The organism is Streptomyces sp. Act143 (assembly GCF_003143935.1).
In the GTDB taxonomy this organism is placed as follows: domain Bacteria; phylum Actinomycetota; class Actinomycetes; order Streptomycetales; family Streptomycetaceae; genus Streptomyces.
Window position 1 is genome coordinate 2,537,697 of the sequence record NZ_QFRX01000001.1, and the last position, 56,580, is coordinate 2,594,276.

Consider the following 56,580-nt stretch of genomic DNA (forward strand, 5'->3'; position numbering starts at 1 on the left):
GGGCGAGCTCGGCGCGCATGAGCAGCGCCATCACGCCACCGATGCAGAAGAACGCGAACGACGTGATCAGATAGAGCGTTCCGATCGTTTTGTGATCCGTGGTCGTCAGCCACTTCAGGTGCTTCATGCCCCGCCTGTGTCCGCGCCCCGGCCGGAGGTCACAGCGCGGGGGAGGCGACAAAATTCACGCAGGAGGGCTGTGACGATCCCGAGGGTGCCGGACACGGACGGAACATGAGCAACGACGACGACTTCGCCGCTGCCTATCGCGAGCACTACTGGGCGGTCAGCCGCTATGTCGCGCGGCGACTGGACGGGCGCACGAGCGACGTGGAGGAAGTGGTGGCGGAGGTGTTCACCGTCGCCTGGCGGCGGCGCGCCGACCTGCCGCCGGTCCCGCTGCCCTGGCTGTACGGCGTGGCACGCAACTGCCTGGCCAACGCGGTACGCGGGCAGGGGCGCCGGCGACGCCTGGTGAACCGGCTGGGCAATGACGACGCGGCCCACGGGCGGCACATCGAGGCGGGGCCGGAGGCGGAGACCCCCGGCGCCTGGGTGCACGACGCGCTGGCCCGGCTCTCCCCGGCCGACCAGGAGGTGCTGCGGCTGACGGCGTGGGAGGAACTCGGCATCGAGGAGGTCGCCGTCGTCCTCGGCTGCGGCCGTCGCGCCGCGTCGATGCGGCTGCACCGGGCCCGGCGCCGGCTGAGAGCCGAGATCGACCGGATGTGCCCCAGTCCCACGACCCCCGCGAAGGAATACGGCCATGGCTGACGAACTCGAACTCCTGCGCCGCGCCAACCCGGTGCCCGCCGACGGCCCCCACTTCGGCGACGGGCCCCTGGGCCGTCACGCCGAGCTGGAGCTCGACCGGCTGATGCGGCGACCGGCCGTCCGCCGCCCCAGGCTGTACTGGGGACTCGCGGCCACGGCAATCGTCGCCGCGCTGGTGTCGGCGCTGCTGTTCAGCGGCCGGACCACCGCCCCGGCGGTCGCGGCACCGCGCCCGCTGGTGGTGCAGGCCGACGCCACCCCCGTCCCCCTCGCCACCCTGGCCGAGCGGGCGGCAGCCGCCGACGGGACCATGCTCCGCAAGGGCACCCACGTGAAGACCTGGAGCCTGGGCATGAGCGACGACAAGCCGCCGATCACGTACCCGGAGGAGCGCATCGTCCGCTGGAACGCCGACGACAGCCACACGGTGATCACCGACGACGGCCACGACCGTACCGAGCAGACCTACCCGCCCAGTTGGAGCGACGCCCCGCCGCAGTCCCCGCCCCCGCACGACGTCGCCCGCCTGCGCGCCTATCTCCAGGAGGCCACGTACACCAAGGAGAAGATGGACACGGGCCAACTGCTCGACGGCGTCAGGGTCCTCCTCGACACCTGGACCCTCGGCAGCCGCGAATCGGCGACGCTCGCCCGACTCCTCGCGGACACCGACCGGTTGCGGCCGGTCGGGCAGGTGATCGACCGGCTCGGGCGGCGCGGACTGGCGTACGTCTACGACCGGTCCGCCACCCGCCACATGCTGATCATGGACCCGGTCACCGGTGCCGTGCTCGGGCTGGAGACCACCTTCACGAAGGCGCAGCCCGAGTACGGCGTGAAAGCCGGTGACGTCATGGACTACAGCGCCTGGACGCGCTGACTCGGACCCCTGGGGCCTGTCGTCCGGCGGATCATGCCGCGGACGGCACCCCACATCAGGCGCCGCGGGTTTCCCGTGACCTGATCTACCGGACAGACCCCAGCTGCCGGGCCGCCGCCTCCACCGTCTGTTCCAGCAGCGTCGCGATCGTCATCGGACCGACGCCGCCCGGCACCGGGGTGATCAGCGAGGCCCGCTCGACGGCGGAGTCGAAATCGACGTCGCCGATGTTGCCGGGGTTGTACCCGGCGTCGATCACGACCGCGCCGGGCTTGATGTCCTGGCCCGTGATGAGCTTCGGGCGGCCCACGGCGGCGACCACGATGTCCGCCTCCCGGACGGCCGCCGACAGGTCCGCCGTACGCGAGTGGCAGTACGTCACCGTCGCGTCCCGGGCGAGCAGCAGCATGCCCGCCGGCTTGCCGAGGATGGCGCTGCGGCCGACGATCACGGCCCGCTTGCCGGACGGTTCGACGTCGTACTCGTCGAGCAGCCGCATGATGCCGCCGGGCGTGCAGGACACGAAGCCCGGCAGGCCGAAGCTCATCGTCGCGAACGAGGCGAAGGTGACGCCGTCGACGTCCTTCTCGGGGGCGATCGCCTCGAACGCGGCGCGCTCGTCGATGTGGGCGCCCATGGGGTGCTGGAGCAGGATGCCGTGCACGGCCGGGTCGGCGGAGAGCTCCTGGAGCGTGCCCACCAGCTCCTCGGTCGTGGTGGCGGCGGGCAGCTCCACGTGCCGGGAGGCGATCCCGGCCTTGCGGCAGCGGTTCTGCTTCATACGGACATACGTCACGGAGGCGGGGTCCTCGCCGACCAGGACGGTCGCGAGACAGGGCGTCGTGCCGGTGCGCTCGGTGAGGCCGGTGGCGCGCTCGGCGGTGTCCTCGACGATCCGCCGGGCGAGCGCGGTGCCGTCCATGAGCCGGGCCTGAGACATGATCCACTCCTGGGCTGGTAGTCGGTTGGCCCAGGCGCACGGCATCAGGTTCCTGCGGGCCGCTCCCCGGTGGTGCTCCACCTCAGCGCCAGTCACGGTCCGCCCTCAGCCTAACCGAGCCGGTATGACGATCCGCATCCCGTCTGCCCTACGGCGGTCAGGACCCGTTCTCCGGCGGGGGCGCGGTCGGATCGGCCCCCGCCAGGAAGCCGGTCGCCTGAGCGTGCAGGTGGCCGGTGCCGATCGCCTCGGCCCAGCGGGCGATCTCCGTCGCCAGCGCGGTCGCGCCGCCCTCGTCACCGGCGTCCCGGGCCAGCACCGCCAGCAGCATCTGCTGGGAGAGCACACCGGGGACCATGCCCGCGCGTGCGCCCAGCGCCGTGGCCCGCCGCCAGCGCTCCAGGGCCCGCTCGTGATCACCGGCGTCGTGGTCGTGGTCGCCGAGGTGCCGCAGTGCCTCGCGGACCAGCAGGTCGTCGCCGCCCGACTCCCCGGCGCGCAGGGCGGCCTCGTAGTGGGCGGGCGCCGCGTCGCGCTCGCCGAAGAGGTTGTCCGCGATCAGCCCCAGGTACATCGAGGCCCAGCCCCGCCGGACCTCGTCGGGAGCGGCCTCGCGCAGGGTGTGCCCGCGGTGCCGGAGCCGCGTGAGCGCTTCCGGGGCCTTGCCGTCCGGTCCGTGCCGGGACACGCCGTCGGGGCGGAACAGCCGCAGGTAGTCGTGGCGCAGCCGCACGAAGTCCAGGTCCCAGTCGCCGTCCGGAGCTTCCTTCCCGGCCCGCTCGGCGCGCGCCGCGGTGAGCCGCGTACCGCCGAACCAGTCGCTCTCCAGGGCGACTTCGGCCGCCGTCAGGGCGAGGCGTGCCCGGTCCTCGGGAGCCTCGCACCTCGTCGCGTCCAACAGGCGCAGCGCCCGGTCCCAGCGTCCCGCCAAGGACAAGTCCCGCGCGGAGGCCAGGAGTTCGCCGAGATCGACATAGGTACTGGTGGTGTCCGTCATGGCAGGGGAAGGTAGTCAGAGCGAAAACCATCCACAAGAAAACCACTGCGGGGAACAGACATATGGAGGACTCGGTCGACCGGCACGTCGCGGAGTGGTCGAAGGAACTCGCCTGGATGGACCCGGTGAAGGAGGCCATCTACGTACGGCTGGCGAAACTCGCCCGGCACGCGTCCCAGGCCCGCCGGGCCGCCCTCGACTCCGACGGGCTGCGGCACTGGCAGTACAAGGTGCTGCTGACGCTGCGCCGGCAGGGCCCGCCCTACACCGCGAGCCCCTCGGAGCTGGCCGACCGGCTCGGGCTGACCCGGGGCGCCCTGTCGGCCCGGCTGGCCCCGCTGGAGGAGGCCGGGCTGATCGCGCGCACGCACGAGAGCGCCGACCGGCGACGCGTGCGGGTCCGGCTCACCGAGGCGGGTCATGCCGCCTTCGAACGGCACGCGGCCGTGGAGGAAGCGGACGAGGTCGCGCTTCTCGCGGTGCTGACCCCGGCGGAGCAGCGCACGCTGGCCGACCTGCTGCGGAAGCTGGTCGTGGCCGCGGAGCAGGGGCCGGAGCCGTCAGTGCCGCGAAGGCCCAGATCCGCCGAGTCGTGATCTGGACCTTCGGCAGCCGCCTCCTTACTCGTCCCACGCCTGGAGCATGACCTGTTCGGCGATCTTGCCGTCGCGCAGCGTGATCATGGACTCGGCGAACACCCGGACCCCGTCCGCGTACTCGCAGGACTCGGTGTAGGCGACCCGGTCGCCCTGGACGATGCACTCCTCCAGCTTGTGTGTCTTGATGTCGCGGCTGTAGACGTCCTCCAGGAGCTCGCCGATCTCGCTCCGGCCGTGCAGGACCCTGGGATTGCTGGGCTGGGTGTTGCGGTCCACGATCCGCAGCTCCGCGTCGTCCGCGTAGAGCGTCAGCAGATTCGCGGCCTTGTCTCCCTCGATGCCCCGGCGCAATGTCTCCGTGCTGAACTCGCCCATGATGACCTCCTGTGAGGCCCGCGGCCCGGGGGAGGAGGGCCGCCCGGGTCTCACCTTCGAGACTCCTCCGCCCCGCTCGTCCCGGCAAGCGCAACCGGGCGCTGCGCCTGACGGGTGAGAGGAGTCCGGTGCCCGTGTCCGCGCCGGGCGCGCCGACGTTGCTGACAACATGATCTCCACTCGACGTATCGTCGCCGTCGTCGGCCTCGCCGCCGGTGTCACCGGTCTCGCCGCCCCGATGGCAAGCGCGGCCCCCCTCGACGACACCGCCAAGCTCAGCCCGATGGCCACGCTCGACTCGCTGTCCGTGAGCGACATCCCCGCGGAGCGCCAGGCCGAGATCCCGCGCCCGTCCGAGCAGCTGGCCCAGATGAACCGTCTCAACGACCTCAACCAGCTGTCGCAGGTGACCGACCTGGTCGCCCCCGTCACCGGGCTGCTGCCTGCCGTCCAGTAGTCGTCGCATCCGCGTACGCCGTCGTACGCACCTGTCCACACCAAGGGCCGTCCGGGCAGACCGGGCGGCCCTTGACATTGCCTCCGGCCGCACGGAGCATGCCTGAAAGAAGTGAATCTTGGTTCACATAGCGAACAAATTCACGAGGCGAACGAAGAGGTCCGCATCATGCCCATCACGCGCGAACTGCTCATCGGCGGCAAGGACGTCCCCGCCGCCTCCGGCCGGACGACCGAGGACCTCAACCCCTACACCGGGGAGGTGTACGCGACCGTCGCGGCGGCCGGCCCCGAGGACGTGCGGCGGGCCGTGGACGCGGCCGACGCGGCGTTCGAGGAGTGGGCGGCGCTGGCCCCCTTCGCCCGGCGCGCGATCCTGCTCAAGGCGGCCGACCTGCTGGAGGGCAAGGGCGAGCAGGTCGCGGAACTGATGGCGGGCGAGGCGGGCGGCACCCGGCCGTGGGCCTACTTCAACGTGGCACTCGCGTCCAACATGCTGCGCGAGGCCGCGGCCGCGGTGACGGCCCCGCGCGGTGAGGTGCTCACCGCTCAGGAGCAGGGCGCGCTCGGCCTCGCGGTGCGCGAACCGGTGGGCGTGGTCGCCGCGTTCGCGCCCTGGAACGCCCCCGTCATCCTCGGCGTACGGGCGGTCGCGGCCCCGCTGGCCGCGGGCAACACGGTCGTCGTCAAGGCGAGCGAGGACGCGCCGCTTGCCTGCGGCCTGCTCGTGGCCGACGTGCTGCGCGAGGCCGGGCTGCCGGACGGCGTGCTGAACGTGATCACCAACGACCGCGCGGACGCCGCCGAGATCGCCGAGGTACTGATCGCCGACGAGCGGGTCCGGGCCGTGAACTTCACCGGTTCCACCCACGTGGGCCGCATCATCGGCGAGCACGCGGCCCGCCATCTCAAGCCCGCCGTCCTGGAGTTGGGCGGCAAGAACGCGGTGATCGTGCTGGCCGACGCGGACGTGGACTACGCCGTCGACGCCGTCACCTTCAGCGTGTTCATGAACGCCGGGCAGATCTGCATGTCCGGCGACCGCATCCTCGTCCACGAGTCCCTCGCCGAGGAGTTCACGCGCAAGTTCGCCGCCAAGGCCGCCGCCCTTCCGTCCGGCGACCCGAGCGACCCGCACACCGTGGTCGGCCCGCTGGTCGCCGCGTCCGCCGCGCGGCGGGTGGCCGGGCTGGTCGAGGACGCGGTCGCGAAGGGCGCGAAGGTCCTCACCGGCGGCGGCGAACCGGACGGCGCCGTCCACCCGGCGACCGTGCTGACCGACGTGCCGAAGGACGCCGAGCTCTACCACGCGGAGGCCTTCGGGCCGGTGTGCGTGGTGGAGACGTTCGCCGACGACGACACCGCGGTGGCCGTGGCCAACGACACGGAGAACGGCCTGACCTGCGGCATCATCACCGAGAACGCCACTCACGGCCTCGCGGTCGCGCGCCGCGTCCGCACCGGCATCGTGCACATCAACGACCAGTCGGTGGCCGACGAACCGCAGGCCCCCTTCGGCGGCTTCAAGGCCTCCGGCTACGGCCGCTTCGGTGGCCGCTGGGGCATCGAGGCCTTCTCCAACACCCGCTGGGTGACCATCGCCACCCAGCAGGCGCACTACCCCTTCTAGACGCGGCCCCCGGGCCCGGCGTCCAGGAAAGGGAGGCCGGGCCGGGGGCGCATCAGGAAGTCGTGGTGGAGATGGTCCACGCGGAGGCACCCGCCGACGCGAACAGCACCCGGTCACCGGCCCGCAGCCCGGCCGCGGGCACCCGCCGGGGTCCGCAAGTGGTGGGTGCGCAGCGTCAGTCCCGGGTGCGCCGCGGTGAGCCGCGCGAGCCCGCTGCCGCAGGCCGCCCAGTCGCAGCGCCGCTCGGCGCGATCCGTCCGGCCGGGGCATGCTCCACCTGCCCGCGCACCGGCGACGCGGAACGGCTGCGCCGCCTGGCGGGTTGAGGGCCTTACGGCCCCTGCCGGAGCAACGGCCTCCGGCCTACGGTGAGGCGATGACCGCCGCCCGAGAGACCCCCGCGCCGTCGCCCGATCCCGGCGCAGCCCAGGAGACCCCCGCGCCCGCGCCGCCGGCCGGACCCGGCGCCGCCCAAGAGACCTCCGTCCCTGCCCCGTCGCCCGAACCGGGTGCCGCCCAAGCCTCCGTCACCCTGCTGGAGCGCCTCGCCGAGAAGCTCGGCGGAAAGGCCTCCGTCGGAGCCGTGTACGGCGAGCCGATCACCCGGGACGGCATCACGGTCGTCCCCGTCGCCCGCGTCGGCTTCGGGTTCGGCGGTGGCGCCGGGCGGGAGACCGGCACCGCGCGCACCGGTGAGGGCGGGGGCGGGGGAGGCGGCGTCGACGCCAGGCCGCTCGGCTACATCGAGATCAAGAACGGTACGGCCGTCTACCGGCCGATCCGCGACCCCTGGGTGGACATCGCGCTCCCGCTCGCGGGCATGCTGGTCGGCATCGCCGGGTCCAGGTCGGCACGCGCCCTGACACGGAGGCGCAACCACCGCCACTGAGGCCGGCGTTCAGTCCGCCGTGGCGAGGAACTGCGTCGCCGCCAGCTCCGCGTACAGCGGATCGGCCGCCACCAGTTCCCGGTGCGTGCCCACCGCCCGTACCCGACCCGCGTCCATCACCACGATCCGGTCGGCCATCGTCACGGTGGACAGCCGGTGGGCGACGACGAGCACGGTGGTGGTACGGGCCACGTCGGCGACCGTGTCGCGCAGGGCCGCCTCGTTCACCGCGTCCAGCTGCGAGGTCGCCTCGTCCAGAAGCAGCAGGCGCGGACGGCGCAGCAACGCGCGGGCGATGGCGACCCGTTGGCGTTCGCCGCCCGAGAGTTTGGTGCCGCGATGTCCCACGAGGGTGTCCAGTCCGCCGGGCAGCCGGGCCACCAGACCGTCGAGCCGGGTCGTCTTCAGCACGCGCGTCAGCGCGTCCTCGGCCGCCTCCGGGTTGCCCAGCAGCAGGTTGTCGCGCAGCGAACCGGACAGCACGGGCGCGTCCTGCTCGACGTACCCGATGGCCGAACGCAGCTGTGCCAGCGGCCAGTCGGCGAGATCGCGGCCGTCCAGGGCGATGGTGCCGGACTCGGGATCGTAGAAGCGCTCGATCAGGGAGAACACGGTCGTCTTGCCGGCGCCCGACGGGCCGACGAACGCGGTCATGCCCTGGGCCGGCACCGTGAACGTCACCCCGTGGTGGACGTACGGCAGATCGTCGGCGTAGCGGAAGCGGACGTCGGTGAAGGCGAGCGTGGCCGGTGCCGTGCCCGGCGTGGGCAACGGGGCGGGCAGACCGGCCGGCTCGGCGGGCAGCCGCAGCGCCTCCTGGATGCGGGACAGGGCTGCCGCGCCCGTCTGGTACTGGGTGATCGCCCCGACGACCTGCTGGATCGGGGACATCAGATAGAAGACGTACAGCAGGAACGCCACCAGCGTGCCCACGTCGATCGCGCCGGTCGCCACCCGCGCCCCACCGACCGCGAGCACCGTGATGAAGGCGATCTGCATCGCCAGGCCCGCTGTGTTGCCCGCCGCCGCGGACCACTTGGCGGCGCGCACGCTCTGCCGCCAGGACTTCTCGGCGGCCTCGTGCAGCGTCCGCTCCTCGCGGTGCTCCGCACCGGACGCCTTCACCGTGCGCAGCGCACCGAGGATGCGCTCCAGCGAGGCCCCCATCACGCCGACCGCGTCCTGCGCCTGCCGGCTGGCCTTGTTGATGCGCGGCACGATCACACCGAGGACGGTTCCGGCGGCGGCGATCACGGCCAGGGTGACGCCCAGCAGCACCGGGTCGACGAGGCCCATCATGACGACCGTCGCCACGAGCGTCAGCCCGCCCGTGCCGAGGCCGACGAGCGAGTCGGTGGTGACCTCGCGCAGCAGGGTGGTGTCCGAGGTGATGCGGGCCATCAGGTCGCCCGGCTCGCTGCGGTCCACGGCCGTGATGCGCAGCCGCAGCAGATACGACGACAGCGACCGCCGCGCGCCGAGCACCACCGACTCGGCCGTGCGGCGCAGCACGTACGAACCGAGCGCTCCGACGGCCGCGTTGGCCACCACCAGGGCAGACATGAGGAGCAACGCGCCGGTGACGGTGCGGTCGTGGGACAGGTCGTCGATCAACTCCCTTGCCACCAGCGGAAGCAGCAGCCCGGTGGCGCCCGTGAGCAGGGAGAGCGCGGCACCCAGCAGCAGCGCCCACCGGTGCGGCCGTACGTATCCCAGCAGCAGCCGCCAGGTGGGCGTGGCCGGCTCGGGCTCTGCGATGCTCACGGCACTCCCTCGGCGTCGGGCGGAGCATTCAGGCTACGTCGGCCACCGCGTACGGGGCGCGTCGGTTCCGGGCCATGGCGCGCGTGAGCGGCCGGTGGGTGCCGCGCCGCCGCGTCCGCCTCGAACGCGCCCGGTACGGGCCCGGCGGTGTGTCCGTTACTGATCGGTCACCCGTAGGGTCGGGGTGAGCACGGACAGGGCCGAAGGAAGGGTTCACCACCATGGCGCAGGAAGTACGCGGCGTGATCGCACCCGGCAAGGACGAGCCGGTACGGGTGGAGACGATCGTGGTGCCCGACCCGGGCCCGGGCGAGGCCGTGGTGCAGGTCCAGGCGTGCGGGGTGTGCCACACCGACCTGCACTACAAGCAGGGCGGCATCAACGACGACTTCCCCTTCCTGCTCGGCCATGAGGCCGCGGGCGTGGTGGAGTCGGTGGGGGAGGGCGTCACCGACGTCGCGCCCGGTGACTTCGTGATCCTCAACTGGCGGGCGGTGTGCGGGCAGTGCCGGGCCTGTCTGCGCGGCCGGCCCTGGTACTGCTTCAACACGCACAACGCCAAGCAGAAGATGACCCTGACCGACGGCACCGAGCTGTCGCCCGCCCTGGGTATCGGGGCGTTCGCGGAGAAGACGCTGGTCGCGGCGGGGCAGTGCACCAAGGTGGACGCCTCCGTCGCCCCGCAGGTCGCGGGCCTGCTCGGCTGCGGGGTGATGGCCGGGATCGGCGCGGCCATCAACACCGGCAACGTCGGCCGGGGTGACACGGTCGCGGTCATCGGCTGCGGCGGGGTCGGGGACGCGGCGATCGCCGGGTCGAACCTCGCGGGCGCGGCGCGGATCATCGCCGTCGACATCGACGACCGCAAGCTGGAGAAGGCCCGCTCCATGGGCGCCACGCACACCGTCAACTCGCGCGAGAGCGACCCGGTCGAGGCGATCCGGGAGCTGACCGGCGGCTTCGGCGCCGACGTCGTGATCGAGGCGGTCGGCCGTCCGGAGACGTACCGGCAGGCGTTCTACGCCCGTGACCTGGCCGGCACGGTCGTTTTGGTCGGCGTACCCACCCCGGAGATGAAGCTGGAGCTGCCGCTGCTGGACGTCTTCGGCCGCGGCGGGGCCCTGAAGTCCTCCTGGTACGGCGACTGCCTGCCCAGCCGCGACTTCCCCATGCTGATCGACCTGCACCTGCAAGGCCGCCTGGACCTGGGCGCGTTCGTGACCGAGACCATCGAACTCACCGACGTGGAGAAGGCCTTCGAGCGGATGCACGACGGTGACGTCCTGCGCTCGGTGGTGGTGCTGTGATGGGCGCCCGCATCGAACGCCTTGTCACCTCCGGCCAGTTCCGCCTCGACGGCGGCACCTGGGACGTCGACAACAACGTGTGGATCGTCGGCGACGACCACGAGGTCATCGTCATCGACGCCGCGCACGACGCCGAGGCGATCGCGGCGGCCGTGGGCGACCGGCGCCTGACGGCCATCGTGTGCACCCACGCCCACAACGACCACATCGACGCGGCCCCGGCCCTTGCCGACCTCACCGGAGCCACGATCTGGCTGCACCCCGACGACCTGCCCCTGTGGAAGCAGACCCACCCCGACCGCGACCCCGACGCCCACCTCCAGGACGGCCAGGTCATCGAGGCGGCGGGCGCCGATCTGCGGGTCCTGCACACACCCGGCCACGCGCCCGGCGCGGTCTGCCTGTACGACCCCGGGCTCGCCACCGTGTTCACGGGCGACACCCTGTTCGCCGGCGGACCGGGCGCGACGGGACGCTCGTACAGCCACTTCCCGACGATCATCGACTCGATCCGGGACCGGCTGCTGGCGCTGCCGCCGGAGACGAAGGTCCTGACCGGGCACGGGGACGCCACGACCATCGGGGCGGAAGCGCCCCACCTATCGGAGTGGATCGCCCGCGGCCACTGAAATCCCCCGGGGTCCGCGGCGTGCCGAGGCTAGGCTCACCTGCCATGACCACCGACGAGCTCGTGAACATCCATGGCGTCACCGTCCTGCGCTGCACCCTCGACGGCCCTCCTCTCGACGGCGAGCGTGCCGCGCTGGATCTGATCGGTGACGCCATGGGACGGGGTGCCGACGTGGTCGCCGTGCCTTCGGAGCGCGTACCGGAGGAGTTCTTCCGGCTGCGGTCGGGGGTCGCCGGGGCGGTCATGCAGAAGTTCGTGAACTACCGGGTGCGACTCGCCGTCGTGGGCGACGTCTCCCGCCACCTGGACGGGAGCCCGGCACTGCGGGACTTCGTCCACGAGACCAACCGGGGCGGACACGTCTGGATCGTCGCGGACCACGACGAACTGGGTGAGAGGCTGCGCGCGGCCGGGTGACCCGGCCCGACCCGGCCGTAAAAGACGACAGAAGATGTCCGGCTTACCGGGGACCGTGGAGTCGACACCAACGGTCGTACGAGAGGTTCGGACATGACAGCACAGCCGCTGAAGGGCAAGGTCGCGCTGGTCGCCGGGGCGACACGGGGAGCCGGACGGGGCATCGCCGTGGAGCTCGGGGCGGCCGGCGCCACCGTCTACGTGACGGGACGCAGCACCCGGGAGCGCCGCTCGGAGTACGACCGCCCCGAGACGATCGAGGACACCGCGGACCTGGTGACCGAGGCGGGCGGCACGGGGATCGCCGTCCCCACCGACCACCTCGACCCCGCACAGGTCCGCGCCCTCGTCGACCGCGTCGCCGACGAACAGGGCCGCCTCGACGTCCTCGTCAACGACGTCTGGGGCGGCGAGCGGCTCTTCGCTTGGGACAGCCCGGTGTGGGAGCACGACCTCGACGACGGCCTGCGCCTGCTCAGGCTCGCCGTCGAGACCCACGCGATCACCAGCCACCACGCCCTGCCCCTGCTGCTGAGGCATCCCGGCGGCCTGGTGGTCGAGATGACCGACGGCACCGCCGAGTACAACGGCGCGCACTACCGCAACACCTTCTTCTACGACCTCGCCAAGTCCTCCGTCCTGCGGATGGCCTTCGCCCTGGGCCATGAACTCGGCTCGCGCGGGGCCACCGCCGTCGCGCTCACGCCCGGCTGGCTGCGCTCGGAGATGATGCTCGACGGTTTCGGGGTGCGCGAGGACAACTGGCGCGACGCCCTCGCCGAGGTCCCGCACTTCGCCATCTCCGAGACCCCGCGCTACGTCGGCCGGGCGGTCGCGGCCCTCGCCGCCGACCCGGACGTGGCCCGTTTCAACGGACAGTCCCTCTCCAGCGGCGGCCTCGCCCAGGTCTACGGCTTCACCGACCTGGACGGCAGCCGCCCGGACGCCTGGCGCTACATCGTCGAGGTCCAGGACGCGGACAAGCCGGCGGACGTGACCGGCTACCGCTGACCGGCCGCGCCGCATACTGTGCGGCGGCATGACACGTTTCCAGGGGTACGGAGTCCTCATCACCGGTGCCGCCCGCGGCATCGGCGCCGCCACCGCCCGCAGGTTCGCCGAGGAAGGCGCACGTGTGCTGGTGTCCGACCTGGACACCGCCGCGGCCGAGAAGACCGCGTCGGCCCTGCGGGCGGAGGGGTTGGCGGCGGAGGCGTACGGCTGTGACGTGGGCGACCGGGCGGCGGTGGAGGCGGCCGTGGCGCACGCGGTCGCCGCCTTCGGGCGCCTGGACGTCCTCGTCAACAACGCCTTCCACTGCACACCGGACGCGCCGCTCTTCGAGGACGAACCCGACGACGTGTGGGCAGCCGACCTGGACATCACCCTCACCGGCGCCTACCGCTGCTCCCGCGCCGCGCTGCCCCACCTGGCCGCCTCCGGCCGCGGCGCGATCGTCAACGTCGGCTCCGTCAACGGCCTCGCGGACTTCGGCAACCACGCCTACAGCGCCGCCAAGGCGGGCCTGGCCTCCCTCACCCGCACCCTCGCCGGACACGCCGCCGAGCGGGGCGTCCGCGTCAATCTCGTCGCCCCCGGCACCGTACGCACCACCGCCTGGGAGGGCCGGGACGACGAGCTCGCCCTCTTGACCGAGCTGTACCCCCTCGGCCGTGTCGGCGAGCCCGACGACATCGCCGCCGCCATCACCTTCCTCGCCTCCCGCGACGCCTCCTGGGTCACCGGGACGACCCTCGTCGTGGACGGCGGGCTCACCGCGGGCGACTCGGGCTTCCGCCGGGCACGACGGCTGCCCGTCGACTAGCTCGAAGTTTCACCGTTTCGTCACAGCCCCGGCCGACGTACAACTTCCGTCCCCGCGCACCGGTCAAAGCAGGTGGATCGCACCGGACACGTACAGGAAAGGCACGGCACATCATGGGGGACATACGCAGACGAGGGGCCGTCGCCCTCGCGCTCACCGGACTGGTCGCACCGCTCACCCTCGCGCTGGGCACCGCGCCCGCGCAGGCCGCCACCAGCTGCACCACCCAGACCGGCCCGTACCAGAAGCAGGTCGAGAAGTTCCTCGGCCTGACGGTCGACGGCAAGCAGTCGTCCACCGACTGCAAGGCCATCCAGGCCTTCCAGAACAAGCACGGCATCAAGCCCAACGTCGGCTACGCCGGTCCCGTCACCTGGGGTGTGATGGACCTGATGCTGAAGCAGAAGGCCGTGGGCAACAACCCCAACAAGGACGGCAAGTGCCCGACCAACAAGGGCCGCATCGCCTGCGTCAACCTCACGCTCCAGCTGAGCTGGATCCAGGACGGCAGCAGGCTCGTCTACGGCCCGGTCCCGGTGCGCACCGGCCGTGACGGCTACGAGACCCGCACCGGCCTGAAGAAGATCTACTGGCGGGACATCGACCACGTCTCGAACATCTACAACGTGCCCATGCCGTACAGCCAGTTCTTCGACGGCGGGCAGGCCTTCCACTCGGTGAACCTCAGCATGTGGAACCCGCCGGGCTCGCACGGCTGCGTCAACATGACGAAGACGACCGCCAAGAAGTACTGGTCGCTGCTGAAGAAGGGCGACGACGTCTTCGTGTACGGCCGCAAGCCGGGCACCTGATCGGCGACCCGGCTCACGGCGTACGCCGGTTACTGCGGCGCGTCCCCGAAGTCCGGGATCTCCAGCCGCACGCCACCCTGCCGCGCCGACTCGTGCGCGATGATGCCCGGCAGGGTGTAGCGAGCGGCCACCCAGGCGTTGACGGACGGCAGCGTGCGGGAGTTGACCGCGGTGACGAAGTCGTCCACCAGGAAGTGGTGGCTGCCCTCATGGCCGTTGTGCAGGTGGTCGAACTCCCGCGGCAGCCGCGAGCGGTCGTGCACCGGCGCCGAGCCGGAGGTGAAGGCGGCCCGCAGGTCCGGCGCGATGTGCTGGAGTGACGGGTCGTCAGGAGGCAGCGTGGGCTTGGGCTCCAGCAGCTCACTGATGTCCTTCACGCCGTTCTTGTCCTGCCACAGCGCGAACGTGGCGAGTTGCTCCATGCTCGCCTCCGTGCCGAAGAACCGGAAACGGGACTCGCGGATGTGCGAGGGGTAGCCCACCCGCCGGAACTCGTTGGTACGGAACGAACCGCCGCCCGCCACCTCGAACAGCGCGGTGGCGTTGGAGAAGTCGTTGCCGAACTGGCTGACCTCCTTGTCGAACACCCCGTCCCCGCGGTCGTCCACGACCCCGATCGCCGACACGCTCACCGCGTGCGTCCGCCAGGCGCCGAGCACCCCGCCCACCGAGTGCGTCGGGTACAGCAGCGGGGGATAGCTGGCGGTCGCCTTCCAGTTCTCGCCGCCGCTGTACTGGTACGCCTCGTAGAAGCCGAGGTCCATGTCGTGGACGTAGTCGCCCTCGGCGTAGAACAGCCGCCCGAAGGCGCCCTCGGCGATCTGGTTGCGGGCATGCACGGTCGCCGGGTTGTACTGGCTGGTCTCGCCCATCATGTACGTCAGCCCGGTCGCCTTGACCGCGTCGATGATCGCCGCGATCTCCTCGGTGGTGATCGCCATGGGGACCGCGGAGTAGACGTGCTTGCCGGCGTTCAGGCCCTGGAGGACCAGCGGGCCGTGCGTCCAGCGCTGGGTGAAGATCGCGACCGCGTCGACCGCCTCCGACTCCAGCATGGCCTGGTACGACGGGAAGGTGCCCGACAGGCCTTCGGCGGCGGCGAGTTGCTCGGCCCGCTCGGGCAGCAGGTCGGTGACGTAGACGTCGCGGACGCCGGGGTGGGCCAGGAACAGCTTGGCGAACTGGCCCGAGAACTGCCCGGCGCCGACGATGCCGAGGGAGAACGTCATGGAGGAGATGCCTTTCGCTACGGGGCTCATCGCCGGCTTCATCGCCGGCTTCACCACGGGCCTCACTACTGGCCGAGGATGAAGTTGATCTGGTCGTTGGTCTTGGTCAGGCCGCTCACCGGGGCGTCGTTGGCGAAGACGTCCTGCATGGCCGGGCGCATCAGGGCGTACACGTCGGCCGCGTAGTCGGTGACGGGGAAGGAGAACGTCCTGGCGTGCCGCCTGTCGGTGACCGGGTCGGTGAAGGCGGACACGTCGATGCCCTTCTTCCGGTACGCCGCCACGGCTGCCGCGGTGCCGTCGGGGGTGGCCGGGAAGACGATGCCGTACCGTCCGACCGTCGTCTGGCACGCGTTGGAGGCCAGGTACTTCACCCACTTCTTCGCGCCCTCCTTGTTGCGGGCGTTCTTGGTGACCGAGTCGGCGAGGCCGTTCATCATGGTGGCCCGCTTGCCGCTCGGGCCGGTCGGAGTGAGGGCGGTGCCGACGTCGAGGCCCTTGGTGCCGTAGTAGGTGGAGATCATCCAGGCGCCGTCGAAGGAGGCCGCTGCCTTGCCGGAGGCGACCTGGGCGTTGGCCGGGTTGGCGCCGTCGGTGTAGTCGGTGAAGGGCGCGAGATACCCCTTCTTCGCCAGCCCGAAGTACCAGTCGATCACCGACTGGAAGGTCTTGCTGTCGTACTCGTAGGCGTCGCCCCAACGGGCCCTGTTCGTGTAGTTCCAGCCCGCCGAGGCGGTGAACGGGCTCCAGGTGGTCTGCCCGTCGCTGTCGCCCGCGCCGCCGGTGGCGAGTCCGTACACCTTGACGTGGTTCTTGTCGAAGCCCGGTTCGTCGCCGCGCTTGCCGTTCCGGTCGACGGTCAGACGCGCGACGGCCTTCTCGAAGGTGCCGCCGTCCTCGGGGTTCCAGGACAGGGAGTTGAGCTGGCCGGCGGTGAGTCCGGCGGCCTCGGTCAGCTTCTTGTTGTAGAAGAGGGCGACGGTGTCCCAGTCCTTCGGTGCGCCGTAGCGGTGTCCGTCCTGCCCGACCCAGTTGGCGCCGAGCCCGGCCTGGTAGGCGGAGTCGTCGATGCCCAGGTCGTCCAGCGGTTCGAGAACGTTGAGGTCGGCGAACTGGCCGAACTTCTGGATGTGGTCGGTGAAGACGTCCGGTTCGGTGCCCGCGATGAAGCTCGCGGTGAGCTTGGTCCAGTAGTCGGCCCAGCCCATCTGGGTGATCTTGACGTCGAGGCCCGGGTTCTCCTTCTCAAAACCCTTCGCGCAGGCCTGGTAGGCGGGCAGCTGGTTGGCGTCCCACAGCCAGTACGTCACCGAGTGCGCGCCCGAACCGGCCGCACCCCCTTGCCCGCACCCGGAGACCAGGGACAGCGCCAGCGCTCCGGTGAGCGCCACGACGGTACGAATTCGCATGCCGGTCCCCTTACTTGACGCCGGTGAAGCTGATGGTGCTGACGATGCGGCGCGCGAAGACACCGAAGAGCAGCAGCATGGGAAGGGCCGCGATCAGGGTGGCGGCCATCAGGCCGGACCAGTCGTACCCGGTCTGCGGGGTCTGCGCCCGGAAGATGGCGAGCGCCACCGTCAGCACCCGGGAGCTGTCGCTGTACGACACCATCAGCGGCCAGAAGTAGTCGTTCCAGGAGGTGATGTAGGTCAGGACGCCCAGCGTGAGGATCGGTGTGGACGCCATCGGCAGCATCACCCGGAAGAAGATCCTGACCTTGCCGGCGCCGTCCAGCAGCGCCGCCTCCTCGACCTCGCGGGGCACGTTCATGAAGAACTGCCGCAGGAAGAACACCGCGAACGGCGTCATGAACATCGTCGGCAGCGCGATGCCCAACAGGTTGTCGATCAGGCCGAGTTGCTTGATGAGCACGAAGTTCGGCAGCAGTGTGAAGATGGTGGGCACCATCAGTCCGGCCAGGAACAGCCCGAAGACCTTGTCCCGACCGCGCCAGCGCAGGCGGGCGAAGGCGTAGGCGGCCATCGCGGAGAAGAAGATCTGGCAGACGGTGATCAGGGTCGACACGACCACCGAATTGATCAGATAGCGCCAGAACTTCAGCCCGCCGCCCGCGCCGCCCTGGGCGATCGCCTCCTCCGTGGACTGCAGCCCCAGCGCCCGCTCGAAGCCGCCGGTGGTGAAGTCGACGGGCAGTGGGTCGCCGGGGTGGGCGGCGAGCGCGGTGTTGGACGACAGCGCGGTGCGCAGGATCCAGTAGAACGGCAGCAGGGTCACGAGCACGATCGCGGCCATCACCGTCCAGGCCGCGATCCGCCCCGGGGAGGGGCGGCGTCCGAGCGGCCGCACGGGTGCGGGTGCCGTCGTGGTCGGTGTGGCGGTCACAGCAGCCATGTCGGTGTCCTCCCTCTCCTCAGCCCAGGTCCGTCTGACCGGCGCGGGTGATCCGGTACTGCAGGACCGTGATGGCGCTGAGCACCACCAGCAGGGCCACCGACATCGCGGACGCGTAACCGAACTGGAAGCGGCCGAAGGCGGAGCCGTAGATGTAGAACTGCAGGACGTTGGTGGCGTTCGCCGGACCGCCGTTGGTGGTCACGGCGACCGTGTCGAACACCTGGAACGATCCGATCACCGTCATGATCAGCACGACCGCCAGGACGGGACGCAGCAGCGGCAGCGTGATCCGCCGGAACATCCGCCACTCGCTCGCGCCGTCCACCTTCGCGGCCTCGTACATGTCGTTCGGTATGGCCTGGAGCCCCGCGAACAGCAGCAGCGCCGTGTAGCCGACGTGCCGCCACACGTTGATCAGCGCGATGGTCGGGATCGCCCAGGTCTGGTCGTTGAGGAACGGGATGCGGTCGAGGCCGAGGCCCGCGATGATCTCGTTGCCGATGCCGAGCTGCGTGTCCAGGACCCAGAGCCAGACGATGCCCGCGACGACGTTCGACATCAGGTACGGGGTGAGCACGATGCCGCGCAGCACCGCCGACTGGGTCAGCCGCTGGAGCAGCACGGCGATGGCGAGGGCCGAGACCGTCTGCACACCGATGTTGATGACCACGTAGACGACGGTGACCCGCAGCGAGTCCCAGAAGATCGGGTCGTGGACCATCCGGTCGTAGTTGTCGAGGCCGACCCACTCCGCGGGCGTCAGCAGGTTGAAGCGGGTGAAGCTCAGATAGATGCCGCGCAGCGTCGGCCAGAGCAGGAAGACCAGGAAGCCCAGCATCGCCGGGGCGAGGAACACCGCGGCGAGCCGGCCGTCCCCGCCGCCCTCCCGGGCTCTCGCCCTTGCCGTCCTCGGTGTCGTCCGGGCCCCCTCGGCGCCGCCCACGGGCAGGCGCGACGGAGGGCTGCTGGAGGCGATGGTCATCGGGAGACTCCCTCGTCTGCGGCGGCTCATCCTCGCGCCACTTACTTTTGTGGCGAAAGAATAAGGGCGTCAAGAGGCGTGCGAACATGTTTTCCTGGCCACTCGGACCGATCTAGAGTGGCCATGTTGCTTTCATTCCAAAAGAAACGAACGGGGGATACTGACCGTCATGACCGCAGCAGCCGCCAGCTGGCACCCCTTGAGTCCCGGTGAGCGCTCGGTGGCGATCGAGGTGCTCGTCCACGGGCCGCTGTCGCGCACCGAGCTCGCCCGCCGCCTCGACCTGTCCGCGGGCAGCCTCACCCGGCTGACCAAGCCGCTCATCGAGTCGGGGCTGCTGATCGAGGTCCCCGAGGCCGGCGGGGCCACGGAGGTGCGCCAGGGCCGACCCTCACAGCCCCTCGACGTCGTCGCCGACTCCCGCTCCTTCATCGGCTTCAAGGTCACCGGCGACATGGCCTACGGCGTCGTCACCACCCTCCGCAGCGAGATCGTCGCCCGCCACGACCGCCCCCTGACCACCCATGACCCCGACGAAGTCGCCGACCTGCTCGCGGAGATGGCGGACGAACTGGCGCGCGCCCACCCCTCACAGGTCGCCGGCATCGGCATCGGCGTGGGCGGCCTGGTCCAGGACCGTGCCGTGGTGAGGGAATCGCAGTTCCTGCACTGGCGTGACGTCCCGCTCGCCGAACTCGTCGAGGACCGCACGGGATTGCCGGTCGTCGTGGAGAACGACGTCGCCGCGCTGGTCGAGGCGGAGACCTGGTTCGGCGCCGGACGTGGCCTGGACCGCTTCGTCGTGCTGACCATCGGTGCCGGCATCGGCTACGGGCTCGTGCTGGGCGGCCGGCGGGTGCCCTACGCCGAGGAGGACCGCGGCTTCGGGCGGCACTGGATCGTGAACCCCAACGGCCCGCTCACCCCCGAGGGCGAACGGGGCAGCGCGGTCTCCTTGTTGACCATCCCCAGCATCCGCTACCAGGTCGGTGCCGCCACCGGCCGCGACCACACCTACGAGGAGATCCTCGCCCTCGCCGCCGCGGGCGATTCCATGGCGGCCCGGGTCGTCGACGAGGCCGCCCGCGCCCTCGGCACCCTCGTCGCACAGATCGCCAACTTCGCGATGCCGCAGAAGATCCTGCTCGCCGGTGAGGGGGTCGGACTGATGGACGTGGCGGGCAAGGCGGTGGACGACACCATCCGCTTCCACCGGCATCCGCTGGCCGCGCCGGTCGACCTGGAGACCAAGGTGTCCGACTTTCACGACTGGGCGCGCGGAGCGGCGGTCCTGGCGATCCAGGTGCTGGTGCTCGGTGCGGCGGAAGCGTGAGTTCCACCACGTCTGAACTGCGAACTCCCTGATCTGGGGGGACAGATGGACGTGATCAGCAACACGGTCCGAAATGTCCGCATTGCTCGTACTTACTCACGGCGTCTTCACGTCCGGGCCCGTATGCTTCACACCATGTCCACCAGTGTTGAACCCGCATCCGAGAGGTCGGCGGACGAGGTCAACGAGGAGATCCGGGCCCTGTGGCTCCGGTCGGGCGGGACACTGAGCGGCGAGCAGCGCGAGGAATACCAGCGACTCGTCCTGGAGTGGGCCGCCGCGGCCCCGCAGCCGGCCTGACACCAGCCTCGTTTCCCGGCATCGGCCCGAGACCGGCGTCCGAGACCGCCGACCCTGAAGGCACCCGTTTCCCGGGTGCCTTTCGCATGTCCGGCAGCGGTACGGGTCAGCCCCAGGTCGCCGAGTAGTACCGCTGATACGCCTTGCGGTCCTGCTCCGCCCGGATGTACCGGGTGGCCACCAACGCGATCAGACTCCCCCCGACGACCAGCAGCCCCGGACCGACATTGCGGGTGTCGGTGAGCCGCGCCAGCAGCGTCTCCCCGTCCGCGCCACCGGACGTCACGGGCGCCGACGACCCCGGTGTGGCCGCACCCGGAGCGATCGCGTCCTGCGAGGCGGACGCCGACGGCGCCGGCGAGGCACCCTGCTGCCCGCCCCCCGCGGGAGCCGCCACGAGGAGCTGCACCCCGAGCTGGTTCAGCGCCGCCGTCACCGGCTGGAAGAACGTCGTCCCGCCCGCCGTGCAGTCACCGCTGCCGCCCGACGTGACTCCGAGCGCGATCCCCTCGGAGAACAACGGCCCACCGCTGTCCCCGGGTTCGGCGCACACGTTCGTCTCGATCAGACCGGTCACCGTGCCCTCGGGGTAGTTCACCGTCGCGTTCAGCCCCGTCACCTCACCGTCGCGCAGCCCGCTCGTGCTGCCGCTGCGGAACACCCGCTGCCCGACGGCCGGATCGGCCGCCCCGGTGATCAGCACCCCCTTGCCGCCGCCGACGGCCACGACGGCGGCACCGTCCCCGGCCCGGCCGCTGTCGTACTTCACCAGGGAGAAGTCGGCACCGGGGAAATTCTGCACGGTCGTCTCGCCGAGCTGGGTGCGGCCCCGGTTGTCCGCGAACCAGACCGAGCCCGTGGGGCCGCAGTGCCCGGCCGTGAGGATGAAGTCCTGCTGCCCGTCGGTCACGTTGAAGCCCGCCGAGCAGCGACCGCCCGTCGACAGGATCGGCTGCGCGCCGTTGACCCGGGGGGTGAACGTGCCCTCGGTGCGCTCCATGCGCACGAACCCGCCGATGCCTTCGGCGACTTCACTGAGCCGGTTCCAGTCGGTCGCGGAGACGGTGCTGTCGGCCCGTACCACCACCTCGTTGGTCCGGTAGTCCACCGCCCACGCCGTCCCGGCCACCCGGGGCGCCGAACGCAGCGTCCCGGTCGCCGACTTGAGCTCGTTCATGCTGTGCGGGACGACCTTCGCCGTCGCGCCCGCCCGGCGCACCTCGGCCGCGGCGTCCTGGTCGGTGACGGCGACGACCTCACGCCCGTCGGCGCCGATCCAGCTGCCCGCCGTACGGGAGGTGCCCAGCCGGGCCACCAGGTCCGCGCCGGACTGCGCCGCGGACGCGGCGGTCGTACGGGGCAGGGCGGCGGGGCCCGCGGGTTCGCTCGCGACGGCGCGGGTCACCATCGTCCCGCCCAGCAGGAGTCCGCCGACCGCGGCCAGCCGTGTCACTCGCCGGACCATCCGTCGTCGTGCGTGCCTCATGCATGGCTCCCGAACCCCGAACGTGCGGCGGCAACACCGCGGGGCCCTCGGGGAAGTCGAGTGCCCTCCCTTCATACGCGCCCCGGTGCTGTCGTGTTCACCACGACAGGGGTCACTTCTTGCGGCCGACCCCGCCGTACAGGGCCACCTCGGGCGGCTCGGCCCCGTCGGCGCCCTCGGGCCGCCACCGTGAGCACGACACCACGCCCGGTGCCAGCACCTCCAGCCCCTCGAAGAAGCGGGCGACCGCCTCGGGCGTGCGCTGCGTCAGCCGGGGCGTGCCGTGCGCGTTCCAGAACTGGACGGCCGCGTCCACGTCCGGCATCGCCGGATGGACGACGGTGTGCGACAGCACGAGGTGGCTGCCGGACGGCAGCGCGTCCATGAGGCGGCCGACGATGCCGTACGGGTCCTCGTCGTCGCCGACGAAGATGACCACGCCGAGCAGCAGCAGGGCGACCGGGCGGGTGAAGTCCAAGGTGGCGGCGGCCCGTTGGAGAACAGTGTCGACATGGCGCAGGTCCGCATCGAGGTGGTCGGTGCGGCCCTCGGGCGTACTGGTGAGCAGCGCGCGGGCATGCGCCAGCACGAGCGGGTCATTGTCGACGTAGACCACCCGGGCGTCGGGCGCGAGGCGTTGGGCGACCTCATGGGTGTTGTCGGCGGTGGGCAGACCGGTGCCTATGTCGAGGAACTGCCGGACGCCCGCGTCGGCGACGAGATGACGCACCGCGCGGCCCAGGAACTGCCGGTCGGCGCGCGCGTACTCGTCGATGGCGGGATGGAGTTCGCGGATGCGGTCGCCCGCGACCCGGTCCACCTCGTAGTAGTCCCCGCCGCCCAGCCAGTAGTTCCAGATCCGGGCCGTGTGCGGCTGGAGGGTGTTGATCCGGCCGCGCAGGGACGCGGCGGCAATCGGCGAGTGGTCCGTCACGGGGGCTCTGTTCTCCTGGAAGGCCTGCGCGCATACGACGTCAACGCGCAATCTAAACAGCAAAGTTGACGTCTGCCGAGGGTGCGGAGGCAACTCCGGGCACGGCGTCCGGCGCGAGCACGGCCCAGCTGCGCAAGTCGGCCAGTTGCACGCGCGGATCCCACCGCGCCTGCGTCGGCCCCCACCTGGCGCGGGCGGGACCGCGGGGCGGCGCCTAGACTCCGGGCATGAACGACACGCCGCTGGACCGGCTCGGCGCCGGCAGCTACCTGCTGATCACCAGCTTCCGCAAGAACGGCACCGGGGTACCCACCCCGGTATGGGTGGTCCGGGACGGGGACGGCCTCGGGGTGTGGACGGTGGCGGACTCCTGGAAGGTCAAGCGCATCCGGGCCCGCGCCGATGTCCTCGTCGGCCCCTGCGACCTGCGCGGCAACCCCACCGGCGAGCAGGTCCCCGGCACCGCGGAGATCTGCGACCCCGCCACCAGCGCCCGCTACCGCAAGCTCATCGCCCGCAAGTACGGCGTCGTCGGGCGCCTGAGCCTGCTCGGCAGCCGACTGCGCCGCGGCACGGACGGCACCGTGGGGATCCGGATCACGCTCGCCGACTGAGGCTCGACCCGCGGACGCTCATCGGCGGGCGGCGGGAGGGCGCTCATCGGCTGACGGCGGGAGTGAACCGGGGGGTTCTCAGGGTGTGGGACTGGAGCGGCGGGACGCCGATCGCAGTCCGCCGGCCTCGGCCGTCAGGTCCAGGCGCGGTAGGGCTCGTCGAGCAGCTGGAAGACCGGCTCGCCGCGAACGGGGTCCTTGGCCGTCGACAGCCGCACCCGGTCCCCGCTGTGGATACCGATGGGCGGGCCCATCACCCGGCCGCGCACGACGAAGCCCTCGGCCATCTCGATCATCGACACATTGCGCGCGGCGGGCGTGTTGCGGTGCACGACACTGGAGTGCCGGACGGTCCCGACCCCCTCGCTGCGCTCCGTGCGCAGGTCGCTGCCCTGGCAGACCGGACACAGCAGCCGGTGGTACATGGCGGTGCCGCACCAGTTGCAGCGCTGGAAGACGATGGCGTTCTGGTCCGGGGCCGCGGGTTCGAGGACCGCCGCCGCGGAAGCGGATACCTGCGGAGCAACGCTTCCTGAGTAGTGGTACACCTGGTCAACTCCCTGCGCTCGACCGGAATCCCCCGTGCGCGGGTCACCCGGGCACGGACGTGCGCGGCGCTCCGTGCCACCGTGCACATCCGCAGCGTATGGCACTCAGTGTCATCCGTAAAGGCACTCGGTACCCTGAATTTTCGAACAGGCGGCCATCGGCGAGTCAGTCCTGTCCCGGATCGCGCTCCAGCGTCGCCTCGATCTCCTGGACCACCCGCCACAGCGGCGCCCCGCGGCGGGACACCAGCACCACGACGTCCTCGGCCGCGTCGGCGCTTCCGGGGCCGGCGGGCGCGGGTGCCGGACCGAAGGCGGCGTGGACGTAGCCGAGCGCGTGGTCCATCTCGGTGCCCACGTCGCCCTTGCCGTCCGAGCGCAGCCAGGACCGCAGCGCGTTGTTGTGTGCCGCCGCGACGGCCGCCGCGATCACATCGGCCTGGAGGGAGCCGTCGCGCCGCCCGGCGAGGCGACGGCGGAGGTACTCGGCGAACGCCCGCTCGTAGCGCCACACCACGGACAGCTCGTAAGCGCGCAGGCCGGGCACCTTCTTGGTGAGGCGGTAGCGCTGCACGGAGAAGGTCGGGTTCTCGGTGTACATCCGCAGGACCAGCCGGACCGCCTCGCAGACCCGCAGCACGGGGTCGTCCGCGTCGTCGCCGGCGGCGAGGAAGTCGGTGACGTCGGCCAGGGAGCGTTCGTGGTCGGGGAAGACCACGTCCTCCTTGGAGGGGAAGTAGCGGAAGAACGACCGCCGGCCCACCCCGGCCAGCGCCACGATGTCGTCGACCGTGGTCTGCTCGTACCCCCGCTCCAGGAACAACTGGAACGCCGCCGCGACCAGGGCGTCGCGCATGGGCGGCTTGGCGGCCGCCGTTTCCGTCTTCTCGCCGCGCCGGGGCGCCGCGCTGCTGGAGCTCATGGACGGGAACGTAGCACCGGTACGTCCTGTATGGCACTCAGTGCCCTCCGGTCGGGGGACTGAGTGCACTGCGCTGAGCGGTTCGACTGAATGCGCTCTGCGGTCCTCTGGTGTGGCCCGCCGGTGCGGTTCTCCGCTACGGCCCTCCGCTACGGCCCTCCGCTACGGCCCTCCGTGGGGCCGTGTCGCTGTGTGATCGTATTGAACGGAAGTGATCGATACGCTTGTGGGCGTAGAGTGAGCGCGTCCGGATCACGCTCCGCGTCGGCCCGGGGAACGTTCGACCAGGCCTCGCACCAGGGGGATTCCATGCGACTGCATGTCGACCAGCGTCATGAGCGGGTGCTCGAACTCGTCCGGCAGCGCGGCAGCCTCCGGGTCGCCGAACTCGCCGCCGAACTAGGGGTGTCCGCGGTCACCCTGCGGCGTGACGTGGAGGCGCTGGCCGCGCAGGGGCGGGTCCACCGGCTGCACGGGGCGGTGGTGTGGCCGGGGGACCCGGCGGCCGAGACCCGGGCGCGGCCGGACCGTGCCGAGGGCGCCGTGATCGGAATGATCGTGCCGAACACCCAGAACCTCTTCGCGGACATCGTGCACGGAGCCCGGGAGGCCGCCGCCGCGCAGGGCGCCCGGCTGGTGCTGGGGGTGACCGGATATGTCGAGGCCGAGGACGCGGTGCAGGCCGAACACCTGGTCGCGGGCGGTGCGGAGGGGCTGATCGTGGCCCCCAGCTGGTTCGACGGCGTCCCCGTGGACGGCCAGGAGAAGTGGCTGCTGGAAAACGGTGTGCCCGCCGTCCTGGTCGAACGCCTGGCCCCGCCCGCCAACCCGGCCGCCGTACTGGACCGCGTCCGCACCGACCGCGCGCACGGGGCGGCCGTGGCGGTCAGCCACTTCGCCGCCCTCGGCCACCGCAAGGTGGCCGCGGTGCTCCAGGAGGGCCCGCACGCCGCCCAGATCACGGCGGGCTACCGGGCCGCGGTGGAGTCGCTGGGGCTCGACGTGGCGACGGGCGCGCCGACCGTGCGGGAGCACGGGGACTACGAGGCAAGCGTCGACTACCTGGTCGAGGCGGTGAAGAAGCGCGGCGTCACCGCGGCGCTCGTGCACAGCGACGCCGACGCCATCGTGCTCGTGCCCCGCCTCCAGGCCTGCGGTATCCGGGTGCCCGACGACCTCGCGCTGATCGTGTACGAGGACGAGGTGGCCGGCCTCGCCGACGTGCCCCTCACCGCTGTCGCGCCGCCCAAGCGGGCGGTGGGGGAGCTCGCCGCGAAGCTGCTGCTCCAGCGGCTCGCAGAGCGGGCGAGCGGGGCGGCGGACCCGGCGCCGCGTCAACACCTGGACCTGCTCCCGGAGTTGAAGATCCGAGCGTCCTGCGGTGGACACCGTGCCGCGCGTTGAGGTGGAGTGATCGATCGCTGAGCGATGTTCGATCGTTTTGATTGTCTTGCGCGAACGCTCTTGACTCTGATCGTCCGCGCACAAAAGATGTCCTGCGACCGCCTCTTCCCGTACGAGGTCTCGTAGGAGACGTGCCATGACGCGCACTTCACGTTCGTTCCGTAACGCTTCCCTCGCCGCTGTCGCGGCCCTCGGCCTGCTGGCCACCGCCACCGCCTGTGGCGGCGACGACTCGCCGGGCGCCGCGTCCGACGGCAAGCCGGTCACCCTGAAGTACTGGACCTGGACGCTCGGCGCCAAGTCGACCGTCGAGGCGTTCAACAGAACGCACAAGGACATCAAGGTCGAGTTCACGGAGATACCGGGCGGCACCGAGGGCTACAGCAAGCTCGCCAACGCGGTGAAGGCGGGCAACGCGCCCGACGTGGCCACGATCGAGTACCAAATGGTCCCCGAGTTCGCGAGCCAGGGAAACCTGATCGATTTGAGCGAGTACGCCGGTGAAACGGTCAAGTCGAAGTTCCCGGAGTCCGTGCAGAGCCTCGTGACCTTCGGCGGCAAGACCTGGACGGTGCCCTACGACGTCGCCCCGCAGCTGTACTACTACCGCACCGACCTGTTCAAGAAGTACGGCATCGAAGTCCCCAAGACCTGGAGCGAGTTCAAGACCGCCGCGCAGAAGGTCAAGAAGCAGGACAAGAACGTCCGCCTCGCCTCCATGCCGAAGAGCGACCCGGCGCTGCTGGCCGCGCTGTCCTGGCAGGCCGGCGGCAAGTGGTTCACGACCGAGGGCGACGCCTGGAAGCCCGGCGTGAACGACGCGGCCACCAAGAAGGTCGCCGCCTACTGGGACGGCCTCGTCAACGACGACCTCGTGCAGTCCTTCGCCGGCTGGAGCCCCGAGGAGACCAAGGCCCGCACCGACGGCAAGACCCTCTCCTTCCTCGGCGCGTCCTGGTCCGCGGGCGGCATGAAGACCTCCATGCCCGACCTCTCCGGCAAGTGGGCGGCAGCGCCCATGCCCAACTGGGGCACCGCGGCGAGCGGCAACTACGGCGGCACCTCCTACGGCGTCCTCAAGGGCAGTGACCACGCAGAGGCCGCGGCCGAGTTCATCACCTGGCTCACCACGAACAAGGCCGGCGTCGAGGCCCGGCTCGCCGACCTGGAGTCACCCAGCAGCGCCCTGCCGGCCAACCCCGAGATGCGTGCGGTGGCCGCCGCCGAGTTCGACACCGCGTACCTGAACGGCCAGGACCTCTACGCGCTCGCCTCCGCACAGGTCGACACCATCGTGCCCGGCTGGACGTGGGGCCCGAACCAGATGGACGTCTACACCGCCGTCCAGGACACCACCGCCAAGTCCGGCTTCGCGGCGGGCGTCGACGCCGGCCAGGAGAAGGCGGAGTCCGGCATCGAGGACCGGGGCCTCAAGCTCGCGAAGTAACGCCGCGCCCCTGCCCGCGCACCGCACCGAGCCACCCACGACCGGCACCACGCCACACGGCGCCCCACTGCGGCACACGGCGGTACAAGGTGTCCCGCAGCCGCAGCCGCAGCCGCAGCCGCAGCCGCAGCCGCAGCCGCAGCCGCAGCCTGCAACTCGTAGCTCGCACCTCGCACCTCGCAGCTCGAAAGCGCACCCTGCGCAGGGCAGTCCGCACCCCGCACAGCGCACCCCGCACCCCGCATCGAGTCGGGCAAGGGGCCGTGTCCGGGTGACACGGCCCCGCCTCTCCCACGCGAACGTCCTCCCTCTCACCACCACGACAAGGCCGCCGCTCCCAGGCGAAGGCCACCTCGCCGTGTGCCCCGTACGGCACACGCCGGGCCGTCCCTTCGTCCGGCCGGCCTCGGCCCCCGTCCGCCCCTCCACCCGCCCCGCCCGTCAAGGAGCCCCCGTGGCACTCTCCTCCGCCCGGCCCGCGAGTCGGCAGGCCGTGCGGCGCCGGTCCCCGGCGCCGGACCAGGCGCCGGGCGCCTCGCCGCTCCGCCGCGGTCAGCGCCGTACCGCCGCCCTCCTCATCGTTCCGTTCTTCGTCCTGTTCGCCGTGGTCATGGTGGCGCCGATCGGCTACGCGCTCTGGATGAGCCTGTTCCGGGAGCAGTCCTCGGGCCTCGGATTCGGCGGCGCCGAACGGGTCTTCGCGGGCTTCGGCAACTACGCCGACGCCCTGGCCGACGACGGCTTCCGGTCCTCCTTCGCGCACATCGCGCTCTACTGCGCCCTCTACATCCCGGTCATGATCGGCGGCTCGCTCGGTCTGGCACTCCTCGTCGACTCGGCCCTGGCCCGCGCCAAGCGGTTCTTCCAGCTCGCCCTGTTCCTGCCGCACGCGATCCCCGGACTGATCGCCTCGATCATCTGGATCTACCTCTACACGCCGGGTCTGAGTCCGGTGCTCGACTGGATCGGCGCGCTCGGCGGGTCCTGGGACTTCTACCGTGACGACCATGTGCTCACGTCCATGGTCAATCTGTGCGCCTGGCAGTGGACCGGCTACAACATGGTCATCTTCTACGCCGCCCTCCAGGCCGTGCCGCGCGAAGTGATCGAAGCGGCCGTCGTGGACGGCGCCGGAGCCCTGCGCACTGCCCTGCGGATCAAGGTCCCGATGATCGCCTCCGCGGTCGTCATGACCGTTCTGTTCACCTGCGTCGGCGCGATCCAGATCTTCACCGAGCCGAAACTCCTCAACCAGCGGGGCGCGCCCTCCATCGACACCGAGTGGTCGCCGACGCTCTTCATCTGGAAGGCAGGGTTCGTGCAGCACGACTACGGGCTCGCCGCCGCCGCGTCCCTGATGCTCGCCGCGCTCGGCATCGCCCTCTCCTACCTCGTCACCCGGCTCGGCAACCGGTGGAAGGCGGCCACGTCATGAGCACCCTCACCCACGACACCCCGCCCACCCCCGCGCCCGCTCCCCGAGGCGCACCCGACCCGCGGCCCACGCGGGCCACCGCCGGGCGCCGCGCCTCCGCGAGCGTCCTGCTCTCCAAGGGCGTCGTCAACGGCATCCTGCTCGTCGCCGCGTTCTACACGCTCATGCCGGTCAGCTGGCTGCTGTTCGCCGCCACCAAGAACCACCGCGACCTGTTCGCCACCTCGGGCTTCGCCTTCGGCGACTTCAACCTCCTCCACAACCTCGAACGCGTCGTCACCTTCGACGACGGCATCTATCTGCGCTGGTTCGGCAACAGCGTCCTCTACTCCGTCGTCGGTTCCGCCGTCTCCACGCTCCTGTGCGTGGCCACGGGCTACGCCTTCGACAAGTACGACTTCCGCGGCAAGGAGAAGCTGTTCGGTCTGGTGCTCGGCGGCGTCCTCGTCCCCACCACCGTGATCCAACTGCCGATGTACCTGCTGGCCAGCAAGGCGGGCATCGTCAACACCTACTGGGCGCTGCTGCTCCCGGCCCTGGTCAACCCGTTCGGCGTCTACCTGGCCCGCGTCTTCTCGGAGGGCTATGTGCCCAACGAGGTCCTGGAGGCGGCCCGCGTCGACGGAGCCGGCGAACTGCGCATGTTCGCAAGGATCTCCCTGCCCATGCTGGCACCGGGCTTCATGACGATCTTCCTGTTCTCGTTCACCGCCAGCTGGAACAACTTCTTCGGCGCCCTCGTCATGCTCAACGACGACTCGCTCTACCCGGTCAACCTGGGTCTGTTCATGTGGAACAGCGTCACCCAGCAGCAGCCCGAGTACTACTCCCTGGTCATCACGGGCTCCCTCGTCGCCGTCGTCCCGCTGATCGTCGCGTTCGTGTGCCTCCAGCGCTTCTGGCGCTCCGGCCTGACCGCGGGCGCGGTCAAGTGACGATCCCGACGGCCCCCGCACCGGAAGGCACCCTCCTGAACGCCACCCGCCCCCCGTCCACCGCGCCCCGGCCCCGCCCGCACACCCTGCTCGCGATGGGCGCCGACATCCACCGCCGCCTGCTCACCGAAGGCGCCCTCGACCGACTGGACTCCGTGGCCCGCGTCGACACGGCCACCGCCGTCACCGACCTCACCACCCCGGACCGGCTGCCCCCGGCGGACCAACTCGCCCGCACCGAAGTGCTGTTCACCCACTGGGGCGCACCCGAGCTGACCGATGAGGCGCTGCGCCGACTGCCCCGTCTGCGGGCGGTCGTGCACGCGGCCGGCTCCGTCAAGCACCACGTCACCGAAGCCGTCTGGCGGCGCCGCATCGCGGTCTCCTCCGCGGCCGCCGCCAACGCCGTGCCCGTCGCCGAATTCACCCTGGCGGCCATCCTGTTCGCCGGCAAACGCGTCCTCGACATTGCCCAGGTCTACGCGACCACCCGCACCCGGCCCGACCTGCTCCCGTACTACAGCGGCCACGGAAACTACCGGCGCACCGTCGGCATCGTCGGCGCCTCCCGCATCGGACGCCGGGTCATCGACCTGCTGCGCCCGCACGACTTCGACGTCCTGCTGCACGACCCGTACGTCGACGCCGCCGAGGCCCGGGCGCTCGGGGTGACGTCGGTGGCGCTCGACGAACTCGTCCGCCGCAGCGACGTCGTCTCCATCCATGCCCCTCAACTCCCCGAGACCCGGCACATGTTCGACGCCCGCCGTATCGCCCTGCTGAAGGACGGCGCCACGCTCGTCAACACCGCGCGCGGCTCGCTCGTCGACACCACCGCCCTGACCGCCCATCTGGTCACCGGCCGTGTCCACGCCGTCCTCGACGTCACCGAACCGGACGTGCCGCCCGCCGACTCGCCCCTGTACACGCTGCCCAACGTCCTGCTCACCCCGCACATCGCGGGCTCCCTCGGCAACGAACTGCACCGGACGACCGACTGGGCCATCGACGAGGTCGCCCGCTACGCGCAGGGGCTGCCGTTCGTGTACGAGGTCGGCCCGGAGGAGCTGGCCCGCTCGGCCTGACGATGCACGAGCGGCACCCGACTCCAGGACCCTGTCGAGCCACGCCCCCGACAACCCCGGAACCCAGGCGAGCCGAGCCCCGGCTCTCCGACTCCGCGACTCCCCGACTGCGCAACTCCCGACCCTTGAAAGGACGTTCCATGCAGGGCCGTGTCCTCGTCGTCGGTATCGACGGCGTACGCCTCGACGTACTGCGCCGCCTGCCCACCCCGCACCTCGACGCCCTGGCCGCCGACGGCTTCCTCGCCCCCGTCGAGGTGGACGCGGACACCCCCACCATGTCCGGACCGTGCTGGGCGACGATCGTCACCGGCGTCCGCCCGGCCAAACACGGCGTGTGGAGCAACGACTTCACCGGGCACCGCCTCGACGTCTTCCCCGACTTCGCCACCCGGCTCGCCGAACAGGACGGCCACCGCACCTTCGTCGCCGCCGCTTGGCGCCCGTTGCTGCAAGTGCGCGACGGAGGACCGCTGTTCCGGGCCCCGTCCAGGAGCGTGTTCATCGCACCGGCCGCGGACACCCCCGAGGCGTGGGAACGCTGCGACGAACAGATCACCGACGCGGCCGCGCACGTCCTCGCCGCCGACGACGTGGCGGCCGCGTTCGTCTACCTCGGCGCTCCCGACGAGACGGCCCACTTCCTGGGCTGCGGCGAGGCGTACGAGGCGTCCGTACGACGGGCCGACGCCCGCCTCGGCAGACTGCTGGCCACGCTGCGCGCCCGCCCCGCCCACGCGGACGAACGCTGGACCGTCCTCGTCGTCACCGACCACGGCCATGTCGACGCGGGCGGCCATGGCGGCCGTACGCCGGCGGAGCGCACGGCGTGGCTGGCCGCGGCCGGTCCCGGCATCGGCGCCGCACCCGGCGCACTCCGCCAGGTGGACATCGCCGCCCAGGCGTTCGCGGCAGTCGGCCGTCACCCCGACCGGCACTGGACCCTGGACGGGCGCCCGTTCGCCGCCGCCCCGCACGCCGTGCTCCTCGACATGGACGGCACCCTCGTCGACACCGAGTCCCTGTGGCTGCGCACGGTCCGCGAGACCGCGCCCGAGGCCGACGTGGCCCACGTCCTGGGCCGTTCGGTCTCCGACACCGCCGCCCACCTCCACACCCTCACCGGCGACGATCCGCGGGAACTGGCCGCCGACCTGGAGACACGCTTCCTGGCCGCCGTCCGCCAGGAGGCGACCCCACTGCCGGGCGCACTCGAACTCCTTGACCTGCTGCGGGAGTTCGGCATCCCGGCGGGCCTGGTCTCCGCCTCCTCCCGCCCCGTCATGGACGCCGTCCTCGACCTCCTCGGCACCGACCGGTTCGGCACCACGGTCGCCGAGGGTGAGACGCCCCGCACGAAACCCGCCGCGGACCCCTACCTCGCCGCGGCCCGGCGACTCGGCGTCGACCCCGCGGCCTGTCTCGCCGTCGAGGACTCGCCCACCGGCATCACCGCCGCCGAGGCGGCGGGCTGCAGGGTCCTCGCCGTCCCCTCGTACACCCCTGTCGCTCCCGCACCCCGCCGCACGGTGCTCCCCGACCTGAAGGGAATCGGCCCGCGCGAGCTGTGGACGGCAGGTCTGTGACCTGCCGATCCGGCATTTTGTTCGACGCGCACCGGCCGCATACGATCGCCTCCCGGCGCCGTCGGGGAGAAGGGCCGAGAGGAAGACCCGCATGCCGCGCATCCTGTACGTCACCGACCTCGCCTACGAGGCACGCGGGCGGCGGTACTGCGACGAGGACATCTTCCTGACCGCACGACTGCGTGAGGACTTCGACCTCGCCCTGTGCAACCCGAGGGACGCCGCGGCGCTGATGGACGCCTTCGACGCGGTCGTCGTACGCAACAGCGGTCCCGTCCTCACCCACCAGGAGGCCTACGACGCCTTCCGCGAACGCGCGCTCGCCACCGGGGCGCGCGTCTACAACCCGCTCTGCGGCCAGGCCGACATGGCCGGCAAGCAGTACCTGCTCGACCTCTGCGCGGCGGGCCACCCGGTCATCCCCACCGTCGACCGGGCCGAGGACCTGCACCGGCTGCCGGACACGGACCGGTACGTCGTCAAGCCGAAGCTCGGCGCCGACTCGATGGGCCTGAAGATCGTCCCCGCCGACGAGGCACGCGCCCTCGCGACCGGGGACGTCCTCGTCCAGCCCTGTGTCGACTTCGCCTACGAGGTGTCCTTCTACTACGTCGACCACGACTTCCAGTACGCCCTGTACGCGCCGCATCCCGACCGGCGCTGGCAACTGGAGGTGTACGAACCCACCGCGGCCGACCTGGAGTTCGCCCGCCGGTTCATCGACTGGAACACTCTCGACCACGGCATCCAGCGCGTCGACGCCTGCCGCGCCCCGGACGGCGAACTGCTGCTGGTCGAACTGGAGGACCTGAACCCGTACCTCTCGCTGGACGTGCTGGAGGACGAGGCGAGGGACGCCTTCGTGACCGCGCTGAAGACGTCCCTGCACCGGTTCCTGGCGGCTAGCCCAGCCTGACCGTGATCTTCTGGGTGGCCCCGGCCGTTCCGCTCAGATCGCCGAACGTCAGCCGGAGCGAGGAACCCGTCGTCGCCGAGGTCACGGTGGACGGCTTCGACAGCACGGCGGAGACCGCCCGGTTCCAGGTGAGGGTCAGGCTCGTCCGCATGCGCATCGGGTCGCTGACGCAGATCACCGCCGTGCCGTCGCTCCTCTCGCTGATCATCACGCAGCACGGGTCGCTCGCCACCAGGTCGCCGACCGTGCCGCCGAACCAGAAGTTGACGCCGGTGAAGCCGAGCGAGGGCACGGTGACGCCCTGCTGGTCGTCCGTGTTGGCGAGGACGGTCAGCCAGCCCGTGGCCGCCGCCCGCGCCTGGGTCTGCGCCGCCGTGGCGCCCGGCAGGAGCAGATACGCGTAGGTGCCGTTCACCGGGTTCGTGCCGTGGTCGACGTACAGGGTCAGGTACTTGCGGTTGACGACCGTCGTGGAGCCGCCCTTGTTGATGTCGCTCCACTTGCCGTCACGGGAGTCCCGGACGGCGTTGAACGTCGCGCCGCCGGGGAAGACGTAGCCGCCCATGCCGCCGATGTGCGCCCAGCCGGCCCCGGTGAACGTCCCCGACCAGGGATAGGCGGCGGAGTAGCCCGTGCCGTCGACGGTGAAGGTGTGGCTCCCGGTGGGGCCGAGGTTGCGGTTGTCGACGATCGACTCGACCGCGGTGCCGTCGGTGCACTTGATGCCCGCGCCGAGGCAGACGATCGAGTCGTCCAGGCAGAACCACGACTTCTTCGCCATGAGGGTGGACTGAAGTCCCTTGAGGTACTGGCCGATCGCGGCCCGCTGCCCGTCCGTCGCGCCGCCGACCCAGTTCACGTCCGGCAACGACGCGCCCCAGTCGCCGCCGGCCGCGTCCGCGAGCACCTTGCGGGAGGCGGTGGTGCCCGGCAGGCGATACGGGTCGACGGTGGGCCAGAAGGCGTCGCTGTACTGGCCGTTGGCGTAGGTGTCGCCCCACCAGTAGAGCATTCCGGAGCCGGTGTGCCAGCCGCGCAGATTCTCGCCGTTGCCGGTCTCGTAGTACGTGATCCTGCGGTCGGCCATGCTGATCGACGCGGCCCAGCCGGGTCTGCGGTGGGTGGCCCGGGCCATGCCGGTGAACAGGCGGTGGCCGGTCGGCTCGGCGACCGCGGTGACCGTCGTGTCGTCGACGACGCCCTGGAGACGGGCGAGGCCCGTCAGGCCGAGCGACGGGTCGCTCATCGGCGGGCTGTAGTAGTCGCGCTGGATCCAGCCCTTCACCAGACCGCGCCAGCGCGCGTTCTCGGTGGCGCTCGCGCTCTGCCCGAGCAGGACGATCGACGCGAGGATCGGATGACCGCGCAGATGGTCGTTCTGCTGGATCTGCTTGGCGTCGGTCGCGGAGACACCCCGGCTGACGGCCCGGCCCGAGACCCCGTCCATCACCAGCCCGTTGTAGAGGAAGGGCGCCCAGGCGTTCTCCACGGCGTCGAACACGATCTGCCGGTTCGCGTCGGTGACCTGCCAGGTCGACCCGGCCAGCAGCGCGAACAGCATGCCGAGCCCGCCGAGCAGGACGGAGCCGTACGAGCCGGTGTAGGGCACGGTCGTGTGCTGGACGAACGAGCCGTCGGCGTACAGGCCGTCGCCGCTCGTGACGTACGGGAAGACGGGGGAGAGCGCGTCCCGGGCCAGCGCCACCTTCGCGGAGTTCGCGCCGACGATCCCGCGCAGCGCCAGCACGCGGCACAGGTCGACCCGGTTGGCGCCGGTGCTGGTACCGCTGTAGCTCGCGACCGCCGAGTCGGGCACGAAGTGGTCCACCGCGGCGACGTAGTTCGCGATCTGCGTCGCCGACAGCGAGTCGTACATCAGCACACACACGTCGAGCAGGGCCTGCGGGGCGCCGATCTGCCAGCTGTACCAGTTGCCGTAGCGGGTCTGGCCGGCGTTGTAGACCTCGGAGTGCAGGTGGTCGAGCCCGGTGAGGATCGCGGACCTGAGGGCCGTGTCGCCGGTGAGGCCCGTGCCCTGCTGGCAGTAGGCCTGGGCGAGGGTGTTGAGGCGGTTGTAGCTGCTGTTGAGGTTGCCCGAGTAGCCGTACGACTCCTGGTCGGTGTCGGGTTCCGGGTCCGCGTAGACCAGGTCCGGCCACAGCGAACCGGACGTCGGTGCCATGGCGGACTGCCACTGGGCGGCGGTGGTGCCCAGTTCGGTGAGCCGGCTCTTGAAGGGCTCGGCGGTGGGGCTGAAGCCCTCCCCGAGGATGAGCGCCCGCCACTTCGCCCGCAGCGTCGCGAACTCGTCCGCCTCCGCGGCCGGCGCGGCGGACAGCGGGGCGGCGGTACTCGGCTGCGCGGGGAGGCCCAGCGCGACAGCCGTTCCGGTGCTTGCGGCCAGAAAGCCGCGACGTGACCAAGGAGTCGTCATGACGGCGGTTTCTAGCACGGTAACGCTCAAACGCTCAATACATCGCGTCAAAATGAACGTATCGATCGTTTTCTTTCGGGAAGAGTGGATGAACCCGCCGGACCGCGGCCCCGTATCACTCCCCGAAGCATGGTTCCGCGCCCCCGGGGGCGCGGCCCCAGCTGAACGGGACGGAAGGAGAACGACGTGCCGACACCGCCCGAGCCAGGGCAGCCGCACGAGCGCCCGGTCCTCGAACCGATCCGCGTCCTGCGCCCACGCCGCACCGACGCCCTCGCGGAACTGCTCAAGGACCTCCCCGCACGCACCACGGGCCACGAGTCCCTGGTGATGCCGCGGCGGCTCTCCGACGACGAGGACTTCAGCCACGAGGACTTCAGTCACGAGGACTTCAGCCACGAGGACTTCAGTCACGAGAACTTCGGTCGCGAGAGCTTCAGTGACCGGGACTGTGCCGCGGAGGACGCCACGCAGGAACTGCCGCCCGTCCCCGGCAGCCCCGGTGCGAGGCGCCCTCGGGCCCACCCGCGCACCCGTCCCGTCGGCGGCCCAGCCCCAGCCCCAGGCCCGGCCCCAGCCTTGGGCCCCGGCTTCGGATTCGGTCCGGGCCTGCGCCGCGCCGCCATCGTGGTCGCCGTCGGCGCGGCGGCCCTCGTCGGCTTCGGCTGCGCCCTGCTCCTCCCGGGCCGGGCGGACGGCACCGCCGTACCCCCGCCGTCCCCTACGCCCTCCACCTCACCGTCCGCGTCGCCCGCGCCCGCCACCATCGACCCCGACGGTGCCGGGACCCTCCGCGAAGGTGACAGCGGCCCCGAGGTGACCGACCTCCAACAGCGCCTGCTGCGCGTCCCGAACGTCTACGAGCACGGCTCCACCGACGGCACCTACGATTCCGACCTCACCGAGGCAGTGGCCCGCTTCCAGCTCTGGTACGGCATCCGGGGCGACGAGAGCGGGGTCTACGGCGACGACACCCGGCGCGACCTGGAGTCCCGGACGAGCACCGGCCAGGGGTGATCCCCGGGGTCATCCCAGGGGCGGCCCCCAAGGGCGGTTCCTGTCGAACGCCCGGCAAGGCACGGCAAAAGAAGCACGGACGGCGCGGCGAGCGGCGTCATCATGGGGGGCTCAGCGCACCTTGCCAGCGAAGGCCACGCCGATGACCCTCTCCCGCGTCCCGGGCCTCGTCCTGCCGGCGGTCTTCCTGCTGGCCGTCGTCAGCGGAGCGATCTGGTACTGGCGGCACCGCGACGACGACGGGCCTTGACCGGCGCCGCCCCGCTCATGCTCGGGCCGGACGTCAGATCTCGTCCTCCGGCACCCGGATGTCCAGCACGCACACGTCGTCGCGCCGCTCCCCTTCGAGCAGCTCCGCGAGCAGCGGGCGCAGTGAGCCGGGGCCGTCGGCCTGGTGGCTGACGACCGCTTCGGAGAGCCTTTCGAGGCCCCGGTCGATGCCCTCCGGCGGCCGTTCCACCAGCCCGTCCGTGTACAGCAGGAGCCGGTCGCCGGGTTCGAGCAGGCACTCGGCCTCCTCGAAGGCCGGTGAACCGCTCGCCCCGAGCAGCATGCCGCTCGGCCGTTGCAGATAGCGGACCTCGCCCGCGCGGTGCAGCAGCGGCGGCGGGTGCCCCGCCTGGGCCCACACCAGACGGTGGGCGGCGGGGGAGTAGCGGGCCAGGACCATGGTGGCCGTGCCGTGCGAGTCGCGGGAGTGCAGCAACAGGGTGTTGAGCCGGGCCAGCGCACCGGTCAGCGACGAGCCCGTGATGACCATGCCCTTGGCGGTGAACCGGAGTTGGGCCATGGTGGCGACGGCGTCGACGCCGTGCCCGGCGACGTCGCCGACCACGAACAGGGCGTCGCCGTCAGGCAGTTCGATGGCGCTGAACCAGTCGCCGCCGACGTGGACCCCCGACTGGGCCGGCAGATAGGCGACTTCGACGCGCAGTCCGGCCAACCGCAGGGGCCGGGTGGGCAGCGGGAGCAGCGCGTGCTGGAGCCGGGAGGCGAGGGTGCGTTCGGCACGCAGGTCGTCGTGCTGCGTGAGGATGGCCTGTTCGCTCTCGACGAGGGCCAGCTCGGCGCTGCGCTGCGCGGTGAGGTCCTGGAGGAAGCCGTGCACCTCGACCGGGCTGCCCTGGACGTCGGTGACCGCCTCGGCCACGATCCGCAGGTGGCGGACGCCGTCCGCGGCCCTGATCCGGAAGGGCAGGGAGAGCGGCCGGCCGCGGCGCACGAGTTCCCCGACGGCACGGGTCAGCGCGGGCACGTCCTCGGCCAGCGCCAGCTCCGGCAGCGCGGTGATCCGCAGGGGGCCGTCGGCGGGATCGCGGTCGAGGACGGCGTAGACCTGGGAGGACCAGGCGGCTTCGTGGCTCAGCAAATTCCAGTTCGCCCAGCCGAGATTGCCCAGTCGCTGCACGTCCGCGAGCCGCTGCTCCTGGAGGTCGGAGGAGTCGTGCCGGACCCAGGTGACGGCGAGCGCGCCGCCCAGCCTCGCCACCCGCACCGTGTAGGTGGACAGTTCGGCGACCCCGGCCACCATCGCCTGCTGCGCGAACGGCTCACCCTCGTACGGTTCCCCGGTGGCCAGTGTGCGCAGACATCCGTGCCACAGCGGCTCGCCCGCGAGGTCCGGGAAGCACTCCAGGAGCCGCAGGCCGACCATGTCGCGGCCGGTGCGGCCGAGGGCGTCGAACGCCTCCGCGGTCGCGGCGACGATGCGGTAGTCCTCGACCTCGCCGGACGCCGAACGCAGCGGTGTGAGCAGCAGGCTGGCGCCGGGCAGCGTGTCGAACACCTGCTGCACGGCCCGGTCGGCCGCCGGTTCGGCGCGTGCGTCGAACGCGCGCAGCCGGCCCGCGCACAGTCGGGAGACCGCCAGCAGGTGCTCCCGTTCATGCGCGGCGAACGGCCCGCCCCGGGCGCGCAGGAAGCCGATGCAGACCTCGGCGGTGTCCCGCGTGACCACGGGCACCCAGGCCCGGGACCGCCAGCGGTCGGGAGGGTCGCCGATCAGGAGGTGCCGCTCGCTGTCCGCGCCGAGGTCCTCCAGCCAGCGCGGTTCCCGGCTCCGGAGCGCTTCGAGGGCGGCGATCCCGCTGACCGGCGGCACCTGGCGCCACTGTGCGGCGAGCCGGTCGTCGATCCCGGCGTGCCCGATCAGTTCCAGGCCCCCGGCGGGCAGCCGCGCGAAGATCATGACCGCGTCCGCCTCGGTGCCCGGGGACACATGCTCCAGCAGACACCGTGCCAGGTCCTGAGGGGTGCCCACCCGCACCAGGGCCTTGCCGAGCCGGCCGAGGTCGGCGGTGTCCCGCAGGACGAAGGGGACCTCGGGCACGGTGGTGCTCAGATGCGTCCCGGACGGCGCGGCGGTGAGGGGCGGCTCCAGGGTGCCGAGGGTGAGCCAGCACTCCTCCAGGAGGGTGCGGTGGGATTCCTTGGCGCGTTTGGCCAGTTCCTCCCCGGCGGCGTCCGGGGAGCAGCCCGTCAGGGCCATCACCGCGCCCTTCGCCCGCTCCACGACGGCCGAGGTCGCAGCCTGGTCCCGCAACCGGTCCATCTCGGCGCGCTGCCTGGCGACGATCTTGGCCAGGGCGACCGTGTCGGGTGCGGCACCGGACTCCGCTGGGATGGCGGGCTCGCTCGTCACGCCATGAGCATCGCACACCGAGCGCACCGCGACGGTGGTCTTGCCGGGACCGGCTTCACTCGCAGGTGAGCGGCTGCCGGGGAGCTCTCGTCAGCGGCCGGCGTTGTGGTCGGTGAGGGCGCGGGTGACCGCGCGGACGCTGCGCGCGATGTGCTGGAGCTGCAGCACCTCCGCCGCGTACAGCTTGATCGTGTGTTCGATGACCGACTCGGGGAGTCCGAGGCCGGGCAGATCGGCGCGGGCCGTCTGCAGGGCGGTGCGGGCGACCCGGATCTCGTGCTGGACCTGGATCTGCGCGTGCCGGGCGAGCAGCACGGGGTGGCGGATGAGTGCCGGGTAGCTGGCGTAGCGCGCCGGCACCAGCTCGCGCAGCCACTTGGCGGCCGAGCGTTCCCAGTCGTAGGAGCCGGGCGTCTTGACCTGGCAGGGCCAGTCCTGGCTGATGCGCGTCGTCGTCGTCACAGTCATGGTCATCGCTTCCGGGTGTGCGGCGTCGTGTGGGGTGGTCCGACGGTTTTGGGCGGCCCCGGCCTAGGGGATGACCGGGGCCGCCACGGGCGCTCGCGCAAGCGATGCCCGACCGGGCATCCGAGGCACCGACGCGGGTAGGTGACGGCGGCTTCGGATGTCCGTGCAGGGGCCCGGGACCGCAGACGGTGCCCACGCGGCTGGTACGGCGTGTGCATGGGCGGACCGTTGGCTTTCCACGGGCGGAAATGCGGGGTGTGGCGGATGGGGGAGTGGGGAGAGGGGGTGTGGGGGGTGCGGGGCAGTTGGGGACGGGGGTGCGGAACGGGTCCCGGGAGCGGTCCGGTCGCGATCCGTGAGCAGTATTTATATATGCCGTCCTCTTTGCAAGACGTATGAAAACATTCATGCGGGATTTGGGCCGGTTGATCCCTTTGTGAGGGCGTTCGACGGGAGTGGCCGGAAGGGCCGGGGAGGGCGGGGTCAGTCCCGCAGGAAGAACTGGTGCTGCTCGGAGATCTGCTCGTACTCCTCGAGCCGCGCCTGGGTGCGCTCGGGGTCGGCGTCGGTCATGGCCTGGAGCAGCGCGGCGGCCATCACCCCGGGGGCGGCGTAGGAGTCGAACACCAGGCGGGAGCCGGTGCCGGTGGCGAAGACGACGTCCGCCTCGTCGGCGACCGGGCCGAGCGCCAGGTCCGTGATGAGGGCGACCTTCAGGCCCGCGCTGCGCGCCACGCGCACGGCGGTGAGCGTCTCCTGCGCGTGCCGGGGCATCGAGAACGCCAGCACCCAGGTGCCGCCCGCCTCGCGGGACTGAAGCAGCGCGTCGTAGGCGACGCTGCCGCCCAGCGTCACCAGCCGCACGTCGGGGTGGACGCGCCGCGCCGCGTAGGCGAAGTACTCCGCCAGCGACACCGAGATGCGCACGCCGAGAACGGTCAGCGGCGTCGACGCCGACAACTCGCGGCCGATGTCGATGACCTGGTCGGGGTCGGCGAAGTCGCGGCGCAGGTTCTCCAGGTTCTCGATCTCGGCGTCGACCGCGGCCTGCAACTCGTTGCCGCGGTTCTCCTCGGCCGCCGCGGGCCCGCCCGCCAGGGTCCCCAGCGCGATCGACTGGAGCTTCTCGCGCAGCGCCGGGTAGCCGCTGAACCCCACCGCCGCGGCGAACCGCGTCACCGACGGCTGGCTGACGCCGACGCGCTCCGCGAGATCGGTGATCGAAAGAAACGCCGCCTCGGTGATGTGCTCGATCAGATACTGCGCGATCCGGCGCTGTCCCGGCGACAGTCGGGGCCGGTCGAAGAGGGTCCTGAGCTGGGAAGTCGGTGCGGCCTCCGCTTCCGGAACCGACTTGCCCGAGGTGATCGCGGATGCCTGCGCGCGTGCCTGCTGGAGCGAGGGCACGGCTGCGTCTCCTTTGTCTTCCACAGTGCCTCAACATAGCTCACGCACCGCCGTGACCAGGGGTTGTGGACCGGCCCCGGCCACCCGCCGGACGCCTGCCCAAGTGGCTCACCAGGGACGGGTGTCACCGCCGATAGAGGGTGATCGAATGACCGACCTGATCGATCGGACGGGCGCTGTCGATCAGTTCGGCCAGTCGGCCGGTGGCCTTCGCGACCGACGAGTCCGACACGACGAGGAGTCCGCGCACCGCACCCGGTGGCGCCGTGCGCGGATCGGACGCCTCGATGCCGTAGAAGGAGGGCACCCCGGAGCCCTTGTACACGAGCCAGATCCGTTCGCCCGGATACCGGTCCCGCAGCCGGTGGGCCAGCCGGCCGAGGTCCTGTCCCCAGTCCACGTTGGAGTCGTGCAGTCGCAGACGCGTCTTGTCCGGCCCGCCGAACGCCTCGTTGGAGTACGGCAGATAGAAGGGGTACGTCCGCAGTGAACTGACCGCGACGAACAGCACCAGCGCCCCGGTCACCGCCGCGGCCCACCGCCTGCGCACCGCGAGGACCCCGGCCGCCGCCACCGCCAGGAACATCGGCACGAACACCGCGTACCGGGTGCCGAAGTCCCGCGACCCGGTCATGGCCGAGCCGAGCAGCACGGCGGTGGGCACCAGCAGATAGGGCCCCGCAGGCCGCAGCCGCCGTACCGTCACCACGGCGACGGCACCGGCCGCCCACAGCGCGAGCATGCCCAGCGGTGTCTTCACCAGCAGCGCGGCCGGCAGGTAGTACCAGAGGGACCCGGTGTAGAGCCGGCCGAACAGGAACCCCTGCCAGGGGAGGTCCTCGAACCCGAACTGCACCCGCATCCCGTCCCGGTAGGCCTCCGGGAACGGCAGCAGGTCGACGACCAGCGCGCGCAGCCCGTGCACGGCCGGCACCTGCGGCGGCGGAGTCCAGCGCAGCCGCGGATCGACCGCGAGATACGACGCCCATACGACGACCAGGGCGACCAGCGCGAGGACCGCGGCCCCGCCGAGGGCACGGGCGGCCGCCCTGCGCCGGTTCGCCGCGACCGGTGCCACGCCGGCCGCGACGGAGGCCGACTCCGCGCCGTCCGCGCCCAGTTCACCGGCGTCGGCGTCCGTCTGGGCCTCGGCGTCGGCGTCCGCGCGGGCACCGGCCTCGACGTCGGCGTCCGCGTGGGCACCGGCTTCGGCGTCCGCGTGGCCATCGGCACCGGCCCGCCACACCGACCAGGCCGCCAGCGCCAGCAGCACCGGAACAGCCGCCAGCGTGCTCATCTTCGTGGCCAGGGCCGCCCCGGCCGCCACCCCGGCGAGCGGGACGTACCGACGTGGCCGCCGCCGGGCCCCCCACAGCAGCCACGCCGACGTCAGCAGGAACCCGGCCGCCGGCACGTCCAGCGTGGCCAGCGAACCATGGGCGATGACGTCGGGGGAGAAGGCGTACAGGGCGAGCGCGACCACCCCGCCCGCCGGGCCCATGAGGTCCCGCGCGAACGCGAACACCACCAGGCCGAACGCCAGCGTCAGCACGATCACCGGCAGCCGGGCCCACAGCATCACCCGCCAGGGATCGTTGCCCGACTCGTACAGCAGATGCCGTCCCGCCTCCCCCTGGCCGCCCGTGAACGACGGGTCGTAGTGCGGGTCGGCGAACGCCACGCCGACCGCGACGAGCAGCTTTCCGAGCGGCGGGTGCTCGGGGTTGTAGCGGAGACGGTGCTCGTGGAGATAGTCGGTGGCCGTCGCCACGTACACCGGCTCGTCGATCGTCGGCGTCTGCTGCACCGCGGCCGTCACCATCGCGACGGCCATCTGGGCGAGCAGCACGCACACCAGGAGCGGCACGAGCCAGGGCCGCCGTCGCGTCGCGCGCGCGGGGGCGCCGGGCAGGGGCTTGCGGTCCAGGACCGTGTGCAGTGCGCGCGCCATCATCCGCCCCGCGACGACAGGGACCGCGCGGGCGCGGGAGCGATGCGAGGACGCCTCATGCGCCTACTCTGCATCAGCTCCCGCCCCGCGGGACGTCACCGCTTCAGGAGTCGTACCGACAGACCTTCCGCCGTGTAGACGGGTACGGCCCGCAGCGTCTCGGAGTTCAGCTCCACCCGGTCGAACCGGCCGCGCAGGCCCGCCGCGCCCAGCACCCGGACCACACTGCCGGCGACCGGCGGCTTCTCGGCGTCCAGGTGCAGCGAGAGCACGCTGTCCCTGCCGAGCACCGCGCGCCGCGTGACCTCCAGAGCGGGGCCGCGGCCCGCGCGCAGGGTCACGTCGAGGGTGGCGGACTCCTGGGCGTAACCGCCGTGGATCTGCACCGACCTGCTCGTCGCCACCTTCAGCGTGCCGCCCGAGACGCGTACGTCGCCGTGGCCGAGGGCGTGCGCGGAGGCCGCGCCCAGCACGCCCGCCTTCACCACGGTGCCGCCCGTGTACCGGTTGTGGCCGGTCAGGGTCAGCGTGCCGGAGCCGAGCTTGGTCAGGACGCCGTCGCCGTCGATGTCGTTGCGCCAGCTGTCGGCCGCCCGGAAACCGCCGGCCGAGGCGTCGAGCGTGACGGTGACGTCGGCGTCGAAGGAGCCGTAACCGTCCGCCGCGGCGAACAGGTTGAGGCGGCCCCACTGCTCCCAGCCGTCCAGCAGGACGTACCCCGAGGGCAGGGCGGTCGTGCGCAGCACCTCGCGGCGCTGGGCCGCGTCCAGGTAGGGCAGCCGCGTCTCCAGCAGCACCTCGGCGCCCTTGGGCACGGTCAGCGGCTCGCTGCGGCCCTGCCGGGTGAGGACGTACGTCAACTTGGGCGCGACCAGGCAGGAGTTGGCGTCGCGGTCGGCGTAGGCGTCGCTCGCGTCGGAGTGGGCGTAGTCGATGAGGGTGTCGGCCGTGGTGCCGGTCCTGGCCTGGAAGTAGGCGAGGGCCTGGGCGCGGGCGGCCGTCTTGAGGTCGGCGTTGGCGGGGTCGGCCAGGGCGGCGGCGGCCAGGGCCGTGGCCATGACGCGCCCGCCGAGCACGTCGACCGTGGAGTGCATGCCGGACATGATCCGGGTGTGGCTGAGCTCGAAGGCGCGGGTCACCAGCTCCTGGAAGCGCTCCGGCACCGCGTACGCGAACGCCAGCGCGGCCAGGTGGAAGGCGTTGGTGTGGCCGCTGGGGAAACCGCCGTCCTCGGCCGGGTTGGTGCTGCGCTGGCGCAGCAGTTGCGGCGCCACGACGACGTCCGAGTCGTAGACCGGGTAGCCGAGCGCGTCGGTCTTCCCCGTGTCGACGACTTCGCTGTCCTCGTTCATGCGCCACGGACGCGGGTACTGGAAGGCGAACTTGGCCGGGTTGCCGGAGGCGTACGGGCCGCGCACGGTGTCCACCAGCTTGGCCACCAGGCCGAGGTCCGAGGTGTACGAACCGGCGCCGAGCGCGGAACCGGCGGGCGCGTCGGCCGGGACGGCGTCGCTGATCGTCGTCGCGGGCGTGGTGTCGGGGGCGCCGGTGATCGAAGTGACCGCCTTGGCGCCCGACTTGTACAGGTCGGTGAGCGGACCGAGCGCGCCGATCATCGCGTAGCTCTGGTGCTGGCGGTCGTAGACGAACGCCTCCTTCGCCTGAGCCTCGGTGCGGGCGTTCGTCAGACGCGCGCAGTAACGCATGTTGGCGCGCAGGATCTCGGGCCGCAGCGGGGTGCCGGTGTTCCAGGCGCCGCCGGTCTTCCAGATCTCGGCGAAGCCGCCGAGGGCCCTGATGACGGCGTTGGTCTCGGGCGTCTGGTTCGCCACGACGTTGGTCCGGTAGTCGTCGACGAACGCGGCGTAGGCCGTGGCGGCCTTGGCGTCGGCGGCGCCCAGCCAGGAGGCGAAGGTGGGCGCGGCCAGCACGCCGGCCGAGAGGCCGAGGGAGGTGCGGAGGAACCCCCTTCTGTTCACGGCGAGTTCGGTGACCGGCGTGTGCGAGCGGTGCCCGGCGGTGGACGGCATGCGGCTGCCTCTCTTGAGTTCTTCGGCCGTGAGGGCCGGGGGAGTCGTGCGAAGGACTGCCGTGGAGCGCGGGAGGACGGACGGGCCGTATGCGCTTTCTGCGGCTACGAGCGAAGATCTACGGGCGAGTTGTGTCGGACGGGGGTGGGCCCGGCGTCCGGTGGGTGTCACAGAAGTGAACGCGCCAGCGCCACCGCGCCCTCGACCGGCGGCACCCGCAGCGGCTGCGGCCGGGCTGCCGGGACGCTGTCCGCGAGGGCGGTGGTGAAGGCGTCGTACAGCAGGGGTTGGGCGAGGATCGTGCCGCCCGCCACCACCACGTCGTCGACCGCGACGCCGCGTGCGGCGAGGCGTTCGACCAGGGCGGCGAGTGCGCGGCCGCCGTCGGCGATCACCGTGCGGGCGAGGTGCGAGCCCGCGTCGGCCGCGGCGAACACGGCCGGGGCGTGCCGGCCCCATGCGGCGGAGACGTCCTGGGCGCGTTCGAGTGCCGCGCCGAGGGCGGGTACTTCGGGAACCTCGAAGGCGGCGACGAGTCCGGCGGCGAGCGCGTCGGGCTCCTCCCCGCGGTCGTGGGCGGCCCATACGGCGCGGGCGGCCTCGCGGACCAGACCGGCCGAGCCGCCCTCGTCGCCGAGGACCGCGCCCCATCCGCCGACCTGGACGAGCGAGCCGTCGGCGGTCCTGCCCACCGCGACCGAACCGGTCCCGGCGACCAGGCCGACGCCCTTGTCCGTACCGGCTGCGGGGGCGAGGAGTTCGGCGTCCCCCACGACCAGCGCGGGGACGTCGAAGTGGAGTTGCAGGGCGGTGCGGATCTGGGCGCACTGGCGAGGGGTCTCGCAGGCGTGCCCGCCCACGGCGAGCGCGGAGGGACGCACGCCCGGCGGCAGGGCTTCGGCGATCAGCGCGGCCAGCCAGCCGGCGGCGGCCACGGGGTCGTGGGGCCGCCAGCCGGCGCTGAAGCGGACGTGGTCGGCCACCGGGGTGTCTCCCGCGAGCGCACGCAGGTGCGTCTTGGTGCCGCCCACGTCGATGCCGAGCACGAGAGGGCCGGAAAACGAGGCTTCCTGCACGGATCCTCTTTCGTCGTTGCGTGGTGCTGCGACGGCGGGCGAACCGTGCCTGGAGGAAGGGCAGTTCAGGAGTAGGGAAGCCCCGGGACGGGCCTCTGGACGGACCACGGCAGGCGAGTACCGTGACGTTCGTTAGGAAGTTAACTAACGAAGTACAGTGCGTCAAGAGGCATCACACACTCGACCCCTGGGTAGCCCGTCCGGGCCGCCGCGGGGGCGGGGAACGTGTGCTGCCCGTGCCATCCCATCGCCGCCTCCCGCCGAGTCGATCGAACGCGATCGAACCGGGGGCGCGGCCCGTGACCTGTGGGGGATATGTGGAACACGACGTGGCGATCGCCCCCCGTCTGACCGAGAGCGCGAACGCCGTATTCACCGTGCTGGCCCGGGCGGGCAGCGCGACACGGCCGCAGCTGGCGAGCCTTGCGGGTCTGTCCAAACCGACGGTGTCCTCCGCCGTCGCCGAGCTGGAGAACGCGGGCCTCGCGGCCCACTCCGGCACCGCGTCCAGCGGAACGGGGCGCAACGCCGCCGTCTACCGGCTCGGACCGGCCGCCGGTGCCGTCCTCGCCGTCGACCTCGGCCCGGCCCTCACGCGGGTCCGTGGCTGCGCCCTGGACGGTTCCCTGCTGGCCGAGGCCACCGGCTCCCGGGCCGACGCCGCCGACGTGGTCCGCGAGGCGCTCTTCACGCTGCCCGCCGACGCGCCGATCCGTTCCATCGTCGTCGCCGTCGGTGACGTCGCCGCCCAGCAGGACGGCGCCGGGATGCGGCCCGCCACCGCCAAGGCCGGGCCGGTCTTCGACGCGGTGGCCGTCACGCTGCCCCGCGGCGTGCCCGTCCACCTGGAGAACAACGTCAACTGCGCCGCCCTCGCCGAGCTGCACGAGGGTGCCGCCCGGGGCCGCGACACCTTCGGCTACCTGCGGATCGGCGTCGGTATCGGTCTCGGCATCGTCGTCGGCGGCCGGGTGCTCAGCGGCGCCAACGGGGCCGCCGGAGAGGTCGCCCGGCTGCCCTACCCGTGGGACGACGACCAGGAGCCCCGCCACGAGGCGCTGGAGGAGTACATCGGCGCCCGCTCGCTGCTGCGCCGGGCCGCCGAGGCCTGGCAGGACGCAGAGGGACCCTGCCCGGACACCGCGGAGCGGCTCTTCGCGCTGGCCGGCGAGGGGCGGGCGGCGGCCCGTGCCGTCGTCGACCGGCACGCCAGGGACGTGGGCCGGCTGGCCGCCGCCGTGACCGCCGTACTCGACCCCGGACTGATCGTTCTCGGCGGCAGCACGGGCTCGGACCCGCAGCTCCTGCCGGGGGTGCAGGCCGAGCTGGAGCGGCTCAGCTGGCCCACCGAGGTCGTCAGCAGCACCGTGGGTGAGCTGGGCACTGTCGTGGGTGCCGCGCGGCTCGCGGTGGCCCGGGGAGTCCAAACCGTGACCCACGCCGTGCGGGCGAAGGATTGACGGTTTCGCATCGGTCTGCCAATGTCCGGACAAGCGCTTTCTAAGCCGGTCGGGACACCGGCTCAGGGTGAGCGTCCCGCCGGTACGCGACGTACGGCAGCCGCACGAGGGTGAGCTCGTGCGACGACGGCCCTCATGGCCGGGGATCCCACCCGTCGAGGCGACGCGGCCGGGCGAGGCCGCGCCCTCGGAAAGCGAACCCTCTTGCACAATGCACCCGTGCCGCCCTCTGTCGGCGCCGTGCTCCGTCCCCTAACCACGAAATGGGATCGAAGATGACCACTGTGGGTGTGCGGCGCTCTCGCCGACTCGGCCGCGGCGGTGTGCGCCGCCTGGTTCCCCTCGCTGCCGTGGCGTCGGCCGGCGCCCTGCTGCTGACCGCCTGCGGCGGGGGTTCCGACTCGGGCGGCACCTCGAAGTCGCTGACGTTCTGGATCTCCACGGTTCCGGGGCAGGACGCGGGCTGGAAGAAGATGGTGGCGCAGTACAAGAAGGAGACCGGCGTCGCCGTCAAGCTCGTCAACATCCCCTACGACGGCTACACCACGAAGCTGCACAACGCCGCGCAGGCCAACTCCCTGCCCGACGTGGCCGCCGTCCCGGCGCTGGACCCGATCTGGTCGAACAAGCTGCTCGACCTGGGCTCCATCGCCAACAACAAGACCAACAAGATCAACGGCAACTTCGTCGCGAAGGACTCGTCGGGGAAGGTGCTGTCCATCCCCTCGGACGTCACCGCCTCCGGCATGTTCATCAACAAGTCGCTGTTCGAGAAGGCCGGCGTCGACTACCCGACCTCGCCCGACAAGACCTGGACCTGGGACGAGTTCATCAAGTCGGCCAACGAGGTGCGCGAGAAGACCGACGCCAAGTACTCCCTGACGTTCGACCAGTCGCCGTCGCGGCTGCGCGCCATGGTGTACGAGATGGGCGGCAAGTACGTCCACGCCGACGACTCCGGCACGTTCTCGGTGGACGCGGCCACCAAGAAGGCCGTGAACACCTTCGTCGGCTGGAACGACGACAAGACCATGCCGAAGTCGGTGTGGACCAGCGGCGCCGACCCGTCCGCCATGTTCCAGAGCGGTGACGTCGTCGCCTACTGGTCCGGCGTGTGGCAGGTGCCCGCCTTCGCCGACAGCATCAAGAAGTTCGAGTGGGCGAGCGTCCCGACCCCCGCCCAGCCGGTGCAGGCCAGTGACGTCAACAGCGGCGGCATGGTGGTCGGCTTCAACAACAACGGCGATGCCGCCAAGGCCACCACGAAGTTCCTGTCCTGGCTGTACGAGCCGGCCCACTACAAGGCGCTGTGCGAGGCGTCCGGCTTCCTGCCGGTCGAGAGCGGCCTGAACCCGGAGTACCCCTTCAAGTCAGAGGCGGCGCAGGCGGCGTTCAAGCTCTACAACGAGGAGATCCCGCTCTACGACCCGATCTCCGGCTACTTCAACAACGCGCAGACCAACTGGGTGCTGAAGGGCAAGAGCCTCACCGAGGACCCGACCAAGACCGAGCTCGGCAAGGCGATCAACGGCCAGCAGTCGGCCGACAAGGCCCTGCAGAACATCGTGGACGGCTACAACCAGCAGGTCGGCGGCTGAGCGCAGGCCACCCCAGGCCCGGGCGGCGGGGTCGAGACACCGCCGCCCGGCCCCGGAAACCCCCTGTGACGCCGGGCCCCTGGCCTGAGCCGACCGCAACCCATTCCACCAGCACGGAGTCAGGAAGATGACAAAACGCGCCTCGGACGTGTCCGTGAGCCCGCCCAGGCGACGCAGCAAGTACACGCTCGCGCCGCTCGTCCTCATCGCACCCAACGTCGCGCTCTTCGGGCTGTTCTTCGTCTGGCCGGCGGTGATCGGGCTCGTCTACTCGTTCACGAACTACACGGGCGTGGGGGCGTTCCAGTTCATCGGACTGGACAACTACAGCAACCTGTTCGGGGACTCCACCTTCTACGACGCGCTCACCCGGACGCTGCTGTACACGGTGCTCGTCGTCCCGCTCAACTTCGTGCTCTCGCTGCTCGTCGCCAACCTGGTGGTGAGCAAGCAGGCCAAGGGCGCCTCGATCGCCCGTGTCGTCTTCTTCGTGCCGTGGCTCATCTCGCCCATCGTCGTGGGTGTCCTGTGGCGGTGGCTGTTCGGTGAGAACTTCGGACTGATCAACTACGTCATCGAGAAGCTCGGCGGCGACGCGATCGCGTGGCAGTCCAACGCGGACCTGTCGCTGGGCGTCGTGGTGATGGCCGGCGCCTGGTGGGGAACGGCCTTCTCGATGCTGCTGTTCATCGCGGCGATCAAGAACGTGCCCGCCTCCTACTACGAGGCGGCCGCGCTCGACGGGGCGGGCCCCTGGCGCCAGTTCTTCAGCATCACGCTGCCGAGCATCGCGCCCACCTCCTTCATCGTCATCCTGCTCACCACGATCAACGCGATGAAGGAATACCCGCTCTTCCTCGCCCTCAACAACGGCGGACCGGGCACGTCGAACAACCTGCTGGTCCAGTACATCTACCAAACCGGCTTCAAAACGGGCCAGATCGGCTATGCGAGCGCCGCGTCGTTCGTGCTCATGCTCATCCTGATGGCCGTCGCGATCATCCAGCTGATCGTCAACCGGCGGATGGAGAACCGATGACCACCACAGAAACGCCGCGCAAGGTCGACACCGGTTCCGTCCGGACGCCTGCCAAGAAGCAGCCGCGCAGCGGGCGACGCGGCGGGCTGCGGTCCGCGGTGTCCGCGACGACCCTGCTGTGGATTCTGGCGGCCCTCTACGGGATCCCGGTGCTGTGGTTCGTCCTCAGCTCCTTCAAGCCGGCCGGGGACCTGTTCTCCCTGCCGCTGACGCTGCTTCCGCACAACCCCACCCTGTCGGGTTACAAGGAGGCGTGGGACAGCGCCAACTTCTCCCAGTACTTCATCAACACCGCCTTCGTGTGCGTGATCACCACGATCCTCACGGTGGGCGCCAGCTGCTGCACCGGCTACGCCCTGGCGAAGTACGACAACAAGTGGCTCAAGTTCTTCTTCCTGTGCATCCTGGCCACCACGATGCTGCCGTCCGAGGTCATGCTCGCCCCGGAGTTCCTGGTCGTCCGTGACCTCGGCCTCTACAACTCCTTCGGCGGCATCATCCTCCCGGCGGTGCTCACCGCCACCGGATGCTTCATGTTCCGCCAGTTCTTCCTGACGGTCCCCGACGAACTCGTCGAGGCCGCCCGTATCGACGGCGCCCGCGAACTGTCCATCTTCCTGCGGATCATGGTGCCGATCTCCCGGCCCATCATGCTGACGCTCGCCATTCTGTCGTTCCAGTGGCGGTGGAACGACTACATCTGGCCGCTGCTGATGCTCAACGACCCCGAGAAGTTCACCGTGCAGATCGGCATCCAGAGCCTCGTCGGCGCACAGAACATCAACTGGTCGGTGCTGCTGGGCGGTTCGGTCATCTCGATGATCCCGCTGATCGCCGTCTTCCTGGTGTTCCAGCGGTACGTCATGAACGCCGACATCAACGCCGGACTGAAGGACTGACCTTGCTCCTCCCGCTCGACCACGACTTCGTCCGCGCGGCGGCGCACGCCGCCGACCGGTCGGCCGTCCCGCTCGCGGCCGACCCGGACGGGGAACCGGCCGGTGTGCCCCACCGTGCCCTGGCCCGGCGGGTGAAGACCCTGGTCGCGGCGTACCGTTCCCCGGAGTCGGCACTGCACGGCAGCAAGCAGGCCGTCGCCGCCGCGACGACCCACCTCCGCGCCCTGCGGGCCGTGCAGACCTCCACCGGTCTCTTCGCGGGCGGCGACAACGTCCAGTCACCCCCGGACTCCGCGTTCACCGTCAACGACGTGTGCGACGCGCACGTCCTCGCCGCGGGCGCCGGACCGGAACTGGCCGAGGCCACGGCCGCGCTCGCCGAGATCGCGGCCGCAGCCACCGGTCCCCTCCTGACCGGCGGCGTACACACCCCGAACCACCGCTGGGAACTGTGCGCGGCGCTGGCCCGGCTGCACCGGTCGTTCCCCGACGACCGGCTGCTCGGCCGTGTCGAGCAGTGGCTCGCCGAAGGCGTCGACATCGACGCGGAGGGCCTGTACTCGGAACGCAGTGCCGTCTACGCGTCCCACGTGACCAACCCGTCGCTGCTCCTGCTGGCCGAGGTCCTCGACCGCGCCGACCTGAGCGACGCCGTCGCCCGCAACCTCACCACCACCCTGGACCTCATCAGGCCGGACGGCACGGTGGAGACCGTCCACTCGCGACGCCAGGACCAGAGGCACCCGTACCCGCTGGGGCACTACCTGCCGCACTACCGCCTCCTCGCGATCCGCACCGGCCGCGGCGACTTCGCCCGGGCGGCACGGCTGGCGGCGGCGGCCGGCATCGACGACCCCGACCTGCTCGCCCAGACGCTCCTCACCCCGGACCTGTGCCGTGCCCTGCCGGACCCGGACGCGGAGACGCTGCCACGCGCCCGGTACCTCACCACCGCACGCCTCGCCACCCGCGCCTCGGCCGACGCGCACACCGTGGTGTACGGCGGCTCCGACGTGCCCGAGCACCGGCGCATCCGCTCCGGGCTCGCCTGCAACCCCACCTTCCTGCGCCTGTTCGCCGGCGACGCCGTCCTCGACGCGGTCCGCCTCTCCCGGGGCTTCTTCGACCTGGGCCCGTTCCGCGCCGCCGCCATGGACCCGCTCGGAGACCACCGCTACCGGCTCACCCAGACCCTCACCGCCGCCTACTACCAGCCGCTCCCGGCGGAGCGGCGGCGGGACGACGGCGCCTACCGGCTGGTGGACGAGGGACGCTTCTCCGCCGCCATGGCCTTCCCGGACCGGCCTCAGGACGAGGTCTCGCACACCACCCGGGTCGAGGTGGACCTGCGGGAGGACGGCGCCGACCTGCGGATCGACCTCAGCGGACCACCGGTGCCCTGGGCCCTGGAGCTGACCTTCCGGCCGGGCGGCGTGCCGGAGGGCGCCGTGCCGCTCGGCGGCGAACGCTGGTGCCTGACGACCAGCCCGGTCACCTACCGGGCCGGCGGCGACGAGATCCGTGTCGCGGCCGCCGTCGAGACGGGCGAGGCGCTCGCCGGACCGGACCGGAGCGAGATACTGCGGTACGACCCGGGCCAGGACCACACCGTGGTGGGCGGCACCGACGCGACCACCGGGAACCGCGTCTACCTCGGCGGGCTCGGCCCGCACACGCTGACCGTCGCCCTGCGCGCCCACCGGCCCGCCCCCGCCACGTGACCCCGAGGCCCGACGCCCAGGCCCTCTCCTCCGGCACGAAGGACTGATCCACCCGTGTACCTGCCTCACCAGCGCGGCCCGCTGCACGACCTGCCGGACACCCCGGAGGCCTACGACGCCGTCCTCGCCGACGTCACCGAGCAGGCCCTGGCCCGCCTGACGCCGGAGGGCAACCTCGAACACCCCGACTGCGTCGACGACATCGGCGACACCTCCCTCGGCATCACCTCGCTGCTGGCGTTCGCCTGGCAGCGGACCAAGGACCCACGGCTGCCGGAAGCGGTACGGCGCAGTCTCGGCTTCCATCTGCGGGAGCGGGTGTACGTCGACGACAACCCCGGCTACCCGAACCTCGCGGTCCGCAACTCCGGCCTGCCGTACGCCCGTTACACCCTGGCCGCCGGAGCGCACCCCATCGGCGACTGGCCGAGCACGGTGTGGGCGCTGCTCCAGGCGGTGAACCTCCTCGACGCGGCCGAAGGGCTGGTCGACGACGGGCAGCGCGCCGCACTCCTCGACGTGGCCCACGGCTACTGGCGCTGGCTGACCGAGGCGACCTTCTTCAACCCGCAGGAGGCGGGCAACCAGGCGATCGGCTGTGTCGTCGGCGGCCTGATGCTCGCCCGGCATCTGCCGCCCGGACACGGGGAGTCGGTCAGGGCCCGCGCGATCGAGCTGTACACCGAGAAGATCCGCGCCCACCGGGTCGCCGACCGGGGCGCGCTGCTGCCCCCCGAACACGGCGGGGCGTACGACAACAACTACGGCCCGATCTCCCTGTCGTTCCTCGCCCAGGCCCACCGGGTCAGCGGCGAGGAGATCTTCGCGCAGGACGGCGACGCGCTCGCCCGCTACCTCGACGCCCGCCTGACCAACGGCGGCTTCGACAACGGCGGCCCGCGCTACAGCGAACAGCACTCCGCCTTCGAATCGGTCCTGGGGCTGCGCTACTTCGGCGCCCGCATCGGCTCCGACCTCGGCCGCTACCGGGGCGACAGCCGCTGGGCCCGGCACGCGGTCAAGGCGGACGGCGGGGTCGACGGCCACTTCGCGTGGATGCTGGTCTGGCAGATCCAGGACACCACACGCTGGCACCGGCAGCCGTCCGAGGCCCCCGCCCGGCACCAACTGCGCGCCGGGACGGTGTCGGTGGCCTTCGACGACCGGATGACCCCGGCCGTGGTCGAGGCGGCGGGCACCTACTGCCTGCCCGCCGCCGTGAACCGGCAGCACGGCTTCGGCCCGGTCGTCGACGGCTTCCTGCTGTGCCGCCCGATGGGCGAGGTCCGGGTCCGTGACCTGCGTGTCGACGGCCTCGCGGCCAAACTCGTCACCAAGCCGGTCGTCGCCCGCGACCACGTCCTGCGCCATGTGCGGTCCCTGTACGTCACCGACGGCACGAGCCTGTGGGTGACGGTCGCCGTGGAGCGCCTCCCGGGTACGCCCTACCTGCTCGCCGGGATGCCGTACGCCGCCGACGACGGCGACCGGGTGCGCCGTACCGCCGTCGCCGAGGTCGCCGCCGCCGGGGAACTGCGGCTGACGCACCCCGAGTCGGAGGGCGCCGACCACTTCGACGCCCGCTCGGAGCAGACCCAGGAGCAGGCGGCGTTCGCACTGGCCGCCGACCCCCGGGGCTACGGCAACCCCGACGAGGGCTGGCGGCATCTGGTGTCCTCGACGGCCCTGGAGGCCGGTCCGCTGCCGGACGCCCCGGAGGACCTGCACGTCTTCGCCGTGCGCTACGGCCCCGGCCGGGAGTTCGCCCCTGTCGTCCGGTACGGCGAGGACGGGCTGACCGTGCGCACCGAGGCCTTCACCGCCGTCGTCGGCGATCCCGCCGGAGACGCCCACGGGGAACCGGAGTTGGCGTTGCGCGCCTGACGTTCTACTTGAAGGCGGCGGCGTACCGTCGCGCCCAGTCCGCGAAGGTGCCCGGCGCCCGTCCGGTGACGCGCTCGACATCGGGGCTGACACGCTGCTCGACCGGGGTGGGCGCGCCGAGGAGTTCGAGGGTCGTGTCGGCCACCTGCTCGGGCATGAACCGCAGCAGCCGTGCCCGGGCCTCGTCGCGCCGCAGCTCGACGAACCGGACCTCCTCGCCCAGCGCCTCCCCGAGGGCGGCGGCCTGCTGGCGGGGCGTCACAACGGCCGGCCCGGTCAACTCGTAAGCCTGGCCCGCGTGTTCGCTGCCACCCAGGGCGACCGCGGCCACCGCTGCGATGTCGGCCGGGTCGACCGTGGGCAGGCCGACATCGCCGAACGGCGCGGCGACGGTCCGCTGTTCCCGTACGGACTCCGCCCACTGGAACGCGTTGGAGTGGAAGCCGCCCGGCCGCAGCAGCGTCCACTCCAGGCCGGACCCCCGCACGGCCTCCTCGATGGCGCGGCCCGTGCCGCCGTGCGAGGCCGACTCCGGCCTGGTCACCACGCCCAGCGAGGACAGCAGGACGACTCGCCGCACTCCGCCGGCCCTGGCCGCGTCCAGCAGACGCGGCACGTCGAGCAGATGCGCGACGGGGCCGCCGTCGTGCAGGAACAGCGCCTCCGCCCCGTCGAACACGGGCCTGAGGCTCTCGGGGTCCGTCAACTCCGCCCGCCGCGGCCGGACGCCGTCCGGCACGTCCGTCTCGGCGATCCGCCGGGACGTCGCCGTCACCTGAGCCCCCGACCCGGCCAGCGTCCGGACCAGTTCCCGGCCGACGTTCCCCGTCGCCCCCGTCACCACGATCATGAGCAACTCCCTTGTGAGACCGGCTCTGTTGCCGATGAAGGGACGCTAACACCGTGGATATAGTAGGTACCTAGAGGAAAGTGACTACCCCGGAGGGATGCGGATGCGGGTCACCGACACCGCCACGGAGCCTGAACTCGCCTGCCCCATAGGCCCGGTGGTGGACATCGTGTTCAGCCGCTGGACCACCCCGATCCTGTGGAGCCTGCACGCGCACGGCCGGCAGCGCTTCGTCGAGCTGGAGCGGCGCATCACCAGGATCACGCCGAAGGTGCTGACCCAGCGGCTGCGCCAG

Annotated in this window: 50 protein-coding genes and 1 riboswitch (1 of these 51 cut by a window edge); of the genes, 30 read left to right on the forward strand and 20 right to left on the reverse strand. The window is 71.6% G+C overall.

The features are described from left to right. Positions 1-234: 234 nt before the first annotated feature. Together DI272_RS11360 and DI272_RS11365 are read left to right on the forward strand one after the other, a co-directional pair. Positions 235-774: an RNA polymerase sigma factor gene (locus tag DI272_RS11360; RefSeq protein WP_109495243.1), complete on the forward strand. Its 540-nt coding sequence runs from the start codon at positions 235-237 to the stop codon at positions 772-774. After that, entirely contained in the window at positions 767-1,654 is an 888-nt protein-coding gene (locus DI272_RS11365) for a CU044_5270 family protein (RefSeq protein ID WP_109495244.1), read from the forward strand. The genes DI272_RS11360 and DI272_RS11365 overlap by 8 nt, the downstream gene beginning before the upstream one ends. Before the next feature lie 85 nt (positions 1,655-1,739). On the opposite strand, the gene DI272_RS11370 is transcribed toward DI272_RS11365, so the two are convergent. Next, complete coding sequence (locus DI272_RS11370; protein ID WP_109495245.1) at positions 1,740-2,594, reverse strand: bifunctional 5,10-methylenetetrahydrofolate dehydrogenase/5,10-methenyltetrahydrofolate cyclohydrolase; 855 nt, start codon at positions 2,592-2,594, stop codon at positions 1,740-1,742. Positions 2,595-2,615: 21 nt separating this feature from the next. After that, positions 2,616-2,700: riboswitch (ZMP/ZTP riboswitch) on the reverse strand. A gap of 51 nt (positions 2,701-2,751) precedes the next feature. After that, complete coding sequence (locus DI272_RS11375) at positions 2,752-3,591, reverse strand: hypothetical protein (protein WP_109495246.1); 840 nt, start codon at positions 3,589-3,591, stop codon at positions 2,752-2,754. Positions 3,592-3,653: 62 nt separating this feature from the next. On the opposite strand from DI272_RS11375, the gene DI272_RS11380 reads away from it, so the two are divergent. Continuing rightward, a complete protein-coding gene (locus DI272_RS11380) occupies positions 3,654-4,187 on the forward strand; it encodes a MarR family winged helix-turn-helix transcriptional regulator (protein ID WP_109495247.1) in 534 nt (177 codons plus the stop codon). Between the two features lie 24 nt (positions 4,188-4,211). Here the strand turns inward: DI272_RS11380 and DI272_RS11385 are convergent, their stop codons facing one another. Further along, positions 4,212-4,565: a nuclear transport factor 2 family protein gene (locus DI272_RS11385; protein ID WP_109495248.1), complete on the reverse strand. Its 354-nt coding sequence runs from the start codon at positions 4,563-4,565 to the stop codon at positions 4,212-4,214. Positions 4,566-4,734: 169 nt separating this feature from the next. Between DI272_RS11385 and DI272_RS11390 the strand changes: the two genes are divergently transcribed. The 3 genes from DI272_RS11390 (at position 4,735) to DI272_RS11405 (ending at position 7,540) form a co-directional block, all read left to right on the forward strand. After that, complete coding sequence (locus DI272_RS11390) at positions 4,735-5,022, forward strand: hypothetical protein (protein ID WP_109495249.1); 288 nt, start codon at positions 4,735-4,737, stop codon at positions 5,020-5,022. A 168-nt stretch (positions 5,023-5,190) separates the two neighbouring features. Continuing rightward, the gene (locus DI272_RS11395; RefSeq protein ID WP_109495250.1) at positions 5,191-6,651 is read left to right on the forward strand and encodes an aldehyde dehydrogenase family protein; all 1,461 of its coding nucleotides are present in this window, start codon (positions 5,191-5,193) and stop codon (positions 6,649-6,651) included. A 376-nt stretch (positions 6,652-7,027) separates the two neighbouring features. Beyond that, the gene (locus DI272_RS11405; RefSeq protein ID WP_109495251.1) at positions 7,028-7,540 is read left to right on the forward strand and encodes a spore germination protein GerW family protein; all 513 of its coding nucleotides are present in this window, start codon (positions 7,028-7,030) and stop codon (positions 7,538-7,540) included. Positions 7,541-7,549: 9 nt separating this feature from the next. Here DI272_RS11405 and DI272_RS11410 read toward each other — a convergent pair whose 3' ends face one another. Further along, entirely contained in the window at positions 7,550-9,304 is a 1,755-nt protein-coding gene (locus tag DI272_RS11410; protein WP_109495252.1) for an ABC transporter ATP-binding protein, read from the reverse strand. Between the two features lie 221 nt (positions 9,305-9,525). Here DI272_RS11410 and DI272_RS11415 point away from each other — a divergent pair, with 221 nt between their 5' ends. From DI272_RS11415 to DI272_RS11440, 6 genes are all read left to right on the forward strand, one after another. Continuing rightward, positions 9,526-10,611, forward strand: a complete 1,086-nt coding sequence (locus tag DI272_RS11415; RefSeq protein ID WP_109495253.1) for an S-(hydroxymethyl)mycothiol dehydrogenase — start codon at positions 9,526-9,528, stop codon at positions 10,609-10,611. Beyond that, complete coding sequence (locus tag DI272_RS11420) at positions 10,611-11,240, forward strand: MBL fold metallo-hydrolase (RefSeq protein WP_109495254.1); 630 nt, start codon at positions 10,611-10,613, stop codon at positions 11,238-11,240. The genes DI272_RS11415 and DI272_RS11420 overlap by 1 nt, the downstream gene beginning before the upstream one ends. A gap of 44 nt (positions 11,241-11,284) precedes the next feature. Beyond that, on the forward strand, positions 11,285-11,659 hold the full coding sequence (locus DI272_RS11425; RefSeq protein ID WP_109495255.1) for a DUF4180 domain-containing protein: 375 nt from the start codon (positions 11,285-11,287) through the stop codon (positions 11,657-11,659). 93 nt (positions 11,660-11,752) lie between these two features. After that, entirely contained in the window at positions 11,753-12,670 is a 918-nt protein-coding gene (locus DI272_RS11430; RefSeq protein ID WP_109495256.1) for an SDR family oxidoreductase, read from the forward strand. A gap of 28 nt (positions 12,671-12,698) precedes the next feature. After that, positions 12,699-13,484, forward strand: coding sequence for an SDR family NAD(P)-dependent oxidoreductase (locus DI272_RS11435; protein WP_109495257.1), 786 nt, complete (start codon positions 12,699-12,701; stop codon positions 13,482-13,484). Between the two features lie 113 nt (positions 13,485-13,597). Further along, complete coding sequence (locus DI272_RS11440; protein ID WP_109495258.1) at positions 13,598-14,296, forward strand: L,D-transpeptidase; 699 nt, start codon at positions 13,598-13,600, stop codon at positions 14,294-14,296. Positions 14,297-14,325: 29 nt separating this feature from the next. On the opposite strand, the gene DI272_RS11445 is transcribed toward DI272_RS11440, so the two are convergent. From DI272_RS11445 to DI272_RS11460, 4 genes are all read right to left on the reverse strand, one after another. Then, on the reverse strand, positions 14,326-15,525 hold the full coding sequence (locus DI272_RS11445) for a Gfo/Idh/MocA family protein (protein WP_109495259.1): 1,200 nt from the start codon (positions 15,523-15,525) through the stop codon (positions 14,326-14,328). 65 nt (positions 15,526-15,590) lie between these two features. Next, positions 15,591-16,934 (reverse strand): sugar ABC transporter substrate-binding protein, encoded by a 1,344-nt coding sequence (locus DI272_RS11450; protein ID WP_181387159.1) that lies wholly within the window; start codon positions 16,932-16,934, stop codon positions 15,591-15,593. Between the two features lie 10 nt (positions 16,935-16,944). Continuing rightward, positions 16,945-17,880: a carbohydrate ABC transporter permease gene (locus DI272_RS11455; protein ID WP_109495261.1), complete on the reverse strand. Its 936-nt coding sequence runs from the start codon at positions 17,878-17,880 to the stop codon at positions 16,945-16,947. A 19-nt stretch (positions 17,881-17,899) separates the two neighbouring features. After that, the gene (locus tag DI272_RS11460) at positions 17,900-18,865 is read right to left on the reverse strand and encodes a carbohydrate ABC transporter permease (RefSeq protein WP_109495262.1); all 966 of its coding nucleotides are present in this window, start codon (positions 18,863-18,865) and stop codon (positions 17,900-17,902) included. A gap of 169 nt (positions 18,866-19,034) precedes the next feature. Between DI272_RS11460 and DI272_RS11465 the strand changes: the two genes are divergently transcribed. Beyond that, a complete protein-coding gene (locus DI272_RS11465) occupies positions 19,035-20,198 on the forward strand; it encodes an ROK family transcriptional regulator (protein WP_109495263.1) in 1,164 nt (387 codons plus the stop codon). Between the two features lie 135 nt (positions 20,199-20,333). After that, positions 20,334-20,498, forward strand: coding sequence for a hypothetical protein (locus DI272_RS44470; protein WP_181387584.1), 165 nt, complete (start codon positions 20,334-20,336; stop codon positions 20,496-20,498). A 106-nt stretch (positions 20,499-20,604) separates the two neighbouring features. Here DI272_RS44470 and DI272_RS11470 read toward each other — a convergent pair whose 3' ends face one another. Both DI272_RS11470 and DI272_RS11475 read right to left on the reverse strand, forming a co-directional pair. Then, a complete protein-coding gene (locus DI272_RS11470; protein ID WP_109495264.1) occupies positions 20,605-21,984 on the reverse strand; it encodes a S1 family peptidase in 1,380 nt (459 codons plus the stop codon). A gap of 112 nt (positions 21,985-22,096) precedes the next feature. Next, positions 22,097-22,918 (reverse strand): SAM-dependent methyltransferase, encoded by an 822-nt coding sequence (locus DI272_RS11475; RefSeq protein WP_109495265.1) that lies wholly within the window; start codon positions 22,916-22,918, stop codon positions 22,097-22,099. A 227-nt stretch (positions 22,919-23,145) separates the two neighbouring features. Between DI272_RS11475 and DI272_RS11480 the strand changes: the two genes are divergently transcribed. Next, a complete protein-coding gene (locus DI272_RS11480) occupies positions 23,146-23,532 on the forward strand; it encodes a PPOX class F420-dependent oxidoreductase (RefSeq protein ID WP_109495266.1) in 387 nt (128 codons plus the stop codon). Between the two features lie 134 nt (positions 23,533-23,666). Here DI272_RS11480 and DI272_RS11485 read toward each other — a convergent pair whose 3' ends face one another. Continuing rightward, positions 23,667-24,080 (reverse strand): Zn-ribbon domain-containing OB-fold protein, encoded by a 414-nt coding sequence (locus DI272_RS11485; protein ID WP_109495267.1) that lies wholly within the window; start codon positions 24,078-24,080, stop codon positions 23,667-23,669. Between the two features lie 166 nt (positions 24,081-24,246). Continuing rightward, positions 24,247-25,002, reverse strand: coding sequence for a TetR family transcriptional regulator (locus DI272_RS11490; RefSeq protein ID WP_109495268.1), 756 nt, complete (start codon positions 25,000-25,002; stop codon positions 24,247-24,249). A 309-nt stretch (positions 25,003-25,311) separates the two neighbouring features. On the opposite strand from DI272_RS11490, the gene DI272_RS11495 reads away from it, so the two are divergent. The 7 genes from DI272_RS11495 to DI272_RS11525 all read left to right on the forward strand — a co-directional run bounded on the left by DI272_RS11495 (position 25,312) and on the right by DI272_RS11525 (position 33,810). Beyond that, entirely contained in the window at positions 25,312-26,406 is a 1,095-nt protein-coding gene (locus tag DI272_RS11495; RefSeq protein ID WP_109495269.1) for a LacI family DNA-binding transcriptional regulator, read from the forward strand. A 136-nt stretch (positions 26,407-26,542) separates the two neighbouring features. After that, positions 26,543-27,853 carry an ABC transporter substrate-binding protein gene (locus DI272_RS11500; RefSeq protein WP_109495270.1) on the forward strand — a complete coding sequence of 437 codons (1,311 nt, stop codon included), beginning with the start codon at positions 26,543-26,545 and terminating at the stop codon, positions 27,851-27,853. Between the two features lie 610 nt (positions 27,854-28,463). Further along, positions 28,464-29,288, forward strand: a complete 825-nt coding sequence (locus DI272_RS11505; protein WP_375138112.1) for a carbohydrate ABC transporter permease — start codon at positions 28,464-28,466, stop codon at positions 29,286-29,288. Further along, positions 29,285-30,223 carry a carbohydrate ABC transporter permease gene (locus DI272_RS11510; RefSeq protein ID WP_109495271.1) on the forward strand — a complete coding sequence of 313 codons (939 nt, stop codon included), beginning with the start codon at positions 29,285-29,287 and terminating at the stop codon, positions 30,221-30,223. The genes DI272_RS11505 and DI272_RS11510 overlap by 4 nt, the downstream gene beginning before the upstream one ends. Before the next feature lie 95 nt (positions 30,224-30,318). Continuing rightward, positions 30,319-31,308, forward strand: a complete 990-nt coding sequence (locus DI272_RS11515; RefSeq protein ID WP_109500791.1) for a hydroxyacid dehydrogenase — start codon at positions 30,319-30,321, stop codon at positions 31,306-31,308. A gap of 140 nt (positions 31,309-31,448) precedes the next feature. Next, positions 31,449-32,894 carry an HAD-IA family hydrolase gene (locus tag DI272_RS11520; protein ID WP_109495272.1) on the forward strand — a complete coding sequence of 482 codons (1,446 nt, stop codon included), beginning with the start codon at positions 31,449-31,451 and terminating at the stop codon, positions 32,892-32,894. A 91-nt stretch (positions 32,895-32,985) separates the two neighbouring features. After that, entirely contained in the window at positions 32,986-33,810 is an 825-nt protein-coding gene (locus DI272_RS11525) for a hypothetical protein (protein ID WP_109495273.1), read from the forward strand. Here DI272_RS11525 and DI272_RS11530 read toward each other — a convergent pair. Beyond that, entirely contained in the window at positions 33,797-36,244 is a 2,448-nt protein-coding gene (locus DI272_RS11530; protein ID WP_109495274.1) for a polysaccharide lyase 8 family protein, read from the reverse strand. The two genes, DI272_RS11525 and DI272_RS11530, sit on opposite strands and share 14 nt — an antisense overlap. Positions 36,245-36,430: 186 nt before the next feature. On the opposite strand from DI272_RS11530, the gene DI272_RS11540 reads away from it, so the two are divergent. Beyond that, entirely contained in the window at positions 36,431-37,261 is an 831-nt protein-coding gene (locus DI272_RS11540) for a peptidoglycan-binding protein (RefSeq protein ID WP_258314524.1), read from the forward strand. 283 nt (positions 37,262-37,544) lie between these two features. Here DI272_RS11540 and DI272_RS11545 read toward each other — a convergent pair whose 3' ends face one another. The 6 genes from DI272_RS11545 to DI272_RS11570 form a co-directional block, all read right to left on the reverse strand. Beyond that, the gene (locus DI272_RS11545) at positions 37,545-39,812 is read right to left on the reverse strand and encodes a SpoIIE family protein phosphatase (RefSeq protein ID WP_109500793.1); all 2,268 of its coding nucleotides are present in this window, start codon (positions 39,810-39,812) and stop codon (positions 37,545-37,547) included. 180 nt (positions 39,813-39,992) lie between these two features. Beyond that, on the reverse strand, positions 39,993-40,376 hold the full coding sequence (locus DI272_RS11550) for a hypothetical protein (RefSeq protein ID WP_109495275.1): 384 nt from the start codon (positions 40,374-40,376) through the stop codon (positions 39,993-39,995). Positions 40,377-40,853: 477 nt separating this feature from the next. Next, positions 40,854-41,777 (reverse strand): MurR/RpiR family transcriptional regulator, encoded by a 924-nt coding sequence (locus tag DI272_RS11555; RefSeq protein WP_181387160.1) that lies wholly within the window; start codon positions 41,775-41,777, stop codon positions 40,854-40,856. 124 nt (positions 41,778-41,901) lie between these two features. Then, the gene (locus DI272_RS11560) at positions 41,902-43,731 is read right to left on the reverse strand and encodes a phospholipid carrier-dependent glycosyltransferase (RefSeq protein WP_109495277.1); all 1,830 of its coding nucleotides are present in this window, start codon (positions 43,729-43,731) and stop codon (positions 41,902-41,904) included. A gap of 92 nt (positions 43,732-43,823) precedes the next feature. Continuing rightward, the gene (locus tag DI272_RS11565) at positions 43,824-45,758 is read right to left on the reverse strand and encodes a phosphatase PAP2 family protein (protein WP_109495278.1); all 1,935 of its coding nucleotides are present in this window, start codon (positions 45,756-45,758) and stop codon (positions 43,824-43,826) included. A gap of 167 nt (positions 45,759-45,925) precedes the next feature. Beyond that, positions 45,926-46,834 carry an N-acetylglucosamine kinase gene (locus DI272_RS11570; protein ID WP_109495279.1) on the reverse strand — a complete coding sequence of 303 codons (909 nt, stop codon included), beginning with the start codon at positions 46,832-46,834 and terminating at the stop codon, positions 45,926-45,928. A gap of 329 nt (positions 46,835-47,163) precedes the next feature. Here DI272_RS11570 and DI272_RS11575 point away from each other — a divergent pair, with 329 nt between their 5' ends. The 6 genes from DI272_RS11575 to DI272_RS11600 all read left to right on the forward strand — a co-directional run bounded on the left by DI272_RS11575 (position 47,164) and on the right by DI272_RS11600 (position 55,435). After that, positions 47,164-48,294 (forward strand): ROK family transcriptional regulator, encoded by a 1,131-nt coding sequence (locus DI272_RS11575; RefSeq protein WP_258314525.1) that lies wholly within the window; start codon positions 47,164-47,166, stop codon positions 48,292-48,294. A gap of 275 nt (positions 48,295-48,569) precedes the next feature. Further along, the gene (locus DI272_RS11580; RefSeq protein WP_109500794.1) at positions 48,570-49,892 is read left to right on the forward strand and encodes an extracellular solute-binding protein; all 1,323 of its coding nucleotides are present in this window, start codon (positions 48,570-48,572) and stop codon (positions 49,890-49,892) included. 127 nt (positions 49,893-50,019) lie between these two features. After that, positions 50,020-50,931 (forward strand): carbohydrate ABC transporter permease, encoded by a 912-nt coding sequence (locus DI272_RS11585; protein WP_109495281.1) that lies wholly within the window; start codon positions 50,020-50,022, stop codon positions 50,929-50,931. After that, a complete protein-coding gene (locus DI272_RS11590; RefSeq protein WP_109495282.1) occupies positions 50,928-51,830 on the forward strand; it encodes a carbohydrate ABC transporter permease in 903 nt (300 codons plus the stop codon). The genes DI272_RS11585 and DI272_RS11590 overlap by 4 nt, the downstream gene beginning before the upstream one ends. A 2-nt stretch (positions 51,831-51,832) precedes the next feature. Next, a complete protein-coding gene (locus DI272_RS11595; RefSeq protein ID WP_109495283.1) occupies positions 51,833-53,551 on the forward strand; it encodes a hypothetical protein in 1,719 nt (572 codons plus the stop codon). Positions 53,552-53,605: 54 nt separating this feature from the next. Continuing rightward, a complete protein-coding gene (locus tag DI272_RS11600) occupies positions 53,606-55,435 on the forward strand; it encodes a hypothetical protein (RefSeq protein ID WP_109495284.1) in 1,830 nt (609 codons plus the stop codon). Between the two features lie 4 nt (positions 55,436-55,439). On the opposite strand, the gene DI272_RS11605 is transcribed toward DI272_RS11600, so the two are convergent. Further along, on the reverse strand, positions 55,440-56,285 hold the full coding sequence (locus DI272_RS11605) for an SDR family oxidoreductase (RefSeq protein ID WP_109495285.1): 846 nt from the start codon (positions 56,283-56,285) through the stop codon (positions 55,440-55,442). Positions 56,286-56,388: 103 nt separating this feature from the next. On the opposite strand from DI272_RS11605, the gene DI272_RS11610 reads away from it, so the two are divergent. Then, positions 56,389-56,580, forward strand: partial view of a helix-turn-helix domain-containing protein gene (locus DI272_RS11610; RefSeq protein ID WP_109500795.1) — the 5' portion only. It continues 177 nt past the right edge of the window; 192 of the gene's 369 nt are visible here — the first part of the coding sequence; the start codon lies at positions 56,389-56,391; its stop codon lies off the right edge, out of view.

Bases quoted from the DNA above. Each gene is read 5' to 3' on its own strand.
- DI272_RS11360 (WP_109495243.1), top strand. From the start codon at position 235: ATGAGCAACGACGACGACTTCGCCGCTGCCTATCGCGAGCACTACTGG.
- DI272_RS11365 (WP_109495244.1), top strand. From the start codon at position 767: ATGGCTGACGAACTCGAACTCCTGCGCCGCGCCAACCCGGTGCCCGCC.
- DI272_RS11370 (WP_109495245.1), bottom strand. From the start codon at position 2,594: ATGTCTCAGGCCCGGCTCATGGACGGCACCGCGCTCGCCCGGCGGATC.
- DI272_RS11375 (WP_109495246.1), bottom strand. From the start codon at position 3,591: ATGACGGACACCACCAGTACCTATGTCGATCTCGGCGAACTCCTGGCC.
- DI272_RS11380 (WP_109495247.1), top strand. From the start codon at position 3,654: ATGGAGGACTCGGTCGACCGGCACGTCGCGGAGTGGTCGAAGGAACTC.
- DI272_RS11385 (WP_109495248.1), bottom strand. From the start codon at position 4,565: ATGGGCGAGTTCAGCACGGAGACATTGCGCCGGGGCATCGAGGGAGAC.
- DI272_RS11390 (WP_109495249.1), top strand. From the start codon at position 4,735: ATGATCTCCACTCGACGTATCGTCGCCGTCGTCGGCCTCGCCGCCGGT.
- DI272_RS11395 (WP_109495250.1), top strand. From the start codon at position 5,191: ATGCCCATCACGCGCGAACTGCTCATCGGCGGCAAGGACGTCCCCGCC.
- DI272_RS11405 (WP_109495251.1), top strand. From the start codon at position 7,028: ATGACCGCCGCCCGAGAGACCCCCGCGCCGTCGCCCGATCCCGGCGCA.
- DI272_RS11415 (WP_109495253.1), top strand. From the start codon at position 9,526: ATGGCGCAGGAAGTACGCGGCGTGATCGCACCCGGCAAGGACGAGCCG.
- DI272_RS11420 (WP_109495254.1), top strand. From the start codon at position 10,611: ATGGGCGCCCGCATCGAACGCCTTGTCACCTCCGGCCAGTTCCGCCTC.
- DI272_RS11425 (WP_109495255.1), top strand. From the start codon at position 11,285: ATGACCACCGACGAGCTCGTGAACATCCATGGCGTCACCGTCCTGCGC.
- DI272_RS11430 (WP_109495256.1), top strand. From the start codon at position 11,753: ATGACAGCACAGCCGCTGAAGGGCAAGGTCGCGCTGGTCGCCGGGGCG.
- DI272_RS11435 (WP_109495257.1), top strand. From the start codon at position 12,699: ATGACACGTTTCCAGGGGTACGGAGTCCTCATCACCGGTGCCGCCCGC.
- DI272_RS11440 (WP_109495258.1), top strand. From the start codon at position 13,598: ATGGGGGACATACGCAGACGAGGGGCCGTCGCCCTCGCGCTCACCGGA.
- DI272_RS11445 (WP_109495259.1), bottom strand. From the start codon at position 15,525: ATGACGTTCTCCCTCGGCATCGTCGGCGCCGGGCAGTTCTCGGGCCAG.
- DI272_RS11450 (WP_181387159.1), bottom strand. From the start codon at position 16,934: ATGCGAATTCGTACCGTCGTGGCGCTCACCGGAGCGCTGGCGCTGTCC.
- DI272_RS11455 (WP_109495261.1), bottom strand. From the start codon at position 17,880: ATGGCTGCTGTGACCGCCACACCGACCACGACGGCACCCGCACCCGTG.
- DI272_RS11460 (WP_109495262.1), bottom strand. From the start codon at position 18,865: ATGACCATCGCCTCCAGCAGCCCTCCGTCGCGCCTGCCCGTGGGCGGC.
- DI272_RS11465 (WP_109495263.1), top strand. From the start codon at position 19,035: ATGACCGCAGCAGCCGCCAGCTGGCACCCCTTGAGTCCCGGTGAGCGC.
- DI272_RS44470 (WP_181387584.1), top strand. From the start codon at position 20,334: ATGTCCACCAGTGTTGAACCCGCATCCGAGAGGTCGGCGGACGAGGTC.
- DI272_RS11470 (WP_109495264.1), bottom strand. From the start codon at position 21,984: ATGAGGCACGCACGACGACGGATGGTCCGGCGAGTGACACGGCTGGCC.
- DI272_RS11480 (WP_109495266.1), top strand. From the start codon at position 23,146: ATGAACGACACGCCGCTGGACCGGCTCGGCGCCGGCAGCTACCTGCTG.
- DI272_RS11490 (WP_109495268.1), bottom strand. From the start codon at position 25,002: ATGAGCTCCAGCAGCGCGGCGCCCCGGCGCGGCGAGAAGACGGAAACG.
- DI272_RS11495 (WP_109495269.1), top strand. From the start codon at position 25,312: ATGCGACTGCATGTCGACCAGCGTCATGAGCGGGTGCTCGAACTCGTC.
- DI272_RS11500 (WP_109495270.1), top strand. From the start codon at position 26,543: ATGACGCGCACTTCACGTTCGTTCCGTAACGCTTCCCTCGCCGCTGTC.
- DI272_RS11505 (WP_375138112.1), top strand. From the start codon at position 28,464: ATGGTGGCGCCGATCGGCTACGCGCTCTGGATGAGCCTGTTCCGGGAG.
- DI272_RS11510 (WP_109495271.1), top strand. From the start codon at position 29,285: ATGAGCACCCTCACCCACGACACCCCGCCCACCCCCGCGCCCGCTCCC.
- DI272_RS11515 (WP_109500791.1), top strand. From the start codon at position 30,319: ATGGGCGCCGACATCCACCGCCGCCTGCTCACCGAAGGCGCCCTCGAC.
- DI272_RS11520 (WP_109495272.1), top strand. From the start codon at position 31,449: ATGCAGGGCCGTGTCCTCGTCGTCGGTATCGACGGCGTACGCCTCGAC.
- DI272_RS11525 (WP_109495273.1), top strand. From the start codon at position 32,986: ATGCCGCGCATCCTGTACGTCACCGACCTCGCCTACGAGGCACGCGGG.
- DI272_RS11530 (WP_109495274.1), bottom strand. From the start codon at position 36,244: ATGACGACTCCTTGGTCACGTCGCGGCTTTCTGGCCGCAAGCACCGGA.
- DI272_RS11545 (WP_109500793.1), bottom strand. From the start codon at position 39,812: ATGGACCGGTTGCGGGACCAGGCTGCGACCTCGGCCGTCGTGGAGCGG.
- DI272_RS11550 (WP_109495275.1), bottom strand. From the start codon at position 40,376: ATGACCATGACTGTGACGACGACGACGCGCATCAGCCAGGACTGGCCC.
- DI272_RS11560 (WP_109495277.1), bottom strand. From the start codon at position 43,731: ATGATGGCGCGCGCACTGCACACGGTCCTGGACCGCAAGCCCCTGCCC.
- DI272_RS11565 (WP_109495278.1), bottom strand. From the start codon at position 45,758: ATGCCGTCCACCGCCGGGCACCGCTCGCACACGCCGGTCACCGAACTC.
- DI272_RS11580 (WP_109500794.1), top strand. From the start codon at position 48,570: ATGACCACTGTGGGTGTGCGGCGCTCTCGCCGACTCGGCCGCGGCGGT.
- DI272_RS11585 (WP_109495281.1), top strand. From the start codon at position 50,020: ATGACAAAACGCGCCTCGGACGTGTCCGTGAGCCCGCCCAGGCGACGC.
- DI272_RS11590 (WP_109495282.1), top strand. From the start codon at position 50,928: ATGACCACCACAGAAACGCCGCGCAAGGTCGACACCGGTTCCGTCCGG.
- DI272_RS11605 (WP_109495285.1), bottom strand. From the start codon at position 56,285: ATGATCGTGGTGACGGGGGCGACGGGGAACGTCGGCCGGGAACTGGTC.